We start from the raw sequence: 47,359 nt of genomic DNA on the forward strand, positions 1-47,359 counted from the left end.
GACGGTGCAGAAGGAAGTCGGCGGCGTCCATGGCGCACTTGTGACAGCAGTTTCCCCCAAGGCCATGGAGCAGGCGTTCCATATGCTTCGTTCGAAAGGCACGATGGCGCTGGTCGGTCTGCCGCCTTCGATGATCAGCCTGCCGGTTTTCGACACGGTGCTCAAACGCATCACGGTCAGGGGCTCGATTGTCGGCACACGTCAGGACCTGGAAGAAGCGATCGAATTTGCCGCCGAAGGCAAAGTCTCGTCGCATTTCAGCTGGGACAAGCTCGAAAACATCAACGAGATCTTTGCCCGGATGGAAAAAGGCGACATCGATGGCCGTATCGTGCTCGACATGAACTGAGCGATGTCAATGGGAAAGCAGGGCATGGGCCGCGTCCCTGACCACCTGCGCCAGTGCCTCGAAGTCGCGACGGCGGCCCGAGGCGCTGGAGCGCCAGATCAGGCCGATGGTGCGCGATGGCTGCGGATCGGCGAACCGCACGATACGCATGCGATTGCGCGACCGCTCGTCCCTGACAGCGATTTCCGGGATGAGCGTGATGCCCATGCCATGACTGACCATCTGCAGCAGAGTCGCCATCGACGTCGCACCATAATTGGCAACACGCCGGCCGGCGGATGTGCCGCACACCGCCAGCGCCTGATCGCGCAGGCAATGGCCCTCCTCGAGCAGCAGCAGCCGCTCTACATCGACATTGTCCTCGGTCATCGGCGACATCAGGATCGTGCGTTCCTCTTCGGAACTGGCGATCAGAAAGCGATCCTCGAACAGGGTGAGGCTGTCAAAGCCTTCCATCTCGACCGGCAAGGCCACGATGGCGCAATCCAGCCTTCCGTGCCTGAGATCCTCGAGGCATCCGAGCGTCAACAGTTCCTTGAGCTCGATGTTGAGGTCGGGATAACGCCCGCGCGCGGCCGGGATCAGTTCAGGTACAAGGTAAGGCGCAACGGTCGGAATGATGCCGAGACGCAGCCGGCCATTGAGCGGCCCCTGCCCCGCCCGGCCGCGCGCCTGCAGCCTGTCCACGCTTTCAAGGATGCCGCGGATCTCCGGCAACAATTCCTCACCTTCCCGGGTCAGGAAGGCGCCGCTCCGCCCGCGCTCGACCAGCTTGACGTCAAGCACCTTCTCCAGATCGGCGATCTGAGCGGAGAGAGCCGGCTGGCTGATATTGACCATGTTTGCGGCCCTGCCGAAGTGTCCGGCAGCAGCGAGTGCCTCGAAATAGCGCATCTGCCTGAATGTAATCATGATAGGTTTTTCCTATCACTAATTAAAACAAATACAATTGGAAATTATCAAACTTTCGAGAGATAGTTCCCTCACACAAAAGACTCGACATACAGGAGGAAGATATGGACGAAAAAGTCGAAACTGCGGGCAAGTGTCCGGTTATGCACACAGCCCATGGCGCCAGGTCGAACCGGGATTGGTGGCCAAACCAGCTGAATCTCAAGATTCTCCACCAGAATTCGGCCCTGTCCGATCCGATGGGTCAGGCGTTCAACTACGCCGAGGAGTTTGGGAAGCTCGACCTGGAGGCCCTGAAGAAGGATCTCGTCGCGCTGATGACGGATTCGCAGGATTGGTGGCCGGCCGACTTCGGGCATTACGGCCCCCTCTTCATCCGCATGGCGTGGCACAGTGCCGGCACCTACCGCACCGGCGATGGCCGCGGCGGCGCAGGCGCAGGACAGCAGCGTTTTGCACCGCTCAACAGCTGGCCTGACAACGTCAATCTCGACAAGGCCCGCCGCCTGCTCTGGCCGGTCAAGCAGAAATACGGCAACAAGATCTCCTGGGCCGACCTGATGATCCTCGCCGGCAACGTCGCGCTGGAATCGATGGGCTTCAAGACCTTCGGCTTTGGCGGCGGCCGCGCCGACGTGTGGGAGCCCGAGGAAGACGTCTATTGGGGCGGCGAAGACACCTGGCTTGCCGACAAGCGCTACTCCGGTGAACGGGACCTCGAAAATCCCCTCGCCGCCGTGCAGATGGGCCTGATCTACGTCAACCCGGAAGGCCCGAATGGCAATCCAGATCCGCTAGCCTCGGCCAAGGACATTCGCGAGACTTTCGCGCGCATGGCTATGGACGACGAGGAAACCGTTGCCCTGATTGCGGGCGGGCACACCTTCGGCAAGACGCACGGTGCAGGCGATGCTGCACATGTCGGTCCTGAACCGGAAGCTGCCCCGATCGAACAGATGGGCCTGGGCTGGAAAAGCAGCTTCGGAACCGGCAAGGGTGGCGACACCATCGGTAGCGGCCTCGAAGTCACCTGGACCTCGACGCCGACGAAGTGGAGCAACAACTTCTTCTGGAACCTGTTCGGCTACGACTGGGAACTCACCAAAAGCCCGGCCGGTGCGCATCAGTGGACGCCGAAACATGGCGCCGGTGCCAACACGATACCGGACGCACACGATCCGTCCAAGCGTCATGCACCGACCATGCTGACCAGCGACATCGCCTTGCGCACCGACCCCGCCTACGAAAAGATCTCGCGGCGGTTCTTCGAAAATCCGGATCAGTTCGCCGATGCGTTCGCGAGGGCTTGGTTCAAGCTGACCCACCGCGACATGGGCCCGCGCCCACGCTATCTCGGCCCGGAAGTTCCGTCAGAAGAACTGATCTGGCAGGACCCCGTCCCGGCCGTCGACCACGTGCTGATCGATGCACAGGACGTTGCCGATCTCAAGGGCAAGATCCTCGCGTCGGGATTGCCGATCTCCCAGCTGGTCTCGACTGCCTGGGCGTCGGCATCGACATTCCGCGGTTCCGACAAGCGCGGTGGCGCCAACGGTGCCCGCATCCGTCTCGCACCGCAGAAGGATTGGGAAGTCAATCAGCCAGCCCAGTTGGCAACCGTCCTCCAGACCCTTGAAGGCATCCAGAAAGCATTCAACGACGCCCAGTCCGGCGGCAAGAAGGTCTCCCTGGCGGACCTTATCGTTCTGGCAGGCGCGGCAGCCGTGGAAAAGGCCGCGGCCAACGGCGGTCACTACATCGAGGTTCCGTTCACGCCCGGTCGTACCGATGCGACCCAGGAGCAAACCGATGTGGAGTCCTTTGCCGTCCTCGAGCCGATCGCCGATGGCTTCCGCAACTATCAGAAAGGCGAATACTCCATTTCGCCCGAGGAGTTGTTGGTGGACAAGGCCCAGCTGCTGACGCTGACCGCACCGGAGATGACGGTTCTGGTCGGTGGCCTGCGCGTGCTGAACGCCAATGCTGGACAGTCCCAGCACGGTGTCTTCACTACACGCTCCGAAACGCTCTCCAACGACTTCTTCGTCAACCTGCTCGACATGGGCACGGAATGGAAGGCGGTCTCGGGTTCGAAGAATGCTTTCGAGGGCCGCGATCGCAAGACGGGCGAAGCGAAGTGGACCGCCACCCGCCCCGACCTGGTGTTCGGTTCGAACTCCCAGCTCCGGGCGCTTGCCGAAGTCTACGGCCAGCGCGATTCGCAAGAAAAGTTCGCCCGCGACTTCGTAGCGGCCTGGGCCAAGGTGATGAACGCCGATCGTTTCGATCTTGCCTGATCCTGCAGGTGAGGCAGCCGAGTGGCCGCCTCACCGCCATAAACGCAAAAAGCCCGCGGTGATCGCTCACCGCGGGCTTTTTGTCGTTTAGAATTCGCTCGATATTACGAGTTTTCGTCGCACTCGGTGATCTCGCAGGTCGACTCGGTGGTCGTCTTGGCGGCACACTCGTTCAGCGCCCTTGCAGATGCATCGTCCTGATCGTCAAAATTGTAGCTGTAACCGTAAGAGCCTTCTTCAGAAACTGCAATGCAGCCCCAGGCATGTGCCGATCCGGTTGAAGCGACGCCGGCCGCTGCAAAAGAGATCGCAGTCAGCCCGATCCGCAAATATTTATTCAAGTCTGCCTCCATAGAAAAAGCCGGGCAGTCCCCCTGCCCGGTTCCCCTTCCTAGTCCTGATAAGGCAGGGAGCGCCAGTGAATACGGATAGTAACCTTACCGCGTTGCGGTTGCTGCACGCCAAAGCCATTGTGCCGCAAATACAGGCACAGGTTTTACATTGCGGTCGGCGTGTGGACACCGGGCGAACAGCGTCCGTAGGGGGTTCAGGAAAGGGCTCGGTCAAATTGCCCGGCGCCCACCTGTCTTTCCGATGTCCCGGGAGATCTGCAAAGCATCATCTGCGTGGACGATACGGTTCCGACCGGAGGCCTTGGCCAGGTAGAGTGCCTTATCCGCGCTGCTCAGCAACGCCGAATAAGTTGATCGACCGTCTCCCTGCGCTATGCCGGCCGAGAAAGTGACCTTGACTTCGTCGCCGCCGCTGCGAAATACCCGTGCAGCCAGATACTGCCGCATTGCATTCATCCTGGAACCTGCCACGACCTTGCCAGCGCCAGCGAGAATGACTGCGAACTCTTCGCCGCCAAGTCTTGCGACCGCGTCAGCGCCGAACTCGTCGCGCAGCATGTCGGCGATCACCACAAGGATCTCGTCACCAGTGCCGTGACCGTGCGTATCATTGATGTTCTTGAACCAATCGATATCGATCAGCACCAGTGCGTAGGGGGCTTCCATCGCACTCATGCGCGCCTCGAAAGCGCGGCGGTTGAGCAGCCCCGTCAGTGGATCCCGGTGGCTGAGGACTTCAAAGGAAGTGCGAGAAACAGACAGGTCGTAGATCGCCGAACCAAAAATGAGATAGGAGATGAAACATATTGGCCCCGCCACGAACGCCGTGACGATGATGTCGCTCAGCGGATCAGGAGGCAAAGTAACATTGAGAAAGCCGAGGCGGCCCATCACCTGATAGACCGCAAAATTGAGACCCACGGCAAACAAAGTCGTCAGAATCGTACGCGGGACGGCAAACCAGAACACGTCCCGGCGCTTAGAGAACGCGCCGGTTTCTATTTTGCGAATGATCCAGTTTTGCAGGAGGGTAATCATAATTGTGCGCTCGAATAATTGCACATATTATGGTCCACTAATCCTTAAGATCGACTTTCATCAATTGTTAGGATTTGAGCCAAGGGTAGAAAAACGGCGCATTGTCGCGCCGCCTCGATAGCTCTAGTGGTTCTGCCCGGGAGCGAACGGCTTGACTTCCGCACCCGGCATGAAATCGCCCAGACGCTTGATCTCCCAGTCCAGAAGGATGCCCGAATTCTCGTGAACACGACGACGCACCGTCTCGCCGAGGCTTTCGAGATCATAGGCCGACGCATGGCCGATATTGATCATGAAATTGCAATGAAGCGGCGACATTTGCGCCCCACCGATCTGCAGGCCACGGCACCCTGCTTCGTCGATCAGCTTCCAGGCCGAGTGACCGGGCGGGTTCTTGAAGGTCGAACCACCCGTCTTTTCCTTGACCGGCTGGACAGTTTCTCGGTGGTGGCGCACCGTATCCATCTCGGTCCGGATCTTGGCCTTGTCGTCCTTGAAGCCCTCGAAGATCCCGTGCGTAAAGATCACGCCCTCGGGCGGCGAGGAATGGCGATAGCTGTAGCCCATGTCGGCATTGGAGATCTTCAGCAGATTGCCCTTGCGATCGACGGCTTCGACCTCGACGAGGCGCTCGCGTGTTTCCATGCCATTGGCGCCGGCGTTCATGCGGATCGCCCCGCCGATCGAACCGGGTATGCCATAGTAGAATGCAAATCCGCCGATCTCGTTGTCGAGCGCCATGGCGGCGATGTTCTTGTCCGGGCAGATTGCGCCGGCGCGAATGCGATTTTCGCCCACAAGCTCCACATCGCCGAATCCCTTGGCTGACAGGCGCAGCACCACGCCCTTGATGCCGCCGTCGCGCACCAGAAGGTTCGAGCCCACGCCGATGACAGTCAAGGGTACATCATCAGGCAATGCCTTCAGAAACATCGAGAGATCATCGACGTCATGTGGTTGGAACATCAGTTCGGCCAGACCGCCGGCACGAAACCATGTGACACGGTCCATCGGCGCATTCGGCGTCATCCGTCCCCGGACATCCTTCACTCCATTGCCCAGTCTTGCGAGCAAACCTTCCCCATCTACCTGCTTCATGCTTTTTTTCCTGACAGCGCGGCCAACTCCTTCGGAAGTGCCGCTGCCCAATTGGTTATGTTTCCTGCGCCCAACAGTACCACGAAATCGCCCGGCTGGGCGATCGAGGCGACAAACGGCGCCAATGCGTCGGGTGTCGCAAGCATGCGGGCATCCCGGTGGCCACCGGACTTTATCCGCGAAACCAGCTCCTCGGAAGTCACACCTTCGATGGAATCCTCGCCTGCGGAATAGATCGGTGCGATGAAAATCGTATCGGCGTCGTTGAAGCAGGCGGCGAATTCCTCAAACAAGCTGGCCACGCGCGAATAGCGATGCGGCTGATGGATCGCAATGATGCGTCCATTGCAGCCATCACGCGCCGCCTTCAGAACCGCCTTGATCTCTACCGGATGATGGCCATAGTCATCAAAAATCTGCGCGCCGTTCCACTCGCCCGTCAGCGTGAACCGCCGCTTCACGCCCTTGAACCCGGCAAGCCCACGGGCGATCGCTTCTTCGCTGACACCAAGCCGCTGGGCAACGGCGATAGCGGCTGTTGCATTCGAAACATTGTGTCGGCCCGGCATAGGCAGTTTCAGATCGTTGAGCTCGATCACCTGCCCCGTACGGCGCCGGCGGATCTCGACATCGAAAGTCGAGGCCGCACCTTCATGGCGGACGTTCTTGAACCGAACGTCAGCCTGCGGGTTTTCCCCATAGGTGATGACCTTGCGGTCTTCGATCTTGGAAACCATCACCTGGACTTCGGGATGGTCGAGACACATCACGCCAAAACCGTAGAACGGCACGTTTTCGACGAACTGCCGGAATGCGGCCCGGGCATTGTCGAAGGTGCCGTAATGGTCGAGATGCTCGGGATCGATGTTGGTGATGACGGCGACTTCCGCCGGCAGTTTCAGGAAGGTACCATCGGATTCATCGGCCTCCACCACCATCCATTCGCCCTCACCCATACGGGCGTTGGTGCCATAGGCGTTGATGATCCCGCCATTGATGACGGTCGGGTCCAGCCCACCGGCTTCCAGGAGCGTGCCGACGAGCGACGTCGTCGTGGTCTTGCCATGCGTCCCACCGATGGCGATGGCATTGCGGAACCGCATGAGCTCGGCCAGCATTTCCGCCCGGCGCACGACCGGCAACAACTTTTCGCGGGCTGCGACCAATTCCGGGTTGTTCTTGCGGATGGCGGTCGAAACCACCACCACCTCGGCATCGCCGAGATTTTCGGCCTTGTGGCCGACATGCACCTCGATGCCCTTGGCGCGCAGCCTTTGAACATTGGCGCTGTCTGCCTGATCCGATCCCTGCACCTTGTGGCCGAGATTGTGCAGCACCTCGGCAATTCCGCTCATGCCGATGCCGCCGATGCCGATGAAATGGACCAGGCCGATGGATTTGGGCATTTTCATGCGAGTACCTCTTTGAATGCTACGACCGACCTGCCATCCATGACGGCTTCGACCAGATCGCCCAGCGCGGTCGCTGCCTGCGGCTTGCCGGTTGCCTTGGCCGCATGCGCGACGCGGTCCAGTCGTGCTGGATCGGCCATCGCCGATCCGATGATGTCAGATAGTTTTTCAGGCGACAGCGCCGACTGCGCGATCACCTCGGCACCGCCTTCAGCCTTGAGCGCAGCGGCATTCGCCGCCTGATCATGATCGAGCGCATAAGGATAGGGAACGAGAACCGACGGCCTACCGATGACGGCAAGTTCCGACACGGTCGAAGCGCCAGAACGGCAGATCACCAGGTTGGCATCGGCGATCTTGCCCGGCATATCGGCGAAAAATGGCGATACGTCGGCTGAAAGGCCCAGTTTGGCAAAAGCCGCAGTTACCTTTTCGGCGTCTTCGGGTCTGGCCTGCTGGACAACACGCAGGCGTTTACGCTGCCGATCCTCCAACAGGCATATAGCCGAGGGTACTACCGAAGAAAAATACTGCGCGCCCTGGCTGCCGCCGAAAACGAGGAGATTGAACAGATCGTCCGCGCCCGACGGCTTGTAGGGCACGCCGGCTGCGGCAATGACATCCGGCCGGACCGGATTACCGGTCACGACAGTCTTGTCGGCATATTTGCCGCTGCCTTCCGGCAGGAAGCCGCCGGCAATGGCCATGACCTTGGCTGCCAGCATCTTGTTGGCCCGGCCCATCACCGCATTCTGCTCGTGAATGAGCGTCGGAATACCCATCGAGCTGGCGGCAAGCAATGGCGGCACAGTGGGATAACCACCAAATCCGATCACCGCCCTGGGCTTTAATCGACTGAAGAGCGCGCGCGCGGTGCGCATGCCCTTCCAAAGAGTGAACAGCGCGCGGGCGACAGCAATGGGATTTTTGGAACCGATCGTGGCCGATGGAACGACATGGATTTCATCAGCCGGAAATTTTCCCGCGAAACGCTCGGCACGGCTATCGGTCACCAGATGTACCTGATAGCCACGCGCTTTCAGCTCATGCCCAAGCGCCTCAGCCGGAAAAAGATGACCGCCGGTTCCCCCGGCAGCCAAAACGATCAACCCACTACCCATTCACTCTACTCCGCCGGGACACCGTGGCCGGAAGAACGGAATAGACTACGTTCCTGGGCCCGTTGCTCCGGCCTGTGACGCGTCAGCGCCAAGATAAAACCAGCTGTGACGCATATGGCAATCTGCGAGGAACCGCCATAGGAAATCAGTGGCAACGTCATGCCTTTTGCGGGAAGAAGCTGCAGATTGACGCCGATATTGATGATCGACTGGAAACCTATCTGCAGCACCAAGCCGGCGACGGCAAAGCGGGTAAAATCGTTACGATCGCGGAACGCATGGTTCAGACCGCGCATGACCACGAAGAGATAGAGGCCGACCAGCGCCATGCAGAAGACGATACCGAACTCCTCGGCCGAGACCGAAAAGACAAAGTCGGTATGGCTGTCCGGAAGGATACGTTTGACGACGCCTTCACCGGGTCCCATGCCGAACCATCCGCCGCGGGTGATCGCGTCATGGGCGGTATCGACCTGGAAAGTATTGCCCTCACCAGTCAGGAACTGGTCGATACGGCCGGCAACGTGCGGAAAGAAAGAATAGGCAAAAAACAGGAACCCAGCCGCGCCACCTGCCATAAGCACGATCCACAGCCAGGGCATCCCGGCCATGAAGAACATGCTGCCCCAGACTGCCGTGGTCAGGATCGTCTGGCCAAGATCGGGCTCGGCCACCAGCAGTGCCGCTACGATCACGAAAAGCAGCATGGCAAACAGGTTGCCGGGGATATCGGGCTGCCGCTGATGCTCGGCAAACAGCCAGGCGCAGACGACGACGAAGGCCGGCTTCATGAATTCGGAGGGCTGTATCGACAGGAAGGATATGGAAATCCAGCGCCGGGACCCCTTCACCTCCATGCCGATGAACAACACCAGCACCATCATCACCAGCGCCACCACCAGCATGATCATCGCCACGCGGCGAATCTGGCGTGGGGTCAGGAACGAAAGTCCGAACATCATGACCAGCGAAGGGATCAGAAACAGGGCGTGGCGCTCGACAAAGTGAAAGCTATCGAGGCCGATGCGTTCGGCGACAGCGGGCGAAGCCGCGAAGGAGAGCATGAACCCGGTCAGGAGAAGCAGGATGAAGACGGCCAGGAAAAGCCTGTCGATCGTCCAGAACCATTCGGCCAAAGGCCCTCTTTCCGCTCTGCTCACCATGATGAATCCTCTTTTCCCTCCACAATGAAGGGAACCCCTTAATATGTCATTAACCACGCGTGACGGAGGCTACACTACACGGCCAAGCCTGAGGCAGGCTTGTCTGGAACGCAGAAAAATCAGACCAGCATCTCGATGCCGCCGATATCGCGTACGAGGTCGACGAACCGATCGCCGCGAACCTCGAAATTCTTGAACTGGTCGAAACTGGCGCAAGCGGGCGATAGCATCACCACTGCTCCAGGCACTCCCTCCCGCTCGGCGTCGGCTGCAGCATGGCTGACGGCCCTGTCGAGCGTATCGGAAATCTCATAACTCACATCAGTCCCGAGCGTTGCGGCGAATTGCGGCGCTGCTTCGCCGATAAGATACGCCTTGGCGATGCGACCATAAAGCGGCTTGAGCGTGGAAATCCCGCCTTCCTTGGGTAATCCACCGGCAATCCAATAGATCCGGTCGTAACTGGAGAGCGCAGGCGCTGCGGCATCCGCATTGGTGGCCTTTGAATCGTTGACGAACGTGACGCCGGCCTTCCGGGCAACAGGCTGCATGCGGTGTTTCAGGCCGGGAAACGAACCGAGGCCCGCGCGAATTTCGCTCTCGCCAAGTCCTACAGCCAGGCAGGCTGCGATGGCAGCCGCCGCGTTCTGGGCATTATGCGATCCGCGCAGGGTCTGGATACCGTCAAGATCGGCGACTTCCGCAACCACCCCGTCGTGGGCGCGCATGATTTTCGATGCGTCGGCATAGAGACCTTCGGCCACGGCATGCCTGCGCGAAATGCGCATCACCTTGACACCGGCCTTTTCAACCCGATCAGCGATCAGGCTGCAATAGCTGTCGTCGTCGCCGATCACGGCGGTTCCCGCCCCGGCAACCAGCCTCTCCTTGACGTCCGAATAATGCTGCATCGTGCCATGACGATCGAGGTGGTCGGGCGTCAGGTTGAGCAGGATGCCGGCGGATGCATTGATGGTGGGTGCCAGGTCGATCTGGTAGGAAGAGCACTCGACCACATAGAAGCGGTCGGCCTTCGGCGGATCGAGTGTGAGCACCGCCGTGCCGATATTGCCGCCGAGCTGGGTATCGCGACCAGCGCTCTTCAGGATGTGGGCGATCAAGGCCGTCGTCGTCGACTTGCCGTTGGTGCCGGTAATGGCAATAAACGGGCAGTCCGGGGCATGGGCACGGCGTTCGCGTACGAAAAGCTCGACATCGCCGATAATCTCCACGCCTGCAGCATGGGCCAAATCCACCGTCCAGTGTGGCTTGGGATGAGTGAGTGGCACACCGGGCGATAGTACGAAAGCCGCAAAGGCGCTCCAGTCGACGGTCCTGAGATCAGCAGTTCCGATGCCCTTCTCCGCAGCCTTGGCGACCGAATCCGGATTGTCGTCCCAGGCTGTGACGATGGTGCCGCCCGCAGCCAATGCTTCTGCCGTGGCAAGGCCCGAACCGCCCAGCCCGAAAAGCGCGATCTTCTTATCCTTGAATGTGGTGACGGCGATCATACCGACCTCACCGGATCTTGAGTGTTGCGAGGCCGACCAGCGCCAGGATCACCGAAATGATCCAGAAGCGGATGACCACCTGGCTTTCCGTCCAGCCCTTCTTTTCGAAATGATGGTGGATCGGCGCCATCAGGAACACACGCTTGCCAGTCAGCTTGAAGCTGCCGACCTGGATGATGACCGAAAGCGTTTCCATGACGAACACGCCGCCGATGATCGCCATGACGATCTCGTGCTTGGTGGCGACAGCAACAGAACCGATCAGGCCGCCCAACGACAATGACCCTGTATCGCCCATGAAAATGGCGGCCGGTGGCGCGTTGAACCACAGAAAACCGAGACCTGCGCCTACGACGGCGCTGACAAGCACCGTCAACTCACCCGTACCGGGGACGAAATTGATCTGCAGGTAATTGGAAAACACTGCATTACCAGCGAGATAAGCAATTGCGCCGAACGACGCCGAGGCGATCATGACTGGCACGATGGCGAGCCCGTCAAGGCCGTCGGTAAAGTTGACGGCATTGCCCGCGGCAACGATCACGAAGCCACCGAAGATGATGAAGAAATAGCCCAGATTGAGCAGCAGGTCCTTGAAGAACGGAAATGCCACCGATGTCGCGATGGTCGAGTCGGCGGGACCGCTCGCGGCCGCAGAACGCATCATGAAGAACACCGCGATACCGGCAATGACAAACTCCGTCAGCAGCCGCATCCGACCTGAAAAACCGGCGGTGGATTGCTTGGTGACCTTGAGATAATCGTCATAGAACCCGATCAGACCGAAGCCGAGCATGACGAGCAGGCAACTGACGACATAAACGTTGCCGAGATCCGCCCACAGCAGCGACGAGGCAACCACGGCAGCAAGGATCATCAGGCCGCCCATCGTGGGCGTGCCGGCCTTCTTGAAATGCGTCTGAGGACCATCGGCGCGGATCGGCTGGCCCTTGCCCTGTCGGACACGCAGCGAATCGATGATCCGAGGACCAAAGAAGAAGACGAAGAGTGCGGAGGTGAAGAGTGCGGCGCCCGCCCTGAACGTGATATAGCGGAACAGGTTGAACACCTGGAGATGGTCCGACAACTCCACCAGCCACAAAAACATCCGCTTTCTTCCCTCTCTTGGTCCCTTAAGCCGTCTCGGACGGCGGGTATTTTGCGACTAGCGCCTGGACGATCCGGCCAAAACCTGTGCCGTTCGACGATTTCACCATCAGCACGTCGCCGGGTCGGACATTGTCGAGCACATGGCTCGTCAGCGCGTCGGCATCGTCACGATAGACGACTTCCTTACTGCTCACGAGCGCATCGCGCAAATACCCCATCTCCGCGCCGGCGAGCCATATATCATCAATTCCTGTTTCACCAAGAGGCAGCGCAAGATCCGCATGCACTCCAGGCGAATATTCGCCCATCTCCAGCATATCGCCGAGCACGGCGATCCGCCGGCCACCCTCGCCGACCTCTGCCGATGCAAGCAGCGCAATCGCCGCCTGCATCGAGGCCGGATTGGCGTTGTAGCTTTCATCGATCAGCGTAAACGCGCCCTCGGGCGTCATCAGCCGCATGCGCTGGCCGCGCCCCTTGCCTGCCGTCACGTCGGCAAAGGCAGCGGCCACCTTTTCCACATCAGCGCCCGCGAGCGCGGCAGCGGCAAGCACCGCGACCGCATTTTCGGCAATATGCCGGCCGGGCGCATTGATCAAGACCTCAACAGTCCGGCCCGCGACATTGACCCAGAACATAGCCGCATCGCCTTCCGCCAAATAGTCGACCAGCCGGAAATCAGCCTTGGCGTGGGTACCGAAGGAATGGATATTGGTGACTTCTGCCGCAATCGCTGCCTGTTCGAGCTGCTCGAACTGACTATTGTCGCGGTTTATCAGCGCGTGCCCGCCCTTGACGATGCCCTCGAAAATCTCGGCCTTGGCAGTTGCTATCTCCTCAAGTCCCGAGAAGTTTCCGAGATGGGCGGCGGCTATCGTCGTAATGATGGCGATATGCGGCCGGACCATATTCACCAGCGGCCTGATTTCGCCGGGATGGTTCATGCCGATTTCGAAGACACCAAAGTCGGCTTCTCGCGACAGACGCGCGAGCGTCAGCGGCACACCCCAGTGATTGTTGAAGGAAGCCGGCGAGTAATGCACCGTTCCGCAGGAGGACAGAACCTGTCGCAACATTTCCTTGGTCGTGGTCTTGCCGACCGAACCGGTGACGGCGATGATACGTCCCCGTGAACGATCCCGGGCTGCGCGGCCAAGCTTTTCCAGCGCTTCCAGCACGTCGGTAACGACGATCATTGGCGCCGATATCCGCCCTAGCGCCGGAATCCGCGCCTCGCTGACAACCAGCAGGCTGGCGCCGTTCGCGACCGCGATCCCCGCATAGTCATGGCCATCGACCCTGTCGCCCTTGATGGCGAAGAACGCATCGCCGGGCGAAATCGCCCTGGAGTCGATGCTGATGCCCGTAATCCCTTCGGGCATGTGCCCGGTAGGACGGCCATGCATTGCCTCGACCAGCTCGCTCACTGTCCACAAGAATGTCACGGGTCTATCCTCCCAATGCTTTTCTGATCTCCTCGTGGTCGGAGAAGGGCAATACCTCCGTACCGACGGTCTGGCCTTCCTCATGGCCCTTCCCCGCCACGATCAATGTGTCGCCCGCACGCAACATCTGCACCGCGTAGCGAATTGCCTCATGGCGATCGCCGATCTCGACGGCGCCTTTGGCGGCAGCCATGATCTCGGCACGGATCGTCGAAGCGACTTCGGTGCGCGGATTGTCGTCGGTAACTATGGCCACATCGGCCAGAAGTGTGGCGATTTCGCCCATGATCGGGCGCTTGCCCTTGTCACGGTCTCCGCCGCAGCCAAAAACGACCACGACACGCCCTGTTGTAAAAGGGCGGACCGAAATCAGCACGTTTTCCAGCGCTTCGGGCTTATGGGCATAATCCACGTAGCACAGCGCGCCGTCCTTCGTCTGACCGGCCAACTCCAGCCTGCCCGGCGCCCCCTTCAGATGATTGAGTGCGGCGAATGCCTTTGCCGGCTCCACGCCGGTCGAAATTGCAAGTCCCGCCGAAACGATCGCATTGGCAATCTGGAAGTCACCGGCCAGCGGCAGATGCACTTCGAAGATATCGTCGCCGAGATGGATCTCCGCCACCTGCTTGTCGCGGAAATGCTCGACGCGCTTGAGCGCCAGAAACTCGCCCTTGCGACCGACCGTCCGTACATCGAGCCCGGCAGCCGAAGCGGCCGCAGCGGCCCTGCCCGACCACTCATCATCGGCATAGATGATGGCAGGCGCGCCCTTGTGCATCAGCGTATCGAAAAGCCGCATCTTGCACTGGAAATACTCCTCGACTGTCGGGTGATAGTCGAGATGGTCGCGTCCGAGATTGGTGAAGGCCGCAGCCGCAAGCTTGACGCCGTCGAGCCGGCGCTGATCCAGTCCGTGGCTCGATGCCTCCATCGCCGCATGCGTCACGCCAGCCTTGGCGAGATCCGCGAGCAACGCGTGAAGAGAAACTGGATCGGGCGTGGTCAGCGAGCCGTAGTCGTTGCGGCCGGGCGCAATGACGCCCGTCGTGCCGATCTGTGCGGCGGACATTCCGGCAGCGGCCCAGATCTGGCGCGTAAACGAAACCACCGACGTCTTGCCCGCCGTTCCGGTGACTGCGATCATGGTCTCGGGCTGGGCGCCATAGAATGCGGCCGCAGCAAGTGCCAGCAGTCGTCGTGGATCGTCGACGGCGATGACAGGAATGCCGGCGGCTATCGCAGAATGTTCGGAAGAAGCGACGACCGCCGCGGCTCCCTTGGCCACGGCATCGGCAATGAACTTCGCGCCGTCTGTCTTGGATCCGGAGAGAGCCACGAAAAGCTCTCCACCCTTGACCTTGCGGCTATCTGCGGAGACGCCAGCGACAGACAGGTCCCCGACACGGGCTTCCAAAGGCCGCTCGATTCCGACCCTAGACATTAACTCGCCAAGTTTCATATTCCCCGCCACTCCTGCACAGCCGAATCTTCAGGACCGTTCTTGACCGTCAATAAGACACAAGCAAGGCATTTCCATCCTTGCCGAACCGTGGCTTGACGCCGAGAAGGGCCGCCGAGCGCCGAATGATGGCGCCGACGATGGGTGCGGAATTGCAGCCGGCCGTAATTCCGCAGCCTTCCTTGGCCGCTTTCGGCTCGTCGATGACGGCGAGAACGACATATTGCGGATCGTTGATCGGGAAAGCGGACAAGAAGGCATTGAAGCGGACCGAGTTCGAATAGCGTCCGTGCACGACCTTTTCTGCCGTTCCGGTTTTGCCCCCGACATCGAAACCGGGAACGCCGGCGCGACGGCCTGAACCGTCAGCGACATTGGCACGGAAGAGCGTCTTCATGTTCGTCACCGTATCGGGATTGACAACCATGACGGCACTCTCGTCAGCTTGCTCGACCGAACGCGGCAGGAAGGTGGGATTGATGAGCTTGCCACCGTTCATCAGGGCGGCGGCGGCAACCGCCGTCTGCAACGGCGTGGTGGAAACCCCATGGCCGAATGCGACAGTCATCGACGTGATCTTCTTCCAGACCTTGGGCTGGCTGGGAGAGGCAACCTCAGGCAACTCGGTCTGCAATCGGGTCAGCAGGCCAAGCCGCGTCAGAAATTCCCGGTGACCGTCGATGCCGACAGCATCGGCCATCTTGGCAGAACCGATATTGGAAGAATGCAGGAACACGTCGGTGACCGAAAGAACGCGTCGTGTTGCGTGGAAGTCGTGGATGGTGAACCCGCCAATGTAAAGAGGCCGGCGCGCGTCGAACGTATCGTTCATCGTGACCTTGCCGGAATCGAGCGCCATCGCCGTGGTGAACGCCTTGAAGGTCGAGCCCATTTCGAACACGCCGCCGGACATGCGGTTCATGTCGCTCTTGGTTGTCCGGTCGATCGTCATGGCCGGGTCGTTGGGATCGAAATCCGGAACGGATTCCATCGCCACGACTTCACCAGTGTGAATGTTGAGCACCACCGCGCCGGCTGCGATAGCGTTGTATTGCTTCATGCCGTAGACAATTTCCTCGTGCAGAATATTCTGCACGCGGAGATCGATCGACAGTTTGACCGGCTCAAGTGCCGACGTGCTGGTCATGCCGAGTTCGGCCAGATCGGCAAGGCCCTGGTTGTCCAGGTACTTCTCCATGCCGGCGACGCCGCGATTGTCGATATTGACATAGCCGACGACATGCGAGAGCGCGCTGCCGCTTGGGTAGAAGCGGCGCTTTGCCGGGCGGAAACCAACGCCGGGAATCCCGAGCGCGAGGATTTCGCTCTGCTGCTTGGGTGTCAACTGGCGCCGCAGCCACTGGAAATGCGACTTGCTGGTCAGCTTCTTGTAAATCGTTTTGGAGTCGAGGTCGGGCAGGACGGACGTGATGAGTTCAACGGCCTCGTCCGGGTCGACAATCTTGTGCGGCTCGGCAAACAGCGAGACCGTGCGCACATCCGTTGCCAGCAGTTCGCCATTGCGGTCGAGAATATCAGGGCGCGACGCTACCTGATTGGCGGCACGACCGATGCTTGCAACCGTTTCCGGCCGGGACAAGCCGTATTGCACGAGACGGCCGCCGATGACCCCGTAAACCACAACGAAGCATCCGATCAGGATGCCGATGCGGTTGCGCGTCTGGCCACCGGATTTCTTGCGGGTGCCCTGGAAGGTCAACCCCCTGCGAGGCGGCAGGCCGCCGGCTCCCGTATTGAAGTGAGCCTTGCTCTTCAGAACCATGATCCGAGATAGAAAGGACATCAGGGCTTCACCGATCCTGTTGAAACTTTGTCTGGGTTGGCGACGATCTTGGCGGCGTAGGCTTTCGCTTCCTTGTCGGAAACCTTGCCGTCCTTGTCGGCGTCCGCCTCGTCATAGACGGGCAGTTCCGATTTCAGCATGGGCAACTCGACCGCCTGGACGAGCTGGGTCGATTCCGTCGGTACCAGCTGCAATTCGGTCTGGTAGGCATTGATGAGCGTCTGCAAACGTCCAGGCTGGGTCAACAATGCCCAATCGGCCCTGAGCAGATCGATCGTATCCTTTTCGAGGCGGATCGAGGCCTCGAGTTTCTGCACTTCCTCGAGCTTCAGCTCGGCACGGTGCTTGATCGTGTAGGTGATGGTTGCGACCGCCGTCATGAAAACGATCAGCAATATGTCCAGGGTGCGTAGCATATCAGCCCTTCAGCCTCTCGATGTCTGCAAGATCAGGCAAGTCGAAGATCGCGGGATCCTGCTTGCCAAACCTGGCTTCGGTCCGGATACCGGCGCGCAGCTTCGCCGAGCGCGCGCGCGGATTGATATCCGCCTCCGCGTCGCTGGCGCCAACCGCCTGCCTGGTCATGAGCGTGAAAATTGCCGGCACCTGCGACACTTCGGGAAGATGGCGAGAGCCCGATGCCTTGCCGGAGCGTTCCGAGAAGAAGCGCTTGACGATCCGGTCCTCCAGCGAGTGGAAGGATACCACCACCAGCCGACCACCGGGCTTGAGCACGCGTTCGGCCGCAAACAGCGCATCGACCAATTCGCCGAGTTCATTGTTGACGAAGACGCGTAGAGCTTGGAACACGCGGGTTGCCGGATGGATCTTGTCGGTCATCTTGCGCGGCGTAACGATCTCGATCAGGCCTGCAAGGTCGCGCGTGGTTTCGAATTTCTTCTCCGCCCGCTTCTTTTCGATGGCTCGAGCGATCCGGCTGGCCTGACGCTCCTCGCCCAGGAACGAAAAAATGCGGATGAGGTCACCCACCTTGGCCCGATTGATGACATCTGCGGCGCTGACGCCGGAGGCCGACATGCGCATGTCGAGCGGTCCGTTGCGCTGGAAAGAGAAGCCGCGCTCGGCCTCATCGATCTGCATCGAGGAAACGCCGATATCCAGCACGATACCATCGAGCCCGCCAGCAGGGGCGAATTTGTCGAGCGCACTGAACTTCGTGTGATGGAGGGTGAGACGCCCGGTGTACTTGTCGACCAGCGCCTGCCCGGCAGCTATGGCCGTGGGGTCGCGATCAAGACCGATCACCTCGGCACCGCTGTCGAGTATTGCCGAGGTATAGCCGCCTGCGCCAAAAGTGCCGTCGAGGACGATCTTGCCGGGGGCCGGCTCGAGATGCGCAAGCACCTCGGCCAGCATCACAGGGATATGACGGACCGGTCCGCCATTGGCATCGTCCGAGCCGTTGCCATGATCCACCATATCACCTTCACCCCGCTTATTCAGGAACGGGGGCCGCTTCTCCCCAATTCCTCTCTCGCCGCATTCTGGGCCGCCTGGAACGCATCCGGCCGCCACAACTGGAAATAATCGGCCCGACCGGCGAAGGTCACCTCGCCCTCGATCCCCGTGTAGGTGCGGATAAAATCCGACACCATCAGGCGACCTTCTGAATCGAGCCTCATGAAGATCCCGCCACCATGTATCAGCAGCGACATCCGATTTGCCTCCAGCGAGAAGGGATCGAGATCCTCGAGCCTGCGCTCGAAACGCGCGAGCAACTCCGGACCGCCGATATTGATCGCCGGATAGTGGAAATCCTGAAAGCAGTAGAGCTCCTCTATCGCCTGCGAAGACAGTACGGCGCGAAAGGTTGCAGGCACAGAAACCCGACCTTTGGCATCCACCCTGTTCGTGGCATTTGAGAGGAACCGGCTCATCACGCAAAACATCCGCTTCCAGGCAGCGACCCACGCTGAACGAAGCCGCCATGCACTTGATTTTACCAACAAACGCAGGGTCCTGTCCTGCGTCTGCACAGCTTGCGGCCAGGCGAGCCGACCGACTTACACCAGATCTGAAGCGGGCTTCACATCGCCCTTTGGCAGTGCATGTTTGGGATAGCATGGGACAATTTGGGCGTCAATGGGATTAAGCGTTGCGAACCGGCATACCCGATCAATTATTCATAAGCTGTTAAGTTTAATGAAACGTTAAAAAAAGCCGCCAGAAATTGAAATTAAACCAACGAAATCATGCGCTTAAAATGATGCATAAGGCGAAAAGATCGCATCGATCGTTTCAAATTGGTGCACACGGTCATGGCATGATCCGTGAAATATTTCAGACCGCTGTTTTAGGCGCCTGCTCGCCCGGCTCCACAGGCAGAACCACGCAGAGCAAGCACCATTACTTTATCAGATCCTAACATTCGCAATGGAGTGCATGACCATTTGGTGTAAGCTCGCCTCTCCGCACGAAGGAATGCACCATGGCCAACGTAAAGCTGGGTAACGGCGGAACATTCGAGATTCTGAATGGTCACGAATGGTTCGAGCAATTCTCCGAAATGTCCCTTTCGAGCGAAACCGACGCCAGGGCCGTCTATGTGGATGCCACAGGCGACCGGATTGTCATGTTGGGCGACCATCTGGATTCGTCCAACCCGAACAATATCGAAGGCGAGATATCCGATGTAACGATCACCGACAGCCAGGGCCGGACGATATTCGACGTTTCCGGCCTGTCAGCCACCTATGCTGCGATGAGCACGGCCGCAGTTTCAACGGACCAATATGCGGTGCTCGAGTTCTTGCGACTTCTGATCAGGGGCAATGACAGGATCGTCGGCACGAACGGCTCGGAGGAACTGATGTCGACGGCGGATCGAGGCAACGACGTCATCCTCGGACGCGGTGGCAACGACTTCTTCCGCGCAGGGCCGGGAAACAACACCTTGCGCGGCGGTGCGGGTGAAGACCAGCTGGTCTATCAGACTTACTGGTGGGCGACAGCGCCGCAGAAAAGAGGCGTTATCCTCGACGTTCTCGATGGTACGGCGACCAACCCATGGGGCGGCCATGACAAGATCTCCGGCTTCGAGAAGTACCGTGGGTCGCGGCAGGATGACGTCTACCGGGGCAGTTCGATCGACGAGAAATTTGCACTTTTGAGCGGCGATGATGTCGTCGATGGCCGGGGCGGTGTCGACACGATCGACTACAGCATCGATGCGCAATATGGCGGGCTTGCCGGTATTGTCGCCAATTTACAGACGGGAAGAATCATCGACGGCTATGGCAATATGGACCGGATCAAGGGCATCGAATCCATCCTGGCCACGCAATTTGCCGATGTGCTCACGGGATCGAGCCACCGGGACTACTTCAGGAGCCAGCAAGGCAACGACACGATGAATGGACGCGGAGGCTCCGACATTTTCATCTTCGCGACCGATTTCGATCAGGACGTCATCCATGGCTTTTCCGCCAGTGGCAAACATCATGACATCGTACAACTCGACGGCTTTGCCGGAATAGACGATTACGCGGATCTGCAGAACGGCCACATGGCTCAAGTGGGAAATGATGTCGAGATCGATCTGGGCAATGGCGATGTCCTGATCCTGAAACATCTCGATGTCCAAACACTAAGCGCCGCAGACTTCCTCATCAATTGACACCCTCGAAGCGATCGCTTCTGCATGGTCGGCAAGCAGCACCTGCGGACGTTCGGGTGGTAGTCGGGACACCTTGGCATTCCTCGAAAAAAGTCGGCTTGACGTTGCCACCATTGCGTCACACCCGCGCAAACAGCACCCTTCGGCAATCGAAAAATTCGATTCCGGCAGAGCGACTTAGCCCGAATTGCTGGGAGCGCGCCTGAAGGCGTTCATCCGCCAAATCATCGAGGAAAAAAATGCCAGTTGGCCTGTAAGCCGGGTTCTGTAAGGCTCCGGTTTCCCGGAACGTGGCAGCCATTCATCTGGGACGACGCTTGCGCGCCGCCTCTCGCAACCCACCCGGATGGCTGGCCCGGAAACAGGCCTGATGCTTGCGCATGCGCGCCATCCCTATTCGGTCTTGCTCCCGGCGGGGTTTGCCATGCCGTCTCTGTCGCCAGATCCGCGGTGGGCTCTTACCCCACCTTTTCACCCTTACCCGGCAAGCCGGGCGGTTCGTTCTCTGTGGCACTTTCCCTGGGGTCGCCCCCGCCGGACGTTATCCGGCGCCGTGTTTCCGTGGAGCCCGGACTTTCCTCACCCTGCGGTCTTTCGACAATGCAAAGCGCGGCTGCCCGGCCAACTGGCAGGGCGTGCTTAGACCAGCATGGCCACGAAGGAAAGAACATTGCGGACTATTTTCCGCAAAAATGCGGAAACTTGTCCGCACAAGCAAAACGCGGCGCGAAAACCGTGCGGCTGGCCTTATCATTCGGCCGGATCGACGCGAGATGGCAGCAGCCACGCCGACGGGATTACGGCATACCGAATCTGGTGAATTTCCGAAGGTCAAACCTGCGGCAGTGCCTTCAGCAGCCGGTGCAGCGTGTCGATGGTCGAGAAATCGGCAATGCCATCGACCCGCTCTCGGCGGAAATGCCGCTGGAACGCAGCCACATCGCCCTCGGTACGCGCGCAGAACTCACCGCTGACGGGTGTGTTGTAGCCATAGAATGCTAGCATGGCCTGCAACGCCTCGACAGGTGGGCCGCCATCGCCGCGCTGGAAGAACCGGCCTCCCCCGATTTGCGCCGGCTCGACATAGTGCCCGATGCCCGCAAGAGCGAGTTCGTCCCATGGAAACCGCTCGCCCGGATCGACCTTGCGGACCGGGGCAACGTCTGAATGGGCCAGAACGCGTTCGGCAGGGATGGTCCAGCGGCCAACGATATCCTGACAGAGGGCTATCACCGCTGCGATCTGCGGGCCGGGATAGTCGGGCAGCCCTCCGGGATGACCCGGATTGGCGACCTCGATACCGATCGAGCTGGAATTGATGTCCGTATCGCCCTTCCAGAAACTCTTGCCGGCATGCCAGGCCCGACGCTCTTCGGGCACCATCTGCACCACGCGACCGTCCTCGAAAACCAGATAGTGGCTGGAAACTTCGCTCTCCTGCGTGATCAGCCAGTCGAGCGCGCCCTGCGCGGTGGGCATGCCGGTGTAGTGCAGGATGATCATGTCAGGCTGCCGACCGTCGCGCCGCTCGCCATGGTTCGGGGAGGCCAAGACTTCGGCCACACGATAATCCGGTATAAACGCGGTCATGCTGCGCGCAGTTCTCTTTCGATCGCCGAGTAAGCGGCGTTGAACTTGGCCATTCGGTCATGGGCAATCGCATGGAACGATGACGGCATGCCACGCGCGATCAGCCGATCCGGATGATGCTCCTTCACCAGACTGCGGTAGCGCTGCTTGATCGTATGGAAATCGTCTTTCCGCGAAACACCGAGCACGATGTAGGGATCGCGGCCTTCGACATAGACATGGCGCGCGGTGATCCGTTCGAAATGCTCTTCCGAAATACGAAAGACCGCCGCGACGTTTTCGAGGAAGGCAATCTCTTTTTCGTGCACCGCTCCGTCAGCCTTGGCGATATGAAACAGGCCATCGAGGATGTTTTCCAGCAACGGGCAGTTGGCATCGCCCGAACTGCAGAGTCCCGAGAGCTTTTCGGCATAGGCCTCGTATCCGGCTACATCCTGCTTCGCCATGTTGTAAAGGCGGGCAACGTTGCGGGCCTCTTCCTCGGGATAGTGGAAGACCTGCTGGAACGCCTTGACTTCATTTTCGGTGACGACACCGTCAGCCTTGGCCATTTTCGCCGATAGCGCAATGACCGCCACGGAGAACGCAACCTTGCGCCGCGTTTCGGGGTCGCCCTCGAACACGGTACGGATTGCTTCAACGAGACTGTTCAGAGCATTCGTGGCTGTGTCAGCCACGGAACTCAAGAGTTTTTCCCAAAAGGACATGGACGTATCCGGCTGCGGTAAGGGGCCTTGTCGAACCTTGAACAAATTATCGCCGGAAATGCAAGCCGCGCACAGGATGAAATTTTCGTAATATTGCGGGCAATGGAACAGTTATTCCATCACGCACGCCGCTCCGGATGACATGGGCCGGTTCAACGAACCAGCCCGTGGAGAAGCATTGTGGCAGCGATGTTGACTATGGGCAAATGCGTTTCCTGACGATCACTGTCTTGTTGTAGGATACTGTCTTGACCGTCTTGTAATAGCACGGCTGGCGAACCACCACCGTCTTGACGACCGGAGCACGCGGCTTGACCTTGATCGTAACGCTGTCGGCGAGCACCGGTGCGGCGAACGTTGCGGCTGCGAAGCTTGCGGCAACCACGGCTGAGATCATCTTCTTCATCGAATTCTCCTGCTGCTGTTTCAACCTTTGCTAGGAAGGTAACGCACCTGTCACAGACGTGGTTCCTCGTGCGATGGGATCGCCGCTCGCTGGCGTAGCTTTTGCAGAGCTTCTTCACGCTGGGGTTTTCCACAGCCATCCTGAGCGAGAAGGCCACCTTGGAAACGGTATTATTCGCGTTTCTGGTCATCACAACCGTCTGGGCAGCCCGAAAAGCCCGTTTTTCATGATTTCTTCACTTTACAGACGACCGCGTCTGATTCATCCATGCGCCATCAATCATAGAATGCTCGCATGGAGGAAAAGACATGGCGAAACAAAAAGCTGCATTGCTCACGGCTGGCGGCCTGGCACCCTGCCTGTCATCTGCGGTCGGTGGCCTGATAGAACGCTATAGCGACGTCGCCCCCGAAATCGAACTGATCGCCTACCGCTCGGGCTACCAGGGCGTTCTCCTCGGTGACAGCATCGCGATCACCCCGAACATGCGCGAGCGCGCCCACCTGCTGCACCGCCACGGCGGCTCGCCGATCGGCAACAGCCGTGTCAAACTCACCAACGCCGCAGACTGCATCAAGCGCGGCTTGGTCAAGGAGGGCGAAAATCCGCTGCGGGTCGCGGCCGAACGCCTGACCAGGGACGGCGTGACAATCCTTCACACCATCGGCGGCGACGACACCAACACGACGGCGGCCGACCTTGCCGCCTATCTCGATGCCAACGGTTACAAGCTGACAGTCGTCGGCCTGCCGAAGACCGTCGACAACGACGTCGTGCCGATCCGTCAATCGCTTGGTGCCTGGACGGCAGCCGAAGTCGGCGCCTACTTCTTCGACAACGTCTCCAACGAACAGAGTGCGGCGCCAAAGACGCTGGTCGTGCACGAGGTGATGGGACGTCATTGCGGCTGGCTGACCGCCGCAACGGCCCGCGCCTATATCCAGCGCACCCGGCACAATGAATATGTCGAGGGCCTGATGATGAACTCCCAGCTGAAGAACATCGATGGCATCTACCTTCCGGAAATCGGCTTCGATTTCGAGAAAGAAGGCGCACGCCTGCGCAAGATCATGGACAAGGTCGGCTTCGTCACGGTTTTCGTTTCCGAAGGCGCCGGCGTCGATACGATCGTTGCCGAGCGCGAAGCCGCCGGCGAGCAGATCAAGCGCGATGCCTTCGGCCATGTGAAGATCGACACCATTAATGTCGGCAACTGGTTCTCCAAGCAGATAGGCCAGATCATCGGCGCCGAACGCGCGATGGTCCAGAAGTCGGGCTATTTCGCCCGTTCTGCGCCGGCCAACGCCGACGACCTGCGGCTGATCCAGAGCATGGTGGATCTGGCCGTCGAAAGCGCGCTCAATCGTGTGTCCGGCGTCACCGGCCATGACGAAGACCAAAAGGGCAAGCTGCGCACGATCGAATTCGAACGCATCAAGGGCGGCAAGCATTTCGACACCGACGCCCCCTGGTTCGGCGAAATGATGGACTTTGTCGGCCAGTCCTGGACGTCCCTTTGAGGGTAAAAATGCGCGGGCCCACAAATTTGCCGTTGGTCCGCGCAATTCGTTGATTTTCATGGCAATTCATTGTCAAGCATCAGCCCGACGAATACCACCTTGAGATGAGGTGTAAGCGAAAAGAATTACTCATAGGTGTAAATTGCACCCCCGAGGGTTGCCGCACAAAAGTTAATGGGGTATCAGAGCGTAACGATTTGTGAAGACTTCTGCTTCGCGGGGGGCAGACACATCACCAAAGCGGGCGCGATTATGAGAGAAAAAATCAAGCTGGCCGGACAGATGGCGATAGCCTCCGGCACACTGGTTCTACTGGCTTCTTGCACGACCGCGAAGGTCTATTCCGTGGTTCCGGCAGACAAGCCCTCCACAGAAGAAATCGCCATGCTGACGACGCTTCAGGCAACTGACACGTCCGGACTTGCCTCCACGGAGATGGCATCCGTCGACATGCAGCCTGTCGATATGGCAACGGACAAAAGCATTGAGATGGCGTATGCGATCCCGGTCTCGAAACCGATCGCCCAGGCGAATGAGGCCATGGCCGCTGTTCAGGTCGCATCCGCCGATCCGGCGATGACAAACAGGACGATGGCGGAAGTCGCCGTTATCGCTGAGCCGGCCCAGGTCCAGTCGGCCGTCATGACAGACACGTTCGATAGACCTGAACTGACACCCAGCGCCGCATTGGCGGTTCCCAAGACGCGGTCCATCGACCCGTTCGTGACATCGACGAAGAACACCAACCTCAATCAGTTGATCGCCAAATATGCGGCGCTTTACGAAGTGCCCGAGCCTCTTATCCACCACGTCGTGCGACGAGAAAGCAACTACAATCCCAACGCTGTCCATCGCGGCAACTGGGGCCTCATGCAGATCAGGTATAACACCGCCAAGGGTCTGGGATATGAAGGCAACGCCAATGGCCTTCTCGACGCCGAAACCAACCTCAAATACGCTGTCAAATATCTCAAGGGCGCCTGGATTGTCGCCGAGAAGGATGCGAAGAAAGCCGATTGGCTCTATCGCACGGGCTATTACTACCAGGCCAAGCAGAAGCAACTGCTCGACGATCTCGACATGCAATAAGCCACTGCCCTCGAGCCGGGCTAGACTTTAGTTTTCACCATCATCATTGCCAGTGACATCCGCGGCATCAGCCGGCGGTTCCTCGACAACGGGCTCTGCCCTTGCGGCTTCCATGATTTTTGCCACCATTGTTTCCGGCCCATAGCCGAGTTTCGACGGCGTCAGCCCCATCCGCACGACAACCAGCTTCTCCGACGGAATCATGGCAATCGACTGGCCGTCGTGCCCCTGCGCCCAGAAGGTATCCTCTGGCAGCCCGAACTTCTCGTTCGGCAACTCCTGCGGCCCGGTCTTCCACGCGAGGCCTTCGGTGTAGCGACCTTGAGAAAGCGCTGTTTCGGTATCGACCATGGCGGCAAAATCTTCGGGCAGAACCTGGACACCGTTCCAATCGCCCCTCTCCTGCAGCAGCAGGCCGAAGCGCGCCCAGTCCCGCGCCGTCGCATACATCAGCGAACCGCCGGAAAACGTTCCCGCCTCGTCGGTCTCCATGATGGCACTGCGCATGCCGATCGGATCGAACAAAGCTTTCCGGGGATAGGCGAGTGCCTCCTGCCGGTCAGAAAATGAGTTCATCCAGATGCGGCTCAGGGCAACGGTCGAACCGGTCGTATATTTGAACTTCTCGCCGGGTTGCGCTTCCAATCCCTTGCCGGCGACAAACTTCGCTTCGTCCGGTTCCAGAAACAGCATCCGCGTCACATCATTGACGTCGCCATAGCTCTCTTCGAGGGCGAGCCCGCTTTGCATGGCCATCAGGTCGCTGATCTTGATCTTGGCACGCTCGTCAGTCCACTCAGGCAGCAGATGATCCTGATCCCACCTGAGTTTGCCTTCCGCGACGCGCTGCGCAACGATGGTTGCTGTCACGGTCTTGGCCATCGACCAGCCAAGCAGCGGCGTGGCGGCCGAAAAGCCCTTGCCATAGGATTCGGCGATGATGTGGCCGTTCTTCACCACCACGATGGCGCGCATTCCGGGGCCCGCCAGCTCGGCATCGGACATCAGCGCCTGAACCTGCGGATAGCCCCCTCGGCTGACTTCGTCTCCCATAGGCCATTCGAAGTCCGAATCCGGTTTTGCCGCGGCAACGGTGGCGAGCTTTACTGCTCGAACCGCATCGACGTCTCCGCCGGGCGCATTGGCACAGCCGAGCCCGTCACGATAAACAGCGACCTCTTCGGCAAGCAGGCCATAGAAATTTGTAGCGACATAGTCGTCATGCCGCTCGATCTCGACATGCTTGAGCAGAGGATGACCAGGCGCCTGAACGTCGACGGCCAGAACTTCGGCCGGATCGCGGCGGGCAATAAACGCGTTGGAACAGACGATCTTGGCAGCGTAGGCTGTGCCGACACGGATCAGTTCGGGCGGAAAGACATACAGCCACCCGGCCGTCCCAATAACGGCGACGAATGCCGCCAGCCCCAGCCATTTCAAGATTTTACCGACAATGCGCAACGTTCAGCTCCATTCAGCCCGCGCCGATCAGCGAGGGGCCGCATGCGGCAAGCGCGGCGGATACCGCTCTTGCCAAGGGCACCGCTCAAGCGCTGGCGCGAATTTCGGGTTTCTCTCCCGCACCATTGGCGGCCATCAGCAGTTGCTGGACGACACCGGCTGGAACGGGCCGGGAAATGAGATACCCTTGAACCGCAGCCGCTCCCAATGAAAGCGCCATGTGCATCTGTCGCTCGTTTTCCACACCTTCCACGGTCGCGGGCATGTTGAAGGCACGGCCGAGCTTGACGATGATGTCGATCAGGTCGGTTTCGCGACCGCCGTCGAGCATGGCTTCGGTGTAGGAGCGATCGACCTTCAGCCCGTCGATCGGAAATTGCCGGAGGTGGTTGATCGACGACAGGCCAATACCGAAATCGTCCAGCATCACCCGCACGCCGATGGCGCGAAGATCTTCGAGGCCCGAACGAACCGCAACGAGATCGTCTGCAAAGATCGCCTCGGTAATCTCGATCGTCAGCCGCGACGGATCAAGTCCCTCCATCAAAAGCCGGTCGCGGATGTGGGCAACGAATCCCGGAGCCCGGAACTCCTCGGCGCAGACGTTGACCGCAATGCCGATATGGCTGGGCCAGGCGGATGCGTCCGCGATTGCCTTTGTCATGACCCAGCGTCCGAGGGCCGTCATGTGGCCCGCCCGTTCGGCCAGCGGCAGAAACGCTTCCGGCGCCATCACGCCCCGCGTCGGATGCCGCCAGCGGATCAGCGCCTCCAGCGACTCCACTGTGCAATCGGTGGTGCGCACGATCGGTTGGTATTCGAGGAAGAACTGCTCGTTGGCCAGTCCGATCGCTATCTCCTGCTCGAGCTGCATCTGTTCCTGCATGAAAGCCCCCATACTTTCGGTATGATAGACATGCGACGAACCGGGGACGTCCTTGGCCATATAGAGAGCGAGGTCGGCTCGCTTGAGAATATCGGCCATCGACGCGTCATTGCCGTCGAGATAGGTGATTCCGATCGAAATGCCGGTAACCGCCTGGCCTGCCTTGAGCGCAAACGGCTCGCTGGCCTTGGCTTCGATCACCCCGCACAGCATCTCCACGTCGGACTCGTCCGGGGCGCCAGCCAGAGTGGCAACGAACTCATCGCCGCCGAGGCGGAAGAGTCGCACGAGCGGCCCCAATGCCTGGCGCAAGCGATCCGTAAACTGTCGCAGCAACTCGTCACCGGCATCATGGCCGAGCGTGTCGTTGACATGTTTGAAGCGATCGAGGTCGAGCAACATCAAGGCCGGGCGGAAATGTCCTCCGGCGCGCGCCTGCAGAAAGTGGGCGATCTCCTTTTCCAGCGCCAGGCGGTTGGGCAGACCCGTCAGGCGGTCGTGCATGGACAGGGAGAGAAGATACCGCTCGGCCCGTTCGCGCGCTCTGAGGCGGGTTCTCAAATCGGCCAGCGTATGCCCGAAGCGGAGAAAGACCAGTCCGCTCAGCAGCGGCACGACCGCCATCAAGGCGTGCACGGGCTCTCCGAGACGCGCCAGAATGCTGGGGGAACCGCCGGATAGGAGATACTCCGCAGAAAAACTAGTAACGGGCAAAAGTGCCCCAATAGCCGAGCCAACGAAAGCATATCGCTGGGAAAGACCCGGCAGCAACGTTCGTAACATCATGTTAGCCGCTCCTGCTTGCAGGCTAGAACGCTAACGGCCATTTCTTAACGATTGATTAGAACTTTGGACCCAATTCCCCGCCAGTCGATCGATATCAACAGTTCCTGTCATGAAAGCTTCGCCGATCTGCAATATCTGCCCTGAGACACGTTGGATCAGGAGTGGATTACATGAAGCAGATGATCTCGATGCGCCGATTCGGGCTCGATGAACGGTTGAAGGGGGCACTTCTCCAGCACAGGGCGCTGAGTTTAGACGGAGCGTCAGAACGGCTGTTCGGCCTTCTGTTTTCGGGCCTCGTCTATCCGCAGATCTGGGAAGATCCCGAGGTGGACCTTGCCGCCATGCAACTCCAGCCGCACCACCGGATCGCGACCATCGCCTCGGGCGGCTGCAATATGCTGAGCTATCTGGCCCATGGGCCGCAATCGATCGATGTGGTTGACCTGAATGCCAGCCATATAGCGCTCAATCGCCTGAAGCTTGCCGCCTTTGCCTATCTGCCAAACCATCCCGACATCATGCGGTTCTTCGGAATGGCCAACGAGACGTCCAACAGCAAGGCTTATGACCGGTTCATTGCCCCGCATCTCGATGCCACCAGCCGCCGCTATTGGGAGGGCCGCCGCCTGAACGGCAAACGGCGCATCGAAGTATTTAACGGAAATTTCTATCGCACCGGACTGCTCGGCCGGTTCATTGGTGCCAGCCATATCGCGGCCCGGCTCTACGGGATCGACCTCAGCGAGTTGATGCAGGCCCGCAGCCGAGATGAGCAGCGCGAATTCTTCGATCGCAAGATCGCGCCCGTCTTCGATCGGAAGGTGGTGCGATGGATTACCGCCCGCAAGAGCTCGCTGTTCGGCCTCGGCATTCCGCCGCGCCAGTTCGACGAACTCGCCAGCCTGAGCGACGAAAAAACACTCGCCAAGGTTCTGCGCGAACGGGTAGAGAAGCTGGCATGCGACTTCCCGCTCAGCGACAACTATTTTGCCTGGCAGGCATTTGCCCGCCGTTATCCCACACCGCAAGAAGGCAAGCTGCCGCCCTATCTGACCTTGGCCAACTACAATTCGATCAAGGACAATCTCGGCAGGGTCGCGATCCATCATGCCAATTTCGGCGCAATGCTCGCAGCAAAGCCTGACCATTCCATGGATCGTTACGTGTTGCTCGATGCGCAGGACTGGATGAGCGACGAGCAGATCAACGTCCTCTGGAGCGAAATGAGCCGCACGGCGCGCGACGGCGCCCGCATCATCTTTCGCACCGCGGCCGAGAAAAGCATCGTCAGCGGTCGACTGAATCCCGAGATCGACCGGCAATGGACCTATCACCAGGAAGAATCGCTCCGGCTGGGCAAGGCTGACAGATCAGCCATCTATGGCGGCTTTCATATCTACGAGAAAACCATATGAGCAACTCAGCCACCGAACAGGCAGCCGGCCATTCGCATCTGATGGACCGCATCTATCGCCACCAGAGGCATATCTACGACGCAACGCGCAAGTACTACCTTCTCGGCCGCGACCAGCTCATCGGGGATCTCGACATGAAGCCGGGACAAAGCCTTCTGGAGGTGGGCTGCGGCACTGGCCGTAATCTCGTCCTGGCGAGCCGCCTCTATCCGGGCATCAAGCTTGCCGGCCTCGACATCTCCGAGGAGATGCTGTCAACGGCGCGCAAGGCGCTGACCCGCGAGGGCAATTTCCACGCAGCGCTAAAACGCGCAGATGCAGCCCGCTACTCTGCATCTGAATTCTCGGTGGAGGGCTTTGACCGGATCATGATTTCTTATGCGCTGTCGATGATACCGGAATGGCAGAAAACGATCGAGCAATCGATCGCCGCGCTCAATCCCGGAGGCTCGCTGCACATCGCCGATTTCGGCCAGCAAACGCAGTTGCCGGTGGGCTTCCGCACCCTGCTGCAGAGTTGGCTGACGCGATTTCACGTCACGCCGCGCGCAAACCTGAAACAGGTGCTTGAAGACACTGTCCGGGACGGACCCTACCGCCTCGAATTCCGCTCCTACGCCCGTGATTATGCCTGGATTGCGACGATACGCCGTCTCCAGCATTAAATACTCGTCCCATATCCGGACTGGCCGGAACTTTCCGCTTGAAACTAACGCATTTTTTACGATGATGTGGAACAACGGAGCTTCGAGCCTTCGTTCGGAGTTCCGCGCAGGCGGATATGCAAGATGGGGGCAATGTTTCTTTGCGTATCTTCGGGGATTCCATGCGTCCGTTCGCTACTCTCCTGTTGCCGATGTTTCTGGCATTGGCTTCCTGTACCTCCACGGATTATGACCTGCTCGAAACGGCGTCGATCACGCCGCGCTTCCATGACAAGGACCCGCAGGATTTCGGGCCCAAGACACCCCAGCACCATCCTGTTCACGGCATCGACGTTTCCAAGTGGAATGGCGATATCGACTGGCAGACGGTGAGGAAGTCCGGGGTATCCTTCGCATTCATCAAATCGACCGAAGGCAAGGACAATCTGGACAACAAGTTCCAGGAAAACTGGCGTAATGCGGCGGCGGCTGGCGTCCCCTACGCACCCTATCATTTCTACTATTTCTGCTCGACCGCCGACGAACAGGCCGATTGGTTCATCCGCAACGTGCCGAAAAAATCCATCTACCTGCCGCCGGTGCTCGACGTCGAATGGAACGGCGAATCCAAGACATGTCGCTACAGGCCCTCCAAGGTCACGGCAGTTGCGGAACTGCAGCGTTTCATGGATCGCATCGAGTCACATTACGGCAAGCGGCCGATCATCTACACCTCGGTTGATTTCCATCGTGACATTCTGGTCGGCGAGTTCAAGAACTACCATTTCTGGCTTCGCTCTGTCGCCAACCACCCCACCAATGTTTATGAGGATCGCCGCTGGGCGTTCTGGCAATATACCAGCACGGGTGTGATCCCGGGGATCAAGGGCGACACCGACATCAACGTCTTTGCCGGCTCACACAAGAACTGGCGAAACTGGGTGACGGCGGTCTCCGAAAACTAGCCCTCGGGCAGAAATTCGCCCGACGCTTGCACGTGCCGCATGGCTGTTTCCCAGTCGAAGGGGCAATGGCGACTTGCATCTGCCGCAATCTTCTGGGAATGCTTCGCCCTGATTTAGATATTCTGGAAGGTCAACTATGCCGATTATTCGCCGCGCCTCCGCGCTCACCGCCCTTGTTGCAACCACTCTGTTGTCGGGAACGGCATTTGCGCAGACGCCTGCATGTGGCGGCGACCTCACCGAGTTTCTGAGTGGCGTGAAGGCCGAAGCCGTGGCCGAGGGAATCCCCGCAGCGGCCGTTGATCAGGCGCTCGCCGGTGCCCGCCTCGACAAGAAGGTGCTCGGCATGGATCGTGGCCAGGGCGTATTTCGCCAGACCTTCCTGGAATTTTCCAAGCGCACAGTCAGCCAGGCCCGGCTCGACATCGGCCGCAAGAAGATGAAGGAACATGCGGCGACCTTCGCCAAGGCCGAGGCCGATTATGGCGTGCCCGCTGCCGTCATCACCGCCTTCTGGGCGCTGGAAACCGATTTCGGCGCCGTTCAAGGCGACTTCAACACCCGCGACGCGCTTGTCTCGCTGGCGCATGACTGCCGCCGGCCGGAACTCTTCCGTCCGCAGCTTATCTCCCTAATCAAGATGGTGGCCGACGGCGATCTCGACCCGCAGACCAATACCGGCGCCTGGGCCGGCGAAATCGGCCAGGTGCAGATGCTGCCGCGCGACATCATCAAGTTCGGCACCGATGGTAATGGCGACGGTCATGTCAACCTCAAGACAAGCGAAGACGACGTCATCCTGACCGCAGCAAGGTTCATCCAGAGCCTCGGCTTCAAACGTGGCGAACCCTGGCTGCAGGAAGTGTCCATTTCCGAAAGCCTGCCCTTCGACAAGACAGGCCTCGGCGGTCCGTTGACCGCTGCCGACTGGTTTGCGCTTGGCGTTCAGCCGCGTGACGGAAACACCTCCTTCGGCCACCTCAAGGCAGCGCTCGTCCTGCCGCAGGGCCGGCTTGGGCCAGCCTTCATCGCCTATCCGAATTTCGAGATCTACCTCGAATGGAACAAGTCGTTCATCTACACCACGTCGGCGGCCTATTTCGCCACCCGCCTGGCAGGTGCAGCGCCCTACAATAAGGGCAACCCGGCGCAGGGCCTGTCGGTCGATGCGATGAAGGAACTGCAGACCAAGCTCAGCGCGCGCGGCCATGACGTCGGCAAGATCGACGGCATCCTGGGCGGCGGCACTCGCGTTGCGATCCAGAAGGAGCAACAGCGGCTCGGCCTGCCGGCCGATGGCTGGGCAACGCCGGAACTGCTCAGCGCACTTTGATCAGTCAGCGACTGGTCTTGTGATTCTTTGCTTCAGCCCTGCGGTGGTATAGTGCCAATCGCAGGGCGCGGTAGCGGACGCGTGAGCCATGCGCCAGCCGGGCGACAAAGGCACGTCCCCTCGCCACCTCCTCAAGTTCATGCTGATAACCGATGGCGAGTGCTTGCCGATAGGTCTTCAACCCTTCCGCAGCCATGTTCTCGAGACGATGCAGCACCGAGAACCACATCGGCGAAAGCAGCAGCGATAGCGCCGTGACTGCGATTGCAAACCGGTAAAGATTAAGCCCAAGTGCGCCGGCGCTGAGACCGGCCGATGCCAGCACGAAGGAAAACTCACCGATCTGGGCCATCGACAAGCCGGCAATCAGAGCATTTTGGCGGTCGATGCCCATTTTTCTCAGCAGAAAGATATTCAGCACGGTTTTCAGCGCAATAACGAGGATGGATGCGCTCAACACCTCCCAGAGGTTGCGCCAGATGAAATCCAGATCGATCAGCAGGCCAATCGACAGGAAGAACACCACCAGCAACACACTCTGGATCGGCTCGATGACGGGCACCACCCTCGATCTCAGCGTCGAATTGCCGACGACGATGCCCGCAATGAACGCGCCATAGACCGGAGACAGCCCGGCCACGCCTGATACTGCAGCTGCGGCAAAGCAGATCGCCAGCGAGCCCAACGCCAGGATCTCTATCTTGTGTTCGATCGCCTCGGTGTAAGGCACGCGCAGTTTGGGTCTGCGTCCCAGCCACCATAGCAGCCCACCGAGTATCCCGGCCGCGATGACAATTTTGACGATGATGCTGGTTAGCGGCACGCTGTCGCCGCCCAGGCTGCTGACGAAGATCAGCATAGGCACCACGGCAAGGTCCTGCGCGATCAGCACACCCACTGCTATACGGCCGGCTTCGCCGCGCAACTGGCCCATCTCATCGAGCATTTTCATCGCTACAACTGTGGACGAGAGCGCAATGATGAAGCCGAGTATGATCGCTTCGCTGAACGAAGACCCGGTCAGCCACGCAAGCACGCTGGAAAGCCCCACGGCGGCAATGATTTGCCCGGCCGCCACCAGCAGCGCGCTTCTCAGCGTAAGCACGAACGCCTTGATCGACAGTTCCATGCCAATGAAGAACAGCAGCAGGATGACGCCCATTTCGGCGAGCACGGTGACATTGCCGGAACTGGAGATCAGCCCCAACCCGGTCGGGCCAAGCGTGATGCCAGCCAGAATGAAACCGACAAGCGGCGGCTGCCGCAGGCGGATAAAACCCAGGCCAAGCAGCGCTGCGACCGCAACCACGACTGCAATGGCGATCATCGACGACTGGCCGGCATGCTGAGCGGCTTCCTGGGCAACGGTGGCGTCCAGCCTTTTTCCTCCCGTCATCGGTTTCCGGGTGGTGTTGCCTGTCAGCTCCAAGTAGGGCTACACCAGTATGATCAACAACCTTTCCTGATTTGCGAACACAGCACAATGTCAAATGACAGTGGACTTACCCTTTCCGCCCGATCCTGGATGATGCTTTTGCTGCTTGGCCTGCTCTGGGGAGGCTCGTTCTTTTTCGCCCGCATTGCGGTTGCTCACATCCCGCCGGTCACCCTGGCGTTCCTGCGTTTCAGCATCGCGGCGCTGGCGCTGCACATCTTCATTGCTGGGCGATACGGGATCTACCGCGAACTGAGGGCTCGTTGGCCGGCCTTCCTGCTGCTTGGCCTGATCAACAACGCGATACCGCACACGATGATCTTCGCAGGCCAGACGCAGATCGGCGCCGGCCTCGCCTCTATCCTCAATGCCACCACGCCGATCTTCACCGTCGTCATTGCCCATTTCCTTACCACGGACGAAAAGCTGACATCCGCAAAGATTGCGGGCACGATTGTGGGCCTCGCCGGCACCATCCTGCTCTTCAGCCCGCATATCGGCGACAAGGCGGGAGCACCGCTATGGGCGATCGCGCTGCCGCTGATCGCCGCCCTCTCCTATGGATTTGCCGCTATTTTCAGCCGTCGGTTCAAGGGGGTTGCGCCACCGGTAACGGCGGCCGGCCAGTTGACGGCATCCACCATCATGATCTTGCCTGTCTCGTTGCTCGTGGACCAGCCATGGACGCTTGCAATGCCGCCATTGCCTGCCGTGTCGGCGGTCATCGCCCTGGCCCTAGTCTCCACCGCCTTCGCCTATATCCTGTTTTTCCGGCTCATCAGCGTTGCCGGTGCGACCAACGCGTCGCTCGTCACCCTGCTTGTTCCGCCCAGCGCGATCGTGCTCGGCATCATCTTCCTCGGCGAGCATCTCGAAGCCGCAGAGTGGGCTGGCATGTTCGTCATCGGTGTCGGGCTGGTGATCCTCGACGGACGGCTCGTGAGACGCTTACGCCAGCCTGCCTGAATCAAGCCGAATCTTTGCGACGCTGCCTTCAGCTGCTCCAGAAACAGCCCCCTCTCGTTAGGGAAGCGCTGCATCTGATTAACCAATTGGCAACGATTGTGAAGAAAGTGCGAACAACTAAAACGATTGGAATTTCATACTATTGGGGCTGTGAACAACGCAAAAGATTCACAATTACGCCGCAATGCAGCACAAAAACCGCTTTCCAATCACGAAAAAATGCTTCTATTATCCGTCCGTTAACACCAGCAGGAGGTCCGATATGGGTCTTACTCAATCATTGAACGCCGTGTTGGTTGGGGCGGCATTTCTTTTCGTCGGCGTGATGTTGTTCGTCTGACGGCCGCAAAGGGTTCCGGGCTTGATTTCCGCCCGGCATGCCATTCAAGAAGGGGCGCAGGATGTTTATCCGGCGCCCCTTTTTTCTTGCCCTCCCGATAGTGGATCAGGCGGCGTGCGAAGCTCCGGCATTGGCGCCGGGCTTAAGCCCAGACTGCTCAAGCACAGCCGTCACCAGCTGCGGCCTGTTCATCGTGTAGAAATGGAAGTCATCAATGCCGCGCACCATCAGGTCGCGTACCTGGGCGCTCGCGAGTTCGGCAGCGCGCTTGGCACGCTCCTGCGGATCGTCATCGACCGGTGCAAGGACTTCCTCGACGAAAGCGGGGACGGAAGCACCACAGAGCGCGGCAAATTTCTTCACTTGCGCCAGATTGTGGATAGGCAGGATACCCGGCAGCACCGGAATATTGATGCCGGCCGCGCGCACCCGTGCGAGGTAGCGCTCGAATACGTCATTGTCGAAGAAGAACTGTGTCAGCGCGCGCGTGGCGCCGGCATCCACCTTGCGCTTCAGCATGTCGATGTCGGCCGCGGTGTCGGCGCTTTCCGGATGCTTTTCGGGATAGGCGGCAACTGATATTTCAAAACCACCCAGCTCGGTCAGCCCGGCCGTCAGTTCGGCGGCATTGGCATAGCCACCCGGAAACGGCTGGTAGGCCGAGCCGATACCACCCTGCGGATCGCCTCTTAGAGCCACGAAATGCTTGACGCCGGCTGCACGGAACTCCGCGACCGCAGCATGCACGTCCTCGCGCGTGGCACCGACGCAAGTCAGATGCGATGCGGCCGCCAGACCTGCGTCGCGGATCATTGTCCGAACCGTGGCCAGAGTGGTGTCCTGCGTCGAGCCGCCCGCACCATACGTCACCGAAACGAATTCCGGATCCCACGCTTTCAGCGCCTCGACGGTGCTCCAGAGCTGCGCTTCCATTTCCGCATTCTTGGGCGGAAAGAACTCGAAGGAAATGCCGATGTTCTTACCGTTTCGCGCCTCTTTGGCTCTCATGTCATGCTCTCCCGCCGGAAGCGGCCGCGGGAACGGCGGCTTCGTCTGCTATTTCAATTCTACGATCACGCGCCAGCCAGATCGTCACGGTCAGCGCCTCCTGATCGCTTTCCGGCTCCAGATCGGTGATACGGACAATTTCCAGCCCGCTATTTGCCAGCCAGGTTTCCATCTGCGCGTGGGAAAAGCCCAGGCGCGCATGATGATGCTCGCCGCGCAGCGCATCGATGCCATGCGGCGCGAAATCGACGATCACCAGCCGACCGCCCGGCCGCAGCATCCGCGCAGCCTCCTCGATCGCCACCTCGGGACTTTCGAGATAGTGCAGCACCTGGTGGATCGATACGAGATCGTACTGCCCACCCTCCAATGGCAGGTTGAAGATGTCTCCGAGGCGAATGGTCGCCTTGGCAATCCCCGAACGTTCGAGATTGGCGCGCGCCACTGCCAGCATTTCCCGGCTCGCATCGATGCCAGTGCCGTGTCGGTAAAGCCCCTCGAACAGTTGAAGAAGCCGACCGGTGCCCGTGCCCAGATCCAGGAACGAATCCACCGGGCGGTCGCCGACCAGCTCCCTGAGCGCCTTTTCGACTTTCGCTTCACTGATATGCAGCTTCCGGAGATCGTCCCAGCCGGCGGCGTTCTGGCTGAAATAGGCCTGGGCACGTTCGGCACGGGCGGCGCGCACCTGTCCGAGGCGCGCCTGGTCGCGTGTCATGACCGGATCGGCGTGCGAGGCCTCATCGATGATCGTCCGTACCAGCCCCGATGCAGCGCCGTCACGCTTGAGCCGGAACCAGGCCCAGGCGCCTTCCTGATATCGCTCCACCAGCCCGGCTTCCGCCAAAAGCTTGAGATGCCGCGAAATCCGGGGCTGCGACTGGCCGAGAATTTCGGTAAGATCGCTGACGGTCAGGTCGCCGGACGACAGCAGGACGAGGAGCCGCATCCGCGTCGGCTCTGCCGAGGCCTTCAGAATTTCGACCAATGCGTTGAGAGAAAAGCCTTGCGCGACAACCATAAACCACCCGATCAAGATATAAAGATATCTTTATGTGATTTGGTTTTTTGACGCAAGTAGAAAATTCGGCGGCGCTTTTGGATGTAGCCAAAAGCAAAAGCCGGCCCTTTCGAGCCGGCTCATTACGTTCCGTTGGCGGGTGTTTAGCGGACTGCTGTCCGCAAGCACCTCAGCGCGTCAGGGGCTTATACGTGACACGCTTCGGATTGACGGAATCCGGGCCGAGGCGGCGGATCTTGTCCTTCTCGTAGTCCTCGAAATTGCCTTCGAACCATTCGATGTGGCTATCGCCTTCGAACGCCAGGATATGGGTCGCCAAACGGTCGAGGAACATGCGATCGTGGCTGATGATAACAGCGCAACCAGCGAAGTTTTCGAGCGCGTCCTCGAGTGCCGCAAGCGTTTCGGTATCAAGGTCGTTGGTCGGTTCGTCGAGCAGCACGACATTGCCGCCGGCCTTCAGCATCTTGGCGAGGTGCACGCGGTTGCGCTGACCGCCGGAAAGTGTGCCGACCTTCTGCTGCTGATCGCCGCCCTTGAAATTGAAGGTCGAGCAATAGGCGCGCGAGTTCATCTCGTACTTGCCGAGCTTGATGATATCGTTGCCGCCGGAAATTTCTTCCCAGACGGTCTTGTTGCCATCCAGCGCATCGCGGCTCTGGTCGACATAGGCCAGATCGACGGAATCGCCGATGCGGATCGAGCCGGCATCGGGTGTTTCCTGGCCGGTGATCATCCGGAACAGCGTCGATTTACCCGCGCCGTTGGGACCGATGACGCCAACAATGCCGCCGGGCGGCAGATTGAATGTCAGGTCGTCGATCAGCAGCGTGTCGCCATAGCCCTTAGACAGGTTCTCGACCTCGATGACGACGTTGCCGAGGCGCTCGCCAACCGGGATGATGATCTGCGCGTCGCCAGGACGACGGTCGGCGGCGGCCTGCACCAGTTCGTCATAGGCGCGGATACGGGCCTTGGACTTGGTCTGGCGAGCCTTCGGGCTGGAAGAAATCCACTCCGCTTCACGCGAAATCGCCTTCTGGCGCGAAGCATCCTCGCGGCCTTCCTGCATCATGCGTTTGGACTTGGCGGCCAGATAAGCGGAGTAGTTGCCCTCATAGGGAATGCCGCGACCGCGATCGAGCTCGAGAATCCAGCCGGTGACGTTGTCGAGGAAGTAACGGTCGTGGGTGACCATCAGAACCGAGCCAGGATATTCGCGCAGGTGACGTTCGAGCCATGCGATGGTTTCGGCGTCGAGATGGTTGGTCGGCTCGTCGAGCAGCAGCAGGTCGGGCTGCGACAGCAGCAGCTGGCAAAGCGCGACACGGCGCTTTTCACCGCCCGACAGGTTTTCGACGGACGCATCGCCCGGCGGGCAGCGCAGCGCTTCCATGGCCATCTCGACCTGCGATTCCAGATCCCAGAGATTCTGGCTGTCGATGATGTCCTGGAGCCTGGCGCCCTCGTCCGCCGTCTCGTCGGAGTAGTTCATCATCAGTTCGTTGTAACGGTCGATGATCGCCTTTTTCTTGGCAACGCCTTCCATCGCGTTTTCGAGCACCGTCTTGGTCGGGTCGAGCTGCGGCTCCTGCGGCAGATAGCCAACAGTTGCGCCCTCGGCCACCCAGGCCTCGCCCGTCCATTCCTTGTCGAGCCCTGCCATGATGCGCAGCACGGTGGACTTACCCGCGCCGTTTGGCCCCAGAATGCCGATCTTGGCATCGGGATAGAAAGACAAATGAATATTTTCCAGCACCTTCTTGGTGCCATAGGCCTTCGTGAGCCCGGACATATGATAGATGAATTGACGTGCCATGCCTAACCTCGATGAAACCGCTACCGGTTGAATTTGCCCGGCTATGTAGGCTAAATCCGTTTGCGGGGCAATCTGCATTCCCCGTCAATCCACGAGCCAGACAACCAAATGCAGCCTATTGCAGCCCCGCCTCGTCGACGATGCCTTCCGGGCAACCGAATTTCGTGGTCCCTGCAGCCGCAACAAGTGCCCGAAGATCGGCCTCGGATCCGTCGCCCTTGCCCAGCCCGATCGTCAGCCCTGTGATGACCTGCCTGTCGCCGTCCTTGCGGCAGCGCATCCTCACCTTGTCGCCCGCGCCAGAACCCAGGGCCTGCTCGAAGGCAGCCTTGATTTCGCTCTCACCAAGAGCTTTGCCGAGATTGCGCTCGAACAGTTCCTGCACTGCAGAGCCATTGAGCGTGTCCAGCAGCCTCAGCGACTGCGCGTAGTAGTCAACTGCCAGATCGCCGGAACATGTGCCGTGCTTGATCCACTCGTGCCGATCAAGGCCCGATCGGGCTCCGGGCATTGCCCGCACCAATTCCGCCTTCACATCATCGTCGAGAGCCAGCTCGGGCATATCAAGCCATTTGCGCTGTTTGTCCTGCGCCTTGAGAGCCTCAGGCACGCCGCAATATGTCTTTCCGACATGCCAGAGGCCGTGCAAGGAGAATTGCCTTGCATCGATGCTTTCAGCGGTCTGGCTTGCGCATTCAGGCGCCTTGGACCAGCCCTCGCAAAACCCGGAATGCCAGCTCACGCCGAGGATCATCACGGTCCTGCCCTGTGGAGATGCCTCCGAGCTCGCAGCCTGCTCTTCGGTCGGATCGGCCGGCATCTCTGCCCCAAACGCAATCTGGCCACCGCAGGACACGGCAAGTAAAAACAGCAAGCCATATACGACTTTGATGCATTTATTCGGAACCACAGAGATGCACATGAAGACCCCCTAATAAGTTAACGAACATTAAGGGAACATATAAAGTACATTTGCAAAACTTTTTCAACTGGAAATACTCGGCTGCAGTCAAATATTACAACCGTACAACAACTGGTGAGATTATCTCGCCGCCAGCCGCCGGATCAGCTATGCCTGCGTCGCGGCAAGACCGGGAGGAAACTTTGCATTTCGACACCACGATACGGCTGGAAACCCCGAACGGAGCGGCGCTCGCGACGCGCCATGTTTCGGCAAACACCGCGACGCCAAAGGCGATCGTATTGATCTGTCATGGCCTTGCCGAACACGCTGGTCGCTATCGGTCGTTCGCAGACTTTCTCGCCTCACGTGGTTACCATGTGTTCGCGCATGACCACCGGGGGCACGGCGAAACCAACGCGCCGCAAGCGCCTCTTGGTCGCTTTGCACAGGCAGATGGCGCGCGACTGGTCATCGAGGATGTAATCGCCGTCAAACGGCACGCCGAATCCCTTTACCCCGGCTTGCCGGTCATCCTGTTTGGCCATTCGATGGGGGCGATGATCGCGGCGGCAACAGCCGAAGCCTATCCGCAGCAGTTCGCTGCGCTGGCGATCTGGAATGCCAGTCTCAATCCCGGAATCGCCGGCAAGGTTGGGGCGTTCCTGCTCAAGGCCGAGCGTTTCTTCAAGGGTTCTGATGTTCCCAGCGCCTTTGGGCCGCGGTTCACTTTCGAACTCTGGGCAAAATCTGTGGATGGCGCCAGCTCGGATTTCGACTGGTTGAGCCGTGACAGCGCCGAGGTTGCCGCCTATGTGGCAGACCCACTCTGTGGTTTTGCGCCTTCCGTCTCGATGTGGCTGGATGTGCTGGCCCTGGCGGATGCCGCCGGCCGGATGGAAAACCTCCGCAGGCTGCCGCCTGATTTGCCAGTCCACATCGTCGGCGGAGGCCATGACCCGGCCACCGACAATGGCAAGGCGATGATCTGGTTGCGGGACCGGATGCAAACGCTCGGCATGACGGCCGTGTCGCTGACGATTTTCGACGAGATGCGTCACGAAACGCTCAACGAGATCGGCAGGGAGGATGCCATGAAGGCATTTACGGCATGGCTGGACGGCGTCGTCGCCATGAGCGGCAAAACCGAACCCCACCGATAGATCGCGTCTCCAAGAGGCGATTTTCCGCCTTTCGCGCTTCTCATGTCGTCTTTGAAACGCTATCAGCCTAGAGCAGTATTTCATATTCCCTGCCGCCCCGAGATCGACAAGGTCAGATAATGTTCGAGAATCTCTTCACGATAGACAGCCTCATCACCTTTCTGATCCTCACAGCACTGGAAACGGTTCTCGGGTTCGACAACCTGCTCTACATCTCCATCGAATCCAAGAAGGTCGATCCCGCACGAGAAGCCTGGGTCCGCCGTACGGGCATCCTGCTGGCCATCGGTCTGCGCGTGGTTCTGCTCTTCGTGGTCCTGCAGCTGATTGCGATGTTCCAGGAGCCGATCTTCGAAACCCATTCGATGATTTTCAACGCATCGGTCAGCGGCCACTCATTGATCGTGCTGTTCGGCGGTATTTTCCTGATCTACACGGCGATCAAGGAGATCTACCACATGATCGGCACGCCGCATTTCGAACATGGCGCCGAAAACGCGCCGCGCCGTTCGGTCGCCGTGGCGCTGACCTGGATCCTGATCATGAACATCGTCTTCTCCTTCGACACCGTGCTGTCGGCAGTGGCGCTGACGAAGAACTTCATCGTCATGACGGCGGCAATCCTGATTTCCGGCGCGTTGATGGTGCTGCTGGCCGACAAGGTCTCGGACTTCCTCAAGAAAAACCGCATGTACGAGGTGCTCGGCCTGTTTGTGCTGCTGCTCGTCGGTTTCATGCTGCTGTCCGAAGGCGGCCATCTGGCCCACCTTTCGTTCTTCGGCTTTGCCGTCGAACCGCTGGCAAAATCCACCTTCTACTTCATCCTCGGCACATTGCTGATCGTCGAGATCATCCAGAGCCGCTATCAGAAACGCATTCTCGCCGAACAGGAACGCGAGAAGCATTAACGTCGATCGGGCCGCCCAACCGGCGGCCAGTCCTCACATCCGAACCGAAGAGACCTGACAATGACACAAAGAACCGGTGGCCAATTGATCGTCGAGGCGCTCAAAGCCAATGGAGTGAGCCGCGTTGCCTGCGTGCCCGGCGAAAGCTATCTCGCCGTCCTCGATGCGCTGCATGACACCGACATCGAGGTGATGGTCTGCCGCCAGGAAGGCGGCGCCGCGATGATAGCCGATTGCTGGGGACGCTTGACCGGCCAACCGGGCGTCTGTTTCGTGACTCGCGGCCCCGGCGCCACCAATGCCACCGCCGGACTGCATGTCGCGCGGCAGGATTCGATCCCGATGATCCTGTTCATCGGACAGGTGCAGCGCGACGCGCGCGAGCGCGAGGCCTTCCAGGAGGTCGAGTATCGCCGGGCATTCACCGAGTTCGCCAAATGGGTGTGCGATATCGATGATGCCTCGCGCATCCCCGAAATGGTAACGCGCGCGTTTGCCGTGGCGACATCGGGCCGTCCCGGCCCGGTCGTGGTGGCACTGCCGGAAGACATGCTGCGCGATTTGGTGGATGCGCCAGCCGCCCTGCCCTATACGCCGGTGGAAACCCACCCGGGCCCGAGACAGATCGCCGAGCTCGCCGCCCGGCTGGAAAAGGCCGAACGGCCTTTGGTCATACTTGGTGGCACCCGTTGGAGCGATGAGGCCGTAGCCGGCATGGCCGCCTTCGCCGAGCGCTGGAAGCTGCCGGTCGGCTGCTCGTTCCGACGCCAGATGCTGTTCGATCACCTGCACCCCAATTATGCGGGAGATGTCGGCATCGGTATAAACCCGGCACTGGCGGAAGAGGTTCGCAATGCGGATCTGTTGATCCTGCTGGGCGGCCGTTTCTCGGAAATGCCCTCTTCGGGCTACACGCTGATGGATATTCCCTATCCCCGGCAGTCATTGATCCATGTGCACCCCGATGCCGCCGAACTTGGCAGGGTCTACCGGCCGGATCTTGCCATCAACGCCGATCCCGAGAGTTTCGTCGCGGCTCTGGCGTCGCTGGCGCCGAGCACCGAGCCTAAATGGGCCGACCGGACAGCCAACATGCACGCCGCCTATCTCGCCTGGTCCACCCCGCCCGAGACCGGGCCCGGCGACGTTGCGATGGGGCCGATCATGACATGGCTGGAGGAGGCGTTGCCACTCGATGCGATCATGACCAATGGCGCCGGCAACTATGCGACATGGGTGCATCGCTTCCATCGCTTTCGCCGGTTCAACACCCAGGCCGCCCCGGCCTCGGGCTCCATGGGTTACGGCCTGCCGGCTGCGGTGGCGGCAAAGGCTTTGTATCCCGATCGCGAAGTCGTCTGCTTTGCCGGTGACGGATGCTTCATGATGCATGGGCAGGAATTTGCGACCGCCGTGCGCTACAATCTTCCGATCATCGTGGTGCTGGTCAACAACGGTATCTACGGCACGATCCGCATGCATCAGGAGCGGGACTATCCGGGCCGCGTCAGTGGTACAGGACTGACCAATCCCGATTTTGCCGCCTACGCCCGCGCCTTCGGCGGCCATGGCGAAACCGTCGTCAAGACCGACGAATTCGCAGATGCATTCCTGCGCGCGCGCGCCAGCGGCAAGCCGGCCATTATCGAGATCCAGCTCGATCCGGAAGCCATCACCCCGACCCGCACATTGAGCCAGATCAGAGGTGCTGCGCAGAAATAGGCTGCAGGTTCGATATTCTGCGGAGGCCTCTGAGCGCTCGGTCACATGATACGGCACAACAGCCCATACGCGGCTTGCCCCTCACCCTAACCCTCTCCCCGTAAGAACGGGGAGAGGGAACCTGCTCCGAGTTCGCCGCGTGTCCCTTCTCCCTACAAGCGGGGAGAAGGGGCCCGGCAGGGCGGATGAGGGGCAACGGCAACCTCGTATCTGACATGGCACTCCAAGCTAAGCCTACAAATGAAAACGCCCACGCTGTTCACGGCGCGGGCGTCTTCGTTTCGTTAGGACGGGAGAGAGTTAGGCGGCGCGGCGTACCCCGGCTGCCGACTTCGTTTTCTCTTCCAGTTCGAAGCGCGAGATCAGGTCCACAAGGCGGTCGGCTTCCGACGACAGTTTCATCGTCGCGGCCGATGTTTCCTCGACCATCGCGGCGTTCTGCTGGGTGACGCTGTCGATCTGATTGACGGCCTGGTTGATTTCGTTGAGCGCAGTCGCCTGCTCACGAGCCGATTCAGCGATCGAATGGATATGGCTGTTGATCGTATAGACCCGCGTTTCGATGTCGGTCAGGGCCGAACCGGTGGCCTGCACCAACTTTACCCCGGTCTCGACTTCATTGCCCGACTTGGTGATCAAGGTCTTGATGTCCTTGGCGGCACCGGCCGAACGCTGGGCGAGTTCGCGAACTTCCTGTGCGACAACCGCAAAGCCCTTGCCTGCGTCACCGGCACGCGCCGCTTCGACGCCCGCATTCAGCGCTAGCAGGTTGGTCTGGAAAGCGATCTCATCGATGACGTTGATGATCTGGCTGATCTCTTGGGAAGCCTGTTCGATGCGCCCCATGGCGGCAATTGCCTGACCGACGACCTGACCGGCCTGGCTGGCATTGTCCTTGGCCTCGGTGACCATCGACGCGGCCTGCTGGGCTTTCTCTGTAGCGCCGCGGACGACGCCGGTGATTTCCTGCAGGGCTGCTGAGGTTTCCTCCAGTGCTGCTGCCTGCTGCTCGGTGCGGCGGGACAGGTCATTGGTGGAGTTGCCCAGTTCGTTGATGTTGCCGTTGATCGAGTCCGATGTGTCGAGCACTTCGCGAATCGTCTGCTTCAGGCTCTTCATCGTACCGTTGACGTTGGTCTGCAGTTCGGCGAACGCACCATGATATTGGCCGTTCATGCTGCGGGTCAGCACGCCGTCGGCGAGGTTGCCCATCACCGAGCGCATTTCGTTGATACCGGCATCGACGCTTGCCAGCAGCCGGTCGACATTCGATGCGAAGGTGTTGAGACCCTGGTCGCCGAAATCCTTGTCGATACGGCGGCTGAAATCGCCATTTGCGGCGGCTTCCACGACGCGGGCCATCATTGCCTGCAACTCGTCGTTCCTGGCACGTTGCACTGCGTCCTTCTGGTTCATCCGCTGCACGGCAAGGCCGTTTTCCTTGAACACGCCAACAGCGCTTGCCATCTCGCCGATCTCGTCCTTGCGGCCGGCAAAGGGAACGTCAACATCGAAGTTGCCACCCGCAACCGCGCGGATCGTGTCGGTGATACGTCCGATAGGGCCGCTGAGATGAACGCGGGCAATGTAAATGCCGAGACCTGCTCCGGCGAGAATTCCAACGGCCGCCATGCCGGCGACCAACAGGAAGATCCAGGCCTTGAAACCATCAATAGATTGCTCGACCGCTGTGAGCGCCGCCACGTCCGTGTCGACGACAGCATCGATTTCCTGCTGGAAAGCTTTGCGGTTTGCACGATTGGCGTCATTGTTGCCTTGTTCGTTGGCCGCCTCGGGGCTGACCTCCGTGCCAAGCTTGGCAGTCTCGGAGCGGAAGGTACGGAATTCCTGCGATCTGGAGACCAGCGCCGTGAATGCCGCGCTCTGCGCTTCGGGAACCAGCGGCTGCCACTGTGCCAATACCTTGTCCATCTCGTCCAGATTTTCCAGGAGGCCAGTGGCAAACTTTTTGGCTTTTTCGGTCGAAGAGGCGCCATAAATGCCACGCGCTTCCATGACGACAGCGGTGACATAACGGTTCAGGCGTTCGCCGAGATAGGCGCGCTCGGACGCGGCCCGGAAGTCAGCGAGCTTCTGGTCAAAGCCGACGACGGCAAACAGTGCCGTCGCACCTATCAGCAGCGATGACAGACACATCACTGCAACGAGACTGTAAATCTTACCGCTGATCCTCACGGATACCCCTCCGACAAATGCCTACAAGAAACTACAAAAAAGCGCCTATTAACTTAGGCTTACTTCAACTGTTAGATTTTTAGCATTAATGGACGATTAAACGCGGAACCCCGAAATTACATCTCAACCCGCATATTTTTTGATAGTCGTAGCGAACCTTCGCAAAACCTCCGGACGCAGCATGCCATTGCATCAATGACTGGCTGCACGAGTCGCACCAGCGCCAACACCGGGGCGACAAACAAGTCATGACCTCCACCAAAGGTGGAGGTTTGAAACGCTGCGCTTGAACCGCTAGAAGCGGTTTTGCTATAGATTAGTAGCTACGATTAAAGAGGTCGGCAAAGTCGGAAGCTTTGTCGACCT

39 protein-coding genes and 1 other RNA gene (1 of these 40 only partly in view) are annotated in these 47,359 nt (G+C 59.7%); 13 read left to right on the forward strand and 27 right to left on the reverse strand.

Going from position 1 to position 47,359, the window contains the following annotated elements:
- A protein-coding gene (gene adhP, locus JJB09_RS20870) for an alcohol dehydrogenase AdhP (RefSeq protein ID WP_201662950.1) crosses the window boundary here: on the forward strand, positions 1–349 show its 3' end. Its footprint begins 677 nt before the window's first position; only the last 349 of its 1,026 coding nucleotides appear in the window; its start codon lies off the left edge, out of view; the stop codon is at positions 347–349.
- A gap of 6 nt (positions 350–355) precedes the next feature.
- On the opposite strand, the gene JJB09_RS20875 is transcribed toward adhP, so the two are convergent.
- Positions 356–1,261, reverse strand: coding sequence for a hydrogen peroxide-inducible genes activator (locus tag JJB09_RS20875; protein ID WP_201662953.1), 906 nt, complete (start codon positions 1,259–1,261; stop codon positions 356–358).
- A gap of 104 nt (positions 1,262–1,365) precedes the next feature.
- Here JJB09_RS20875 and katG point away from each other — a divergent pair, with 104 nt between their 5' ends.
- Positions 1,366–3,558: a catalase/peroxidase HPI gene (gene katG / locus JJB09_RS20880; protein WP_201662956.1), complete on the forward strand. Its 2,193-nt coding sequence runs from the start codon at positions 1,366–1,368 to the stop codon at positions 3,556–3,558.
- Positions 3,559–3,662: 104 nt separating this feature from the next.
- On the opposite strand, the gene JJB09_RS20885 is transcribed toward katG, so the two are convergent.
- The 14 genes from JJB09_RS20885 to mraZ all read right to left on the reverse strand — a co-directional run bounded on the left by JJB09_RS20885 (position 3,663) and on the right by mraZ (position 18,970).
- Positions 3,663–3,899 carry a DUF4189 domain-containing protein gene (locus JJB09_RS20885; RefSeq protein ID WP_201662959.1) on the reverse strand — a complete coding sequence of 79 codons (237 nt, stop codon included), beginning with the start codon at positions 3,897–3,899 and terminating at the stop codon, positions 3,663–3,665.
- 222 nt (positions 3,900–4,121) lie between these two features.
- Positions 4,122–4,949, reverse strand: a complete 828-nt coding sequence (locus JJB09_RS20890; RefSeq protein ID WP_201662962.1) for a GGDEF domain-containing protein — start codon at positions 4,947–4,949, stop codon at positions 4,122–4,124.
- Positions 4,950–5,072: 123 nt separating this feature from the next.
- Positions 5,073–6,047: a UDP-N-acetylmuramate dehydrogenase gene (gene murB, locus JJB09_RS20895; RefSeq protein WP_201662965.1), complete on the reverse strand. Its 975-nt coding sequence runs from the start codon at positions 6,045–6,047 to the stop codon at positions 5,073–5,075.
- Entirely contained in the window at positions 6,044–7,459 is a 1,416-nt protein-coding gene (gene murC / locus JJB09_RS20900) for a UDP-N-acetylmuramate--L-alanine ligase (protein ID WP_201662968.1), read from the reverse strand. Before murC ends, murB begins: the two co-directional genes overlap by 4 nt.
- Entirely contained in the window at positions 7,456–8,580 is a 1,125-nt protein-coding gene (gene murG / locus JJB09_RS20905) for an undecaprenyldiphospho-muramoylpentapeptide beta-N-acetylglucosaminyltransferase (RefSeq protein ID WP_201662971.1), read from the reverse strand. The genes murC and murG overlap by 4 nt, the downstream gene beginning before the upstream one ends.
- A 5-nt stretch (positions 8,581–8,585) precedes the next feature.
- Positions 8,586–9,743 carry a putative lipid II flippase FtsW gene (gene ftsW, locus JJB09_RS20910; protein WP_201662974.1) on the reverse strand — a complete coding sequence of 386 codons (1,158 nt, stop codon included), beginning with the start codon at positions 9,741–9,743 and terminating at the stop codon, positions 8,586–8,588.
- A gap of 119 nt (positions 9,744–9,862) precedes the next feature.
- Entirely contained in the window at positions 9,863–11,254 is a 1,392-nt protein-coding gene (gene murD, locus JJB09_RS20915; protein WP_201662977.1) for a UDP-N-acetylmuramoyl-L-alanine--D-glutamate ligase, read from the reverse strand.
- Between the two features lie 7 nt (positions 11,255–11,261).
- Complete coding sequence (mraY, locus tag JJB09_RS20920) at positions 11,262–12,362, reverse strand: phospho-N-acetylmuramoyl-pentapeptide-transferase (protein WP_201662980.1); 1,101 nt, start codon at positions 12,360–12,362, stop codon at positions 11,262–11,264.
- A gap of 25 nt (positions 12,363–12,387) precedes the next feature.
- Entirely contained in the window at positions 12,388–13,809 is a 1,422-nt protein-coding gene (locus tag JJB09_RS20925; protein ID WP_201662983.1) for a UDP-N-acetylmuramoylalanyl-D-glutamyl-2,6-diaminopimelate--D-alanyl-D-alanine ligase, read from the reverse strand.
- Between the two features lie 4 nt (positions 13,810–13,813).
- On the reverse strand, positions 13,814–15,250 hold the full coding sequence (locus JJB09_RS20930) for a UDP-N-acetylmuramoyl-L-alanyl-D-glutamate--2,6-diaminopimelate ligase (RefSeq protein WP_246748838.1): 1,437 nt from the start codon (positions 15,248–15,250) through the stop codon (positions 13,814–13,816).
- Positions 15,251–15,317: 67 nt separating this feature from the next.
- A complete protein-coding gene (locus JJB09_RS20935) occupies positions 15,318–17,072 on the reverse strand; it encodes a peptidoglycan D,D-transpeptidase FtsI family protein (RefSeq protein ID WP_201662989.1) in 1,755 nt (584 codons plus the stop codon).
- Positions 17,072–17,488 carry a cell division protein FtsL gene (ftsL, locus tag JJB09_RS20940; RefSeq protein ID WP_201662992.1) on the reverse strand — a complete coding sequence of 139 codons (417 nt, stop codon included), beginning with the start codon at positions 17,486–17,488 and terminating at the stop codon, positions 17,072–17,074. The genes JJB09_RS20935 and ftsL overlap by 1 nt, the downstream gene beginning before the upstream one ends.
- A gap of 1 nt (position 17,489) precedes the next feature.
- The gene (rsmH, locus tag JJB09_RS26750) at positions 17,490–18,512 is read right to left on the reverse strand and encodes a 16S rRNA (cytosine(1402)-N(4))-methyltransferase RsmH (RefSeq protein ID WP_246748840.1); all 1,023 of its coding nucleotides are present in this window, start codon (positions 18,510–18,512) and stop codon (positions 17,490–17,492) included.
- A gap of 20 nt (positions 18,513–18,532) precedes the next feature.
- Complete coding sequence (gene mraZ, locus JJB09_RS26755) at positions 18,533–18,970, reverse strand: division/cell wall cluster transcriptional repressor MraZ (protein WP_246748842.1); 438 nt, start codon at positions 18,968–18,970, stop codon at positions 18,533–18,535.
- Positions 18,971–19,521: 551 nt separating this feature from the next.
- On the opposite strand from mraZ, the gene JJB09_RS20950 reads away from it, so the two are divergent.
- Positions 19,522–20,709 carry a hypothetical protein gene (locus tag JJB09_RS20950; protein WP_201662997.1) on the forward strand — a complete coding sequence of 396 codons (1,188 nt, stop codon included), beginning with the start codon at positions 19,522–19,524 and terminating at the stop codon, positions 20,707–20,709.
- 238 nt (positions 20,710–20,947) lie between these two features.
- On the opposite strand, the gene rnpB is transcribed toward JJB09_RS20950, so the two are convergent.
- The 4 genes from rnpB to JJB09_RS20970 all read right to left on the reverse strand — a co-directional run bounded on the left by rnpB (position 20,948) and on the right by JJB09_RS20970 (position 23,412).
- Positions 20,948–21,338, reverse strand: an RNA gene (gene rnpB, locus JJB09_RS20955) — RNase P RNA component class A.
- A gap of 202 nt (positions 21,339–21,540) precedes the next feature.
- Positions 21,541–22,299 (reverse strand): N-acetylmuramoyl-L-alanine amidase, encoded by a 759-nt coding sequence (locus JJB09_RS20960; RefSeq protein ID WP_201662999.1) that lies wholly within the window; start codon positions 22,297–22,299, stop codon positions 21,541–21,543.
- Positions 22,296–23,006, reverse strand: a complete 711-nt coding sequence (locus JJB09_RS20965; protein WP_201663001.1) for a J domain-containing protein — start codon at positions 23,004–23,006, stop codon at positions 22,296–22,298. Before JJB09_RS20965 ends, JJB09_RS20960 begins: the two co-directional genes overlap by 4 nt.
- A gap of 196 nt (positions 23,007–23,202) precedes the next feature.
- On the reverse strand, positions 23,203–23,412 hold the full coding sequence (locus JJB09_RS20970; protein WP_201663003.1) for a hypothetical protein: 210 nt from the start codon (positions 23,410–23,412) through the stop codon (positions 23,203–23,205).
- A gap of 308 nt (positions 23,413–23,720) precedes the next feature.
- Here JJB09_RS20970 and JJB09_RS20975 point away from each other — a divergent pair, with 308 nt between their 5' ends.
- Entirely contained in the window at positions 23,721–24,932 is a 1,212-nt protein-coding gene (locus tag JJB09_RS20975; protein WP_201663005.1) for a pyrophosphate--fructose-6-phosphate 1-phosphotransferase, read from the forward strand.
- Positions 24,933–25,184: 252 nt separating this feature from the next.
- Positions 25,185–26,021, forward strand: a complete 837-nt coding sequence (locus JJB09_RS27065) for a transglycosylase SLT domain-containing protein (protein WP_343229067.1) — start codon at positions 25,185–25,187, stop codon at positions 26,019–26,021.
- A 27-nt stretch (positions 26,022–26,048) separates the two neighbouring features.
- Here JJB09_RS27065 and JJB09_RS20985 read toward each other — a convergent pair whose 3' ends face one another.
- Positions 26,049–27,482 carry a serine hydrolase domain-containing protein gene (locus JJB09_RS20985; RefSeq protein WP_201663017.1) on the reverse strand — a complete coding sequence of 478 codons (1,434 nt, stop codon included), beginning with the start codon at positions 27,480–27,482 and terminating at the stop codon, positions 26,049–26,051.
- Between the two features lie 85 nt (positions 27,483–27,567).
- Positions 27,568–29,004 (reverse strand): EAL domain-containing protein, encoded by a 1,437-nt coding sequence (locus JJB09_RS20990; protein ID WP_201663019.1) that lies wholly within the window; start codon positions 29,002–29,004, stop codon positions 27,568–27,570.
- A 320-nt stretch (positions 29,005–29,324) separates the two neighbouring features.
- On the opposite strand from JJB09_RS20990, the gene JJB09_RS20995 reads away from it, so the two are divergent.
- From JJB09_RS20995 to JJB09_RS21010, 4 genes are all read left to right on the forward strand, one after another.
- The gene (locus JJB09_RS20995) at positions 29,325–30,572 is read left to right on the forward strand and encodes a BtaA family protein (protein ID WP_201663021.1); all 1,248 of its coding nucleotides are present in this window, start codon (positions 29,325–29,327) and stop codon (positions 30,570–30,572) included.
- Positions 30,569–31,237, forward strand: a complete 669-nt coding sequence (locus JJB09_RS21000; protein WP_246748844.1) for a class I SAM-dependent methyltransferase — start codon at positions 30,569–30,571, stop codon at positions 31,235–31,237. Before JJB09_RS20995 ends, JJB09_RS21000 begins: the two co-directional genes overlap by 4 nt.
- A gap of 161 nt (positions 31,238–31,398) precedes the next feature.
- Entirely contained in the window at positions 31,399–32,181 is a 783-nt protein-coding gene (locus JJB09_RS21005; protein ID WP_201663023.1) for a glycoside hydrolase family 25 protein, read from the forward strand.
- 136 nt (positions 32,182–32,317) lie between these two features.
- Positions 32,318–33,514: a lytic murein transglycosylase gene (locus JJB09_RS21010; protein WP_201663025.1), complete on the forward strand. Its 1,197-nt coding sequence runs from the start codon at positions 32,318–32,320 to the stop codon at positions 33,512–33,514.
- A 4-nt stretch (positions 33,515–33,518) separates the two neighbouring features.
- Here JJB09_RS21010 and JJB09_RS21015 read toward each other — a convergent pair whose 3' ends face one another.
- Complete coding sequence (locus JJB09_RS21015; RefSeq protein ID WP_201663027.1) at positions 33,519–34,910, reverse strand: cation:proton antiporter; 1,392 nt, start codon at positions 34,908–34,910, stop codon at positions 33,519–33,521.
- Positions 34,911–34,997: 87 nt separating this feature from the next.
- Between JJB09_RS21015 and JJB09_RS21020 the strand changes: the two genes are divergently transcribed.
- Positions 34,998–35,915, forward strand: coding sequence for a DMT family transporter (locus tag JJB09_RS21020; RefSeq protein WP_201663029.1), 918 nt, complete (start codon positions 34,998–35,000; stop codon positions 35,913–35,915).
- A gap of 445 nt (positions 35,916–36,360) precedes the next feature.
- On the opposite strand, the gene metF is transcribed toward JJB09_RS21020, so the two are convergent.
- The 4 genes from metF to JJB09_RS21040 form a co-directional block, all read right to left on the reverse strand.
- Positions 36,361–37,263, reverse strand: a complete 903-nt coding sequence (gene metF / locus JJB09_RS21025; protein WP_201663031.1) for a methylenetetrahydrofolate reductase [NAD(P)H] — start codon at positions 37,261–37,263, stop codon at positions 36,361–36,363.
- Position 37,264: 1 nt separating this feature from the next.
- The gene (locus JJB09_RS21030) at positions 37,265–38,284 is read right to left on the reverse strand and encodes an ArsR/SmtB family transcription factor (protein ID WP_201663033.1); all 1,020 of its coding nucleotides are present in this window, start codon (positions 38,282–38,284) and stop codon (positions 37,265–37,267) included.
- Between the two features lie 169 nt (positions 38,285–38,453).
- Positions 38,454–40,103, reverse strand: a complete 1,650-nt coding sequence (gene ettA / locus JJB09_RS21035; RefSeq protein WP_201663035.1) for an energy-dependent translational throttle protein EttA — start codon at positions 40,101–40,103, stop codon at positions 38,454–38,456.
- Positions 40,104–40,218: 115 nt separating this feature from the next.
- Positions 40,219–40,923, reverse strand: a complete 705-nt coding sequence (locus JJB09_RS21040) for a ribonuclease T2 family protein (RefSeq protein WP_201663037.1) — start codon at positions 40,921–40,923, stop codon at positions 40,219–40,221.
- Positions 40,924–41,207: 284 nt separating this feature from the next.
- On the opposite strand from JJB09_RS21040, the gene JJB09_RS21045 reads away from it, so the two are divergent.
- The 3 genes from JJB09_RS21045 (at position 41,208) to JJB09_RS21055 (ending at position 44,797) form a co-directional block, all read left to right on the forward strand.
- Positions 41,208–42,167: an alpha/beta fold hydrolase gene (locus JJB09_RS21045; RefSeq protein ID WP_246748846.1), complete on the forward strand. Its 960-nt coding sequence runs from the start codon at positions 41,208–41,210 to the stop codon at positions 42,165–42,167.
- A gap of 119 nt (positions 42,168–42,286) precedes the next feature.
- Positions 42,287–43,075 carry a TerC family protein gene (locus JJB09_RS21050; protein WP_201663041.1) on the forward strand — a complete coding sequence of 263 codons (789 nt, stop codon included), beginning with the start codon at positions 42,287–42,289 and terminating at the stop codon, positions 43,073–43,075.
- Positions 43,076–43,135: 60 nt separating this feature from the next.
- Complete coding sequence (locus JJB09_RS21055) at positions 43,136–44,797, forward strand: thiamine pyrophosphate-binding protein (protein WP_201663043.1); 1,662 nt, start codon at positions 43,136–43,138, stop codon at positions 44,795–44,797.
- A gap of 300 nt (positions 44,798–45,097) precedes the next feature.
- On the opposite strand, the gene JJB09_RS21060 is transcribed toward JJB09_RS21055, so the two are convergent.
- The gene (locus JJB09_RS21060; protein WP_201663045.1) at positions 45,098–46,993 is read right to left on the reverse strand and encodes a methyl-accepting chemotaxis protein; all 1,896 of its coding nucleotides are present in this window, start codon (positions 46,991–46,993) and stop codon (positions 45,098–45,100) included.
- Positions 46,994–47,359: the final 366 nt, after the last annotated feature.

The organism is Phytoamicus setariae (genome assembly GCF_016722925.1).
GTDB lineage: Bacteria > Pseudomonadota > Alphaproteobacteria > Rhizobiales > Rhizobiaceae > Rhizobium_E > Rhizobium_E setariae.

Excerpts from the sequence above, each read along its gene's own strand:
- JJB09_RS20975 (WP_201663005.1), top strand. The coding sequence starts at position 23,721 with ATGGCGAAACAAAAAGCTGCATTGCTCACGGCTGGCGGCCTGGCACCC.
- ftsW (WP_201662974.1), bottom strand. The coding sequence starts at position 9,743 with ATGGTGAGCAGAGCGGAAAGAGGGCCTTTGGCCGAATGGTTCTGGACG.
- ftsL (WP_201662992.1), bottom strand. The coding sequence starts at position 17,488 with ATGCTACGCACCCTGGACATATTGCTGATCGTTTTCATGACGGCGGTC.
- JJB09_RS21030 (WP_201663033.1), bottom strand. The coding sequence starts at position 38,284 with ATGGTTGTCGCGCAAGGCTTTTCTCTCAACGCATTGGTCGAAATTCTG.
- JJB09_RS21020 (WP_201663029.1), top strand. The coding sequence starts at position 34,998 with ATGTCAAATGACAGTGGACTTACCCTTTCCGCCCGATCCTGGATGATG.
- JJB09_RS20935 (WP_201662989.1), bottom strand. The coding sequence starts at position 17,072 with ATGTCCTTTCTATCTCGGATCATGGTTCTGAAGAGCAAGGCTCACTTC.
- JJB09_RS20950 (WP_201662997.1), top strand. The coding sequence starts at position 19,522 with ATGGCCAACGTAAAGCTGGGTAACGGCGGAACATTCGAGATTCTGAAT.
- JJB09_RS21005 (WP_201663023.1), top strand. The coding sequence starts at position 31,399 with ATGCGTCCGTTCGCTACTCTCCTGTTGCCGATGTTTCTGGCATTGGCT.
- JJB09_RS21050 (WP_201663041.1), top strand. The coding sequence starts at position 42,287 with ATGTTCGAGAATCTCTTCACGATAGACAGCCTCATCACCTTTCTGATC.
- JJB09_RS20965 (WP_201663001.1), bottom strand. The coding sequence starts at position 23,006 with ATGTCCTTTTGGGAAAAACTCTTGAGTTCCGTGGCTGACACAGCCACG.
- murB (WP_201662965.1), bottom strand. The coding sequence starts at position 6,047 with ATGAAGCAGGTAGATGGGGAAGGTTTGCTCGCAAGACTGGGCAATGGA.
- rsmH (WP_246748840.1), bottom strand. The coding sequence starts at position 18,512 with ATGGTGGATCATGGCAACGGCTCGGACGATGCCAATGGCGGACCGGTC.
- JJB09_RS20930 (WP_246748838.1), bottom strand. The coding sequence starts at position 15,250 with ATGTCTAGGGTCGGAATCGAGCGGCCTTTGGAAGCCCGTGTCGGGGAC.
- JJB09_RS21010 (WP_201663025.1), top strand. The coding sequence starts at position 32,318 with ATGCCGATTATTCGCCGCGCCTCCGCGCTCACCGCCCTTGTTGCAACC.
- JJB09_RS20995 (WP_201663021.1), top strand. The coding sequence starts at position 29,325 with ATGAAGCAGATGATCTCGATGCGCCGATTCGGGCTCGATGAACGGTTG.
- JJB09_RS21055 (WP_201663043.1), top strand. The coding sequence starts at position 43,136 with ATGACACAAAGAACCGGTGGCCAATTGATCGTCGAGGCGCTCAAAGCC.
- mraY (WP_201662980.1), bottom strand. The coding sequence starts at position 12,362 with ATGTTTTTGTGGCTGGTGGAGTTGTCGGACCATCTCCAGGTGTTCAAC.
- JJB09_RS20970 (WP_201663003.1), bottom strand. The coding sequence starts at position 23,412 with ATGAAGAAGATGATCTCAGCCGTGGTTGCCGCAAGCTTCGCAGCCGCA.
- murD (WP_201662977.1), bottom strand. The coding sequence starts at position 11,254 with ATGATCGCCGTCACCACATTCAAGGATAAGAAGATCGCGCTTTTCGGG.
- JJB09_RS21040 (WP_201663037.1), bottom strand. The coding sequence starts at position 40,923 with ATGCCGGCCGATCCGACCGAAGAGCAGGCTGCGAGCTCGGAGGCATCT.
- JJB09_RS27065 (WP_343229067.1), top strand. The coding sequence starts at position 25,185 with ATGAGAGAAAAAATCAAGCTGGCCGGACAGATGGCGATAGCCTCCGGC.
- murC (WP_201662968.1), bottom strand. The coding sequence starts at position 7,459 with ATGAAAATGCCCAAATCCATCGGCCTGGTCCATTTCATCGGCATCGGC.
- JJB09_RS21015 (WP_201663027.1), bottom strand. The coding sequence starts at position 34,910 with ATGACGGGAGGAAAAAGGCTGGACGCCACCGTTGCCCAGGAAGCCGCT.
- JJB09_RS20875 (WP_201662953.1), bottom strand. The coding sequence starts at position 1,261 with ATGATTACATTCAGGCAGATGCGCTATTTCGAGGCACTCGCTGCTGCC.
- JJB09_RS20960 (WP_201662999.1), bottom strand. The coding sequence starts at position 22,299 with ATGACCGCGTTTATACCGGATTATCGTGTGGCCGAAGTCTTGGCCTCC.
- mraZ (WP_246748842.1), bottom strand. The coding sequence starts at position 18,970 with ATGAGCCGGTTCCTCTCAAATGCCACGAACAGGGTGGATGCCAAAGGT.
- JJB09_RS20890 (WP_201662962.1), bottom strand. The coding sequence starts at position 4,949 with ATGATTACCCTCCTGCAAAACTGGATCATTCGCAAAATAGAAACCGGC.
- metF (WP_201663031.1), bottom strand. The coding sequence starts at position 37,263 with ATGAGAGCCAAAGAGGCGCGAAACGGTAAGAACATCGGCATTTCCTTC.
- JJB09_RS21000 (WP_246748844.1), top strand. The coding sequence starts at position 30,569 with ATGAGCAACTCAGCCACCGAACAGGCAGCCGGCCATTCGCATCTGATG.
- ettA (WP_201663035.1), bottom strand. The coding sequence starts at position 40,103 with ATGGCACGTCAATTCATCTATCATATGTCCGGGCTCACGAAGGCCTAT.
- murG (WP_201662971.1), bottom strand. The coding sequence starts at position 8,580 with ATGGGTAGTGGGTTGATCGTTTTGGCTGCCGGGGGAACCGGCGGTCAT.
- katG (WP_201662956.1), top strand. The coding sequence starts at position 1,366 with ATGGACGAAAAAGTCGAAACTGCGGGCAAGTGTCCGGTTATGCACACA.